The following is a 57,671-nucleotide window of genomic DNA, read 5'->3' on the forward strand; positions in this document are numbered from 1 at the left end:
AGCGAAGCGAGAATGAGCCGTCGCGAAAACGGTGAAGGCGGCATAAAAGCAATGCCCAGTGGGCATTGCGCCGCCGGAACACCAAACAGAAAAACGGCAGCGAGCGAAGCGAGAATGAGCCGTCGCGAAAACGGTGAAGGCGGCATAAAAGCAATGCCCAGTGGGCATTGCGCCGCCGGAACACCAAACAGAAAAACGGCACCGATGTGCCGTTTTAGCCGGAACACCCTAAAAAACCCTCCGTCGCCCGCTACTTGTGCGTGTTAATCCCTCTATGATTGCGTTCCTCGGCGGCGGCTGGTCATTCCTAGTATTCTTGATGGGTATGTGCGCTCAATTGCTGTGGGTGCTGAGAGTTATGCCGGAAACGAAGGACATTTCGCTGGCAGAAATGTCCAATCTACTAAGTGTGGAGTAACAATCATGACAGAAACAAACTCAACGTGTTTGCCGATACTGTGCTTGGGTGAAGCGCTTATTGACGTCATTGAGCGCGCCGGCGAGGTTGAAGAAAAGGTGGGCGGTAGCCCCTTCAATGTGGCGTGCGGTTTGGCCAGTTTGGGACACCACACCACACTCGCTTCCTGGTGGGGAAATGACGCCCGCGGTCACAGCCTCGAAAAGCATTTGCACTCCGCCGGGGTAGACATTGTCGCGGGCAGTGCTAACGCCGAGAAAACGCCGATAGCTAACGCCCATATTGACTCCGCCGGTCGGGCGACCTACGACTTCGAGCTGGATTGGCAAGTGCCGCCGCTGCCGGACGCAACTCAGCTTAGCCACCTGCATACCGGCAGTTTCGCAGCTACGCTCGCACCCGGCGCTTCTGCAGTGATGAGCGCGGTCAAATCGATGGCAATCCGGGGAACCGTCAGCTACGACCCGAATATTCGACCTTCACTGATGGGCAGTCCCGAGGAAGTCCGCCCCCAAATCGAGGAAATCATCAGCCTGGCCGATGTGGTTAAAGCCAGCGATGAGGACATTGCTTGGCTCTATGGAGATGACGTACCCCTCGAGTCCGTACTGCACAAATGGAAAGAGATGGGGCCGGGTCTGATTGTTGCTACCCGCGGACCGTGGGGTTCCTATGCACTTTGCGCCAACGACCGGGATATGTTGGTGGTTGATCCGCTCAATATCGAGGTCGCTGACACCGTGGGTGCCGGGGATTCTTTCATGGCGGGGCTGATTTCCGGGTTACTGGACGATGGACTGCTCGGCTCGGCGCCAGCCAAACAGCGCCTGCGGCAAGCCCGACTGAGTGACGTACAGGCGGCTTTGCACCGCGCCACCATCACTTCGGGACTCACGGTCAGCAAGGTCGGAGCCTACTCCCCCACACGTTCCGAAGTCGCGGAAATTCTCACCGCCGATCCCACGCTTTAAGCCGCGTCACATACGAAAATCCTGGCAACTATCGTAGTTGTCGATGTTACCGCAGGCCTAAAACTAGTCAAGTTGCGCGGCTGCGTCCAACATCCGCTCCACCGGCGGACGGTAGTTGCCGTTCGCGTCACATGTCTCGGCACTGTCTTTCAGGTAAATATCCAGGAATTCCCGCAGGGCACTGCCCACCCCCAGACCGAAAAGCTCGCCGGTTTGCGGGTCAATAGCGCCGTGCGCCCGGCCGGCAAAACTCACCAGCCACATGTCTTCGCCCACCGGTACATCCGGACTGAGTCGGGGCATCTCAAAAGGAAAGTCCAGGTGTTTAGCGCCCGATCGTTGATAAAACGCCCACCGCCGACGCGGGTCGCCGTACTGTTCAGAGGCTACATGCTGGTGAGGATTTTCCACTTCTCCCAGAATCAAGAGAGGGTTGTGGCGCGATTCCCACTGCGAAATAGCCTGGTGAAACAGTTCAGAGCCTACGCCGCGTCCACGAGTCAGGGGGCTGACCGCCAACCAACTAAGCATCGTGATTTCTGCGGTGGCGAGCCAACCTATTGCTGCCCCTAAGGGCCGCGAACCGTCCCACGCGGAGAATACCTGAAGTTCCCCACCCGTTAGCTGCTGAATCAAATCACCGGGATTCCCCAGTTCTTCGGGTCCGAAAGAGACTTCCAGCAGTTCGCGAACCAAGATTTCGGCTTGACCGGGTTTCAAATCATTTTGATACTCAATGTGCACCCTTACACCCTAGCCCAAGCCCAGATTGAACTCTATTTCCAAAACTACACGCGGCCTTATCCCCCCAGAGACACTCGGCGCAGCCGCATTAGCGAGCTTTTCCGCGCAGCATGGCACCGGGAGGAATCGCCCTCTCGCAAGGGAAGGAAAACTCGTGCGCCGGGTGATTGATTTCACTCACTGTTTCCCCCGCTTCGTCGCATATCCCCGCGGGGGGAATCTCGAATAGAATCGGCTCGGTTCCCGGAATCAAGAACTCTACCTGCTGTCCGGGCACAATCTTGTTGCGAGACAGCACCGTCAGGCGCTGCGCCGCAGCGTCGTAATCAACTGCGGTTCCTAACCAGAGCCAATCACTAATATACCCTCCTCGGGTAACACTTTCTGTCGCAGGTGTTTCGGGGTAGAAAAAACCGGTGCCGTATTCTCGGTGGGTTACTTTATACGGTTCCTGCAAGACCCATTCGGGCAGGGCAAAAGCGCCGTCACAAGCCAGTTCGGTCACATTTTCCCTTCCGTCCAGGTAGGTAGTGACCGCGGTTTTATAAGCATTGGTGAGAGCCGCGACGTAATACTCGCCCTTAGCGCGACCTTCGATTTTTAGACTGGTAACCCCGGCGGCAATGACCTCATCAACGTGTGCCAGCATGTTCAAATCCTGAGAATTAAACAGGTAGGTGCCGCCCTCGGTCACTTCAACGGGGAAAAACTCGCCGGGGCGTTTTTCCTCAACCACATGATATTTCCACCGACAGCTTTGGGCACAGTCCCCGTGATTGGCATCCCGTCCCGTGGTGTATTTGGAAATCAAACAGCGCCCCGAAAATGCCATGCACATGGAACCGTGCACGAAAGCCTCAATCTCAAGGTCAACAGGAATCTTGGCGCGCATTTCTCGAATCTCAGGCAAGTTCATCTCGCGAGCCAAAACAACCCGTTTTGCCCCCAGCTCATACAAAGCGGCGGCAGCCTGATAATTCATCACCCCGGCTTGCGTGGAAATATGCAGCTCGGTATGCGGAGCAATCTGTCGCGCTGCCATGAGAATGCCGATATCCGTGACAATGAGCGCATCCACCCCGATTTCCGCCAGCGCCCCCAGGTAAGCATTCATTCCCGCCACCTCAGAGTTACCGGGAATGATATTCACGGTGGCATACACCCGGACATCGCGGGCATGAGCATAGCGAACGCCCTGTTCAAAATCCTCTAACGTAAAGTTTTTCGGAGCGGCTCGCATCCCAAACTCTGCCCCGCCGCAGTACACCGCGTCAGCTCCGAAATCCACCGCAGTTTTCAGCACCCGCAAGTTTCCCGCCGGCGCCAGCACTTCGGGACTGCGCCGCCGGGTAATTTTCGGTAATTCCAAGTTCACGAGCCGAGCCTTTACTCCGATAGAAACTCCACTGAAATGTTCGCCCGGCTGAAGCGGTGTCGCATAACCGCAATCGCTTCCGGATTTTCATCTATCAGCACGAAGCGACGCTCCAGCTTGCCCGCGACCGCCCCGGTCGTGCCGGAACCTGCGAAAAAATCCAAGACCCAATCCCCCGGACGGCTCGAAGCCTGAATAATACGCCGCAAAATCCCTTCGGGCTTTTGCGTAGCGTATCCCGTCTTTTCCTTGCCTGTCGGAGAAACAATAGTGTGCCACCACACGTCAGTCGGGAGCTTTCCCAGCGCGGCCTTCTCCGGAGTCACCAAGCCAGGAGCCATATACGGCTCGCGGTCCACAGACTCAGAATCAAAATAATACCTTTTTTGGTCTTTAACGTAGACGAGGATATTGTCATGTTTGGCAGGCCATTTCCGTTTGGAACGCCCGCCGTAGTCATACGCCCAAATGATTTCATTCAGGAAACAATCCCGCCCAAACAGCGCATCCAACAACACCTTTGCGTAGTGAACCTCCCGATAGTCCAAATGCAGGTATAAAGTCCCGGTAGGGGCCAGCAAACGCCACGCCTCCTCTAAGCGAGGCTCTAAGAGACCCCAATAATCGGTAAAACTATCGTTATAGGACGTCACCTGGCCACGGACGGTTTCATAAGTTTTACCTTGAAACCCCACTCGTGAACCCATTACTGGCTCATCGGTACGCACCGTTTTCAGGGACTGACGCGACTGCACTTTCCCCGTGTTGAACGGAGGATCTATATAAATAAGTTGAAATGACTGGTCCGGCAGCCCCCGTAATATCGGCAGGTTATCCCCCGCCACCACCAGGTTTGCTCCCTCGGCGCTCCAGGAGATTGTAGACATCTGCGTAGCTTTCAAGGCTGCCTATTTCTTTCCCGGATGGACACCCAAAGCGCTCAGCAGTTCGGCAGGCGTCGAGACGACCTGTACAGCCCCGCGCTCCTCGCCGGGCTGAGCCGTATCACCCCAGGTAGCCAGGATTGCCGGAATCCCATTAATCTGAGCGCCCTCGATGTCATAGAACCGGTCCCCCACCATCACGATACGCCGCTTATCCTGCGGCTCACTCAACCCGAACTGCTCCAAAGCTGCAGCAATGACCGCGGGTTTGTCAACCCGGGAAGTACCAGGTATCACACCCGAAACGACTTCAAAGAAATCTTCAATCCCCAGATGCTGGAGAATCTCCAATGACATCTGTTGGTTCTTAGTAGTCGCCACTCCCAGACGGTATCCCCTCACCCGCAGCTTTTCCAACATTTCCCGAATACCGGGATAAAGCGGCACGTCAATAGCGTTGGGCCAATACATTTCGCGGTATCGCGCGACCATAAAAGCCACCCGCTGCTCATCAGCATCCGGTTCCATATCCCGCATGGCATCGGCGAGAGGCGGACCGACATATTTCTTGTAAGCGTCAGGCGGAAGCATCCGGCCGTGCAGCTCCAGATCCAAAGCTGCAAAATACTCGGTAATACGTGACACAGAATCTGTCAGGGTGCCGTCCATATCCAGCAAAACGACTTCGACCCTGCTCAAGTCCACCACGATGCTGCCTCCATCCTCGAGCGTACCCGGAAAACTGCCCGAAAAGACTTATGAAATAATTAAATACGTAACGCCCAGCACCAGGGCCGGGCGTCGCGAATATCGACCTCGTTAGTCTTCGACGGTCAAACGGCCAGTCTGGTAAGCCTTCACCAGGCGACGCGGAACCGCGACTTCCTGACCCTGAACTTTAACGTTATCAAGCTGCGTCAACTTAGCCGTCCAAGCAGAACGACGTGTACGAGTGTTGGCGCGGGACATTTTGCGCTTGGGTACTGCCATTGCCCTGCGCTCCTTTCAATTAGTGATTGTTCACAAGACATACAATGTTAGCAACAACTCGATGATTTTATCAAACTGACCATCGTGAGGTAAAAGTATGACGCAACGCTACGTGACCATAGCTGAGGACGCACCGGGATATTTCGAGCTTGAAATCAAACGGTCGCGTTTCCTGGGAGTGGCACGAAGCGCTGCAGATGAAGTCGCAGCCCGTCAGGTAATCGAAACCGCGCGGAAACAGTATCCCGACGCGCGCCATCATTGCTCCGCTTTTACCTATCTGCCCGCGGGCTGGGAAAACGGGGTTCAACCGGTCCAACATTCCAGCGACGATGGCGAGCCCAGCGGTACTGCCGGACGTCCCATGCTCGATGTGCTGCTGGGCAGCGGATTGCAAAACGCTTGTGTGGTGGTGACACGGTATTTTGGCGGGATAAAGCTGGGAACGGGCGGTTTAGTGCGAGCCTACAGCGAGGCAGCGCAGGGGGCTATCGCGGCTGCGGGAAGGGTGGAAGTCAAGTCCGTTCCCGTGGTGTCCTTCGATGTCGCTGCGAACCGGGCGGCTGCCCTAGAGTCTTGGCTACACTCGCGAAGCTTCAAGCCCCTAAGCGTGACCTGGTCAAACCGGGTCACGTTTGAACTTGCGGTGGAAGGAGGCACCCAGGACGAGCTCGCCGCCGCTCTCGCCGCCCAGCTCGGCGCGCCGGTAACTTTTGGCGACGCGGGAATAAAAGTGGTGCGCTCACGGTTGTAATAGACGGCTCCCTTCAGGGAAACGGACAGAATACTGAGAAAAGGAATCTAAAGGATAAATATGACTTATGCGAACGACGTCACGGCTGCTATCGGCCACACTCCTCTGGTGAAAATTAATCGGGTGCTGCCCGCGGGGACCGGCGCAAATGTGCTGGCAAAAATGGAGTTCATGAACCCCGGTGGCTCGGTGAAAGACCGGCCCGGCTTGGCAATCATTCGCGCTGCCGAAGCCTCGGGAGAGTTGCAGCCAGGCGGCACAATTGTGGAGGCTACCAGCGGTAATACCGGGGTGGCCCTGTGCATGGTGGGGGCTGCGCTGGGGTACCGAGTCGTCATCTCGATGCCGTCCTCCATGAGTGTGGAGCGTCGGCAGCTGATGAAGGCTTACGGGGCGGAGCTGTTGCTGACGGACCCGGCGGGGGGCATGGCGGCTGCGGTTGAAGCTGCGGAGGACTACTTGGCGAACCACCCCGAGGCGGTTTTTGCCGGGCAGTTCGATAATCCTGCCAATCCTGAGATTCACTATCGCACCACCGGTCCCGAAATTTGGGAACAAACCGAGGGACAGGTTGACGCGTTTGTGGCTGGAGTGGGTTCCGGCGGCACGGTTTCCGGGGTCGGGAAGTTCCTCAAGGAACAGAACCCAGAAGTGTGGGTCGTGGCAGTAGAGCCGGCAGAATCGGCATTGCTGTCCACCGGCCAGGCAGGCGCCCACAAGATTCAGGGCATTGGCGCCAACTTTGTGCCGGATAACTACGATAGTGCAACCGTTGACGAAGTCATGACGGTGACCTCGGACGATGCTATTGAGATGGCGCGGAAAGCTGCTACCCAGGAGGGGCTTTTGGTCGGAATCTCCTCCGGGGCGAATTTGGCGGCCGCTGCCGAACTGGCCGCGCGACCTGAGTTTGCTGGCAAGACCGTGGTGACCTTGCTTCCCGACACCGGCGAACGCTACCTGTCCACCGTACTGTTTGCGCACTTGGGCGACTGAGGAACCGCGGCAGTCAGGCAGATCGAACCTACCGGCCTGGTGCAGTTCTGACGAGATAAACCGAACGACCCGACCCGCCAAAACTGGCCCAGGCTGGCCCGGACTGGCTCAAAACGACACGCCCGAAACGAACCTCGGGAACGATAGCCTAGAATAGTTAGCGTCCGGTCGTTAAACCAACCAGAGGAAGTACCCGTCCTGATGACTTTCGTGAAACACACTACCCCGCCACGGCACCTGCCCGCCTATAAACTCGGTGTGCGGGATTTGTTGTTGGAGGACTTGGACACGGCCTTGAAACGCGACCCTGCCGCGCGCGGACGCCTGGAGGTAGCGCTCACGTACCCGGGGGTTCACGCCCTGTGGGCACACCGGCTGTCCAATCGGTTCTGGGTCAATGGTTTTAAAATGATTGCGCGCCTGATTCAGGAATTCGCGCGCCTGATAACGGGGGTGGACATCCACCCGGCCGCGACCATCGGACGCCGCCTCTTTATCGACCACGCCACCGGGGTGGTCATTGGGGAAACCGCGGTGGTTGGCGAGGACTGCTTGATTTTTCACGGGGTGACCCTGGGCGGGCAGTCCATGAATAGGGGCAAACGCCACCCGACCTTGGGCAATGAGGTCATGGTGGGTGCCGGGGCGAAAATCCTGGGCGCCATCAACATCGGAGACGGCGCCAAAATCGGCGCCAACGCCGTGGTCGTTAAGGATGTTCCGCCTGGACGTATCGCCCTGGGAGTGCCGGCAAAACTGCGCAATCCCAAGAAACCGGTCAGTCCCGATATGAACATCGATCCTTCGCTGTTTATCTAGGGGAAAAGAAGCACAAGAAAGCGAAATCCAACCAAGATTAACTTGGGAACATAGTTCTAGCGAGAACCCAAAAGAGAAAAATCCGATTCATCCCCATCCACCCATTGCATTGTTCTAAAGTCAACCTCACTAGCCGAAAACTCATCCGTTAATAGCTAAAAATAATTATTAGAACAGCACACAGTATAGATGTGTAGTGCAATCAGTTTAGTCTGATGCAAAGCTACCGCCTAGCATCAGTACGATACCTTTTGCCTACATAAACTGGGATAAGAAAGAAAACAAAACACCTCAGGTAGGACCACCCGAATCACCGTGTTGTACAGTTTCCCCCTTCAATTCTTATGGCACCTGAGAATGATACGTAGGGATTACTGAAATAGTACGTCGCGTTTTTACTCACCACATAGTTGCCACATTGCACGCCACTGGAGGATCCCGTATAACAAATCCGTTGTCCAACAGGAGGATCATAAACACCCACTACAGGATAGTTTCTTCCACTCCGCGAAGTGATACTCGACGAGTAGCTTCGCCCGTACTGATAAAATGCGCATCGACAGTGGGATACCCAAATGTGTGGGAAACCCGGCCGAGTCTGCGTGTACTGTCATGGCGCTTTGAAGTCCATACTGATTCGCCACCAGAAAAGCAATGCCCCGCAGTAAAAAGACCAGGTGTTCCAGCAGAATTACGCGCGGGGATACCGTTAGTGCAACGCGAGTTTGAGGGATTATAAATTGTTGTGCCTCCATTGAAAGGAGCTGTAGCACCTTCCTTAAAATAAGCCGGAGAGACCTCACCGTCCTCTAAAATTAACGGTAGAGGGGTTTGTGGCAGCTGCCCCAGATTAATTTTTGAGACATCTGTTGTAATAAGGAACGCATCATTCCAAACATCATACTCAGAAGCAGCAGAGATATTATTCTCCTCGACATATTCCCAAATTATTTTGTTTGTGTGGCTTATTTGGTCAAAAGAATACTTAGAAATTCGCATCTCAATAGATTCAGGTGGTACAGAACCCTTTTGAATATGAAATCCAGATTCGCTCAATGCTTCAATACTCTGTTTTGCCTCCAACAACTTAGAATCAGCAGGAATAACCGCCATAGTTCGCCCTGAATTAACGTCATATTGCACTGCATATATTTCATCGGTAGGTACATCCTTGTAATAGTTGTATACCTGTGACGCAGGAGCACTCCATCGATTCTGTGGTAGTGAGTATGAATCAGAGGCATCTGAATCCCTCAAAGTCCCAGCTGGTTCCACTTCGCAATCTACCAAAGTGATTGGAACTGAAGTTTCAACTAATTCCTTATCCAAGGCTCGCAAATCAGCATAAACCTTGATTCTGTCAGTTAGAGGAGCATATTCCCATGCGGAATCAGTGGGAAAATGCATTAACCATGATTCAACAGACGCTAAGGATTGCTCAATCTGGGCTGAAGTGTAACGCGATACCCGCAACTCCGTCTGAACTTCCCGAAGTGGAACGTTGCGCGGATGAATCCCCGTTCTCTCAAAATTTTCCGAGGCATTCCGCGCTGACAGCAGTGGAGAATCCCTAGTTATGGAAGCAATTGTGTGCCCCAGTTCCACGTCATATACGACTTGAAATATTCCGGGCTTGGGGTCAGATGCCGAAGCGGAATCGCTATAGATTTCCCCGTCAGCTACAGAAATCCTCAAGTCCCCGTCAACTTTGAACCCCAATACGCTCTGCGTGAAAGATGATCCTGGAAGGGAATCGTCGATACCAGGTTCCAGTTCTTTTGAAAAAGCCTGCGAGCTTACTCCCAAGACACCAAGAGCCAATGAAGTTACCACCACTACCGGCACTAAAAACACCCGTTTCATAACACCCTCCTTTAAATTTGACACCAACACCGCTTCTATGATATAGAAATATTCCGGATTGTTCAAGGCTTCGACGTACCTTATGTATTTTGAGCGCGAAAATAGATTGTTGGTATGAATGATGGAGTTGTTTCTATGGGTGCTCGTGTTGAGGTTAGGGAAAACCGGGGTTCAATCTGGGATAACACGAACGACCGATTTCGGACACGGTTTCCCGGATTCTGGGTTCGGCTGGAATTTAGTACCGCAGGTTGAGGGCTTTTGAGAATGGTTCGCGCTTAAATTTCGCGTTGAAAACGGTCGTTCGTGCAAGACCCACCCGCAGCGCTCGGAATGAAAGTCACTGCGGCCTGTCAATCACCCCGCCGAAACGGCGGTCCCGGTGCTGGTAGGCCAATAAATCCCGCCACAGGGCCGCCCGCCCGTACTCAGGCCACGGCTCGGGGGCGAAAACGAGCTCCGCATAAGCCGCCTGCCACGGCAAAAAGTTCGAGGTGCGCTGCTCTCCGGAAGTGCGAATGAGCAGGTCAACATCCGGCACATCCGGCAGATACAGTTCCCGAGCGAAAGCGGCCTCGGTGATGCGCTCGGGTTTTAGCGTTCCCACCGCGACTCGCTGGGCCAGTTTCCGAGCCGCGTCCGCGAGTTCCGCTCGCCCCCCGTAATTGAGGCACATAATTAGCTGGGTGCCGGTGTTGCCCTTGGTCAAGGCCTCTGCCGCCCGCAGTTCGGTGAGAACCGATTTCCACAAGCGGCCTTCCCGCCCACTCCACCGCACCCGGACTCCCCAGGCGTTCAGTTCATCGCGTCGATTCCGCAGCACCCGGCGCGAATATCCCATCAGGAACTTCACTTCTGCCGGGCTGCGTTTCCAGTTTTCGGTAGAGAACGCATACACACTCAAGAATTTCACCCCGGCCTCGATAGCTCCCGCAATGGTGTCCATCAGGGCATACTCCCCTGCCTCGTGACCGGCGGTACGGTTCAAACCCCGCGCGTTCGCCCAGCGCCCATTCCCATCCATGATGATTGCCACGTGCGCAGCAGCCGCGCACGCCAATCCCGCCGGTAACTCAGGATTCTCCCGCGGCGGGGTGATACGACGAACCCAGAATTTATCCACGCACTGACCTAGGCTAGTTCCAGCAAGGACAAGGATTTTAGACGGCGCTCCACGTGCCACTGCACGAAAGCCGAGACTAAGGCATGGGCGTCAGCCCGAGCCATCCATCCGCTGTCTTGGGCAGTTCGCCAATCCCCGACAGCCAAAGCCGCCAACAGACGCATCGTCTCAGAATCAACCGGGCGCGCCCCGATAGGCTTGCAGTTTACACACATCGCCCCACCGCCGCTGGGATTAAAGTAAACGTGCGGCCCCCTGGCCCCGCAAGACGCACAATCCCAACAGCTTGCCGCCCAGCCCGCCAACGACATGAGACGCAACAGGTAGGAATCCAGAATCAAAGACGGCTCGTGGCGCCCCGTCGCCAAAGCGTGTAAAGCCCCGACGGTCAGGTGATAGTACCTCTCATTAGTCCAAGAGTCCTCGGTGAGACGTTCCAAGGTTTCTACCATCAGGTTGGCGGCGGTGTAGCGGGAATAATCGTTAGCGAGGCTGCGGCCGTAAGGAGCCAGGATTTCCACTTGTTCGATATGGTGCAGGCCGGACTTGCCCCAGCGAATCTGAATGTCGACCGCTCCAAAAGGCTCCAGTCGCGCTCCCAGGCGCGACATGGTCTTACGTACTCCCCGCCCCACGCAGCGCAAAAGCCCGTGGTTTTCGGTCAGCAGGGTCACGATGCGGTCAGCCTCCCCCAGGTCTTGGGTGCGCAGAATAACGGCCGCATCTCGAAAAGTTCTCATCAAGAATCATTATCACATGGGCAAGCGGAAGAATCCCGTTCCCACTCTTTAGTAACCCGATTCCCCTGGCCCATTGCGTCCTCCGAGTCTGGTTCCGCTCCACCATTCCTTCGTCGAGGACAGATTAGAGCCTGTCATTGTTGTCCTTACGGAAGAACGGTAATCGTGAATCGTTCCGAGGGTCTTTTTTCGGAAGGTCACGAACCAGTGAATAAATCAACAGGATTGCGAAAGCAACTACTAAAGTCCCTCCTCGAAAAAACAGGACATAGAAAGCATCAACAGACAACGCCAGATAAAAGACGATTTGCCATTTATGCATCTGTACACCCCCGGTTTTGCGAATCCTTTGCGGTAAATGCTAGCGGTACTGGATTCTAGAATTGGCAGTAATGCGAAAGCTAGCGGGCTAGCCCAGGAAAATCATACCCCAGACGAAACAGATAAAGACGGCGAATAACAGCAGGTAGAAAGACCAGCCGAGCACTTCGTGGAGCAGATCAGTCTCTTTCTCGGGTTCGCCCATCGCGGCGGCGGCTATCGCCAAGGACTGGGGGGCGATGAGCTTGCCGATGACCCCGCCTGCGGTGTTAGCCGCCACTGCGAAAGCACCAGGCAGGCCAATCTGTAAGGCTGTCGTCTCTTGGAGAGAGGCAAACAGGGCGTTTGCCGAGGTCGTGGAGCCGGAAATCGCCGTGCCGAGGTAGCCAATCATGGGGGAAAGCAACAGGAAGAACGTCCCGGTTCCCGCCAGCAGGGTCCCGATGGTCAAAACCATGCCGGAAATGTTCATCAAGTAAGCCAGCGCCATCACTTCCAGGATAGTGGCCGCTGAATACCGCATGGAATAAATCGCTGACCACAGTTTGGCACCGATTTGTTTAAACCCAAGCGGGTACTTCCCGCCTTCCGTAACCAGGGTAAACACCAACCCGGTCACCAGCGCCGCCATCGCAATCAACACTCCCGGTTGGGACAGTATCGGAATGGTGATGTTGCCGATGTTTCCCGCTACGCTCGGATTGTCCGGGCTGGCCACCCGACCTGCCAAAGCGGGCCAGGCAACGTGCAAATCCGTCGCGGTCAAAACCTTGGCGACCTGGGGCACCATCCGCCCCACAGAAAGAATCACGATGACCAAGCCATAGGGCATCACAGCCAACGCAACCCGCCCCACGCGCAGGTCAGTGGGCTTTTCCGTGACAAACTCGGAAGGAACCGGGGGACGATAAACCATCACCATCAACGCCACTACCAGGAATGTCACTATGGGCGGCAATACCCCACCCAACTCAAAGGACACGAAACGCAAGGTCAGAAACTGTCCGATACCTTCCACCAGGCCCATCACGAAAGCCAGGGGGAACATGTGGCGGAAGTGGTCCTTATCAATCAACAAGCTCAGCGCGAACGGCATCACGAAAGCAATCGCCGGTTCGGTACAGGACACATAATACGTGATGTCAGCAGCGTTTTGAATGGGGTCATGCCCGCTCAGAAGGGCCGCCGCGGTCGTTATCGGTACCCCGAACGCCGCGTAGGCCACCGGGGAAGTATTCGCCACCAGAGCAATCACGGCCGCTTTCATCGGTTTGAATCCCAGCCCCAGCAGCAGCGCTGTCACCACCGCCACGGGAACCCCGAAACCGGATAAGCCCTCTAGCAGACCCCCGAAACACAGCGCAATCAGCATGGCCTGGATACGCAAATCCCCTTGACCGACAGCGGAAAAAACTTTGCGCAAATCAGTTTCCCGCCCGGTCGCTTCCATCAGACGGTGCAGCCACACGGCCGCAATCACGATAATCACGATGGGCATCAAGCCGTTTTCCGCCCCGAGCAGGGCGGCCGCGATAGCCATGTCGACCGGCATCCGGAATCCCGCTATCGCCACGAGCAATCCAACCCCTAGGGCAATAGCTCCCGCCCAGTGAGAACGCATCCGCACGGCTCCGACCAGCACAAAGAACACCGCTACCGGGAGCAGAGCCACTAGGGCACTGAGCCACAACAGCCCTCCGACCGCGGTGACATTGGGCACGAACATGATTTACTCCTTTGTCCTGGTTTACCTTACCAATCGCCACCCGATACCCTGAACTTGCGGGTTGGTCTCCCGAACGCGAACCTACCAGGTCAGAGCTTTCCCGGTAAACCCTCGCGATTCAATCTTCAGGGAAACGGAACGGAGCTATCCGTGACTTGGGATTGGCGCTGTGCCCGGTTAATCGCTGAGATTACGGCCTTATAAGCGGCACGAATGGTCGAAGAATCAATTCCGACCCCCCACAGCACCTCGCCGTCCACTACAGCCTCAACATAAGCCGCGGCGGTGGCGTCACGCCCGGCACTCAACGCGTGCTCCACGTAATCCAGAATCCGCACTTCCATGCCCATTTGTTCAAAGGCGTGGACGAAAGCGTCAATCGGACCGTTGCCGAACGATTCCAGCTGGAGCTTCGCGCCCCGGTCATTCAGAGCGATGGAAACTTCCGTGTCCCCACCCGAGGGCGAGGGAACGGAAGAAACGTGCGCCCCATCGAGAAAGAAACGCCCCCAGTGACGCGAGTCAATCCCCGCTTGGGACGCCGGCAAGTATTCATCGGCAAAAATCTGCCACAGGTCGTTCGCCTCGAGTTCACCGCCGAAACGGTCGGTCGTGCGCTGCACGATTTTCGAGAACTCGATTTGCAGGCGGCGCGGCAGGTCGAGGTGATGCTTTTCCTTCATCAAGTAAGCGATACCGCCCTTGCCGGATTGCGAGTTTACCCGGACGATAGCTTCGTAGTTGCGGCCCACATCGTGAGGGTCAATAGGCAGGTAGGGCAGTTCCCAGATGACTTGGTTTTCGTCTCCGCCGGCATCCCGGACTTTCTGTTCGCGCGCGGCAAAACCTTTCTTAATGGCGTCCTGATGGGAGCCGGAGAAAGACGTATAGACCAGATCCCCCACGTATGGCAGCCGCGGCGGGGTGGACATACGGGTACAGCCCTCGACAATCTCGCGGACTTCATCGAGGTTGGACAGGTTCAGTTGCGGGTCGATGCCTTGGCTAAAGAGGTTCATCGCCAAGGTGACTAGGTCAACGTTGCCGGTTCGTTCGCCCTGACCCAGCAAGCACCCTTCAACCCGGTCGGCGCCGGCCATCTGGGCTAGTTCGGCGGTCGCGATGCCGGTGCCGCGGTCGTTGTGGTTGTGGGCCGAAATGCAGACGTGTTCACGGTGTGAGATGTGGCGGCAGAAGTACTCGATTTGGTCAGCGTAAACGTTGGGCGTGCAGCGTTCTACGGTGGTAGGCAGGTTCAAGATGATTTCTCGCTCGCTATCGGGCTGCCAGACTTCCATGACCGCTTCGCAAACTTCCAGGGCAAAGTCGATTTCGGTGTCTACGAAAATCTCCGGGGAGTATTCGTAGCCAAAGATTGTGTCGTCCCTCAGAATCTTTTCGGCTCCGGCGATGACTTCACGAGTGCCGGACACCGCCATCTCGATGGTTTGCGCTTTATCGTTGTGAAACACGACTTGGCGAAAGACCGGGGCGGTCGCATTGTAGAGGTGTACGGTAGCGCGATGGTATCCCTTAATGGCTTGCAGGGTTCGTTCCAAAAGTTCCGGGCGGGATTGCGAGAGTACTGAGCAGGTCACGTCCTCGGGAATGGCGTCATCCTCGACCAGGGAACGCACGAAGTCAAAGTCGGTTTGGGAAGCGGCCGGGAAACCGATTTCGATTTCTTTGAATCCCAGGCGCACCAGGAGGTCAAACATTTCGCGCTTGCGCGCGGAGTCCATCGGTTCGATGAGGGCTTGGTTGCCGTCCCGCAGGTCGGTAGACAACCAGCGCGGCGCCTTCGTAATCCGGTTATTAGGCCAGGTTCGTTCGGGAAGTGAGATGGGGTTCGTCTCTAGGAACGGGCGGTATTTGCCGTAAGGCATTCCTGAGGTTTGCTGACGATTGGTGAATCCAGAGGTACGCATGGTGAAAATCCTTTACTGCTGTTGCTTTAATCTTAGTTGCCAGGCAAGCGAGAACTCCGCGCAGGGGGGCCTGGCTGATTCAGAGCCCTACGCGGATAGGCAACAGCAGCATGGTTTGCGACATAGCCCCATAATACCACGGGTTTCACTTTACGAAATTGCTGTCTCAATATGAGAAATTAGCGCAGTTCACGCAGGAAGTTGTGGTCCAGATACCATCGCAGAGGTTTATCCAAAACCACTATCGCGCCGCCACCCGGATTACTCGAAGTCTTTGCGGTGAGACCCTCCAAAACCGCCAGTGGTAGGGGTGCCATGACCTCAAAGACTCGGTAGGGTTTCTCATTGTTCAGGCGAATCCCCCGCTGCGCCAAAGGTGTTCCCATAGCAAACAAGAACTGGGCTTTATCATCGTCAAAGCAGTCCAGCATGTCGCCGGGACGCAGTTCGTTGGAGCCGGGTTTCCCGCCGCGGGAAATCGTGCGAGCGTCGATTCCAATGGCGGTGCGGTGACCGCGCTCGGCTGCGTTTGTCGTCAGTTCACCAGTTTCCGGTTTTTCTCGCACCAACCGGGAGACTAGGGACACCGCCGCTTCCAGATCAGGCAAAACTTCGTAGGCAGCGAACTCGGCACCGCGCTGTGAACCAACCACATATCCTTCATCACCCCAGGGAGCGACCACCCACGGGCCTTCGGGAGACAGCGGCAGTTGGGGATCGCGAGGGTCGAACCCCCGTACCACATCATCCTCAGTCAGGCCACGCTGAGCACATAGCTCGTCAAAATACGACTTGTAGCGAGCAGCTTCGTCCACCTCTGGTTCAGCATTTCCCGGCGGCTGTGGCACATCCCACGTCGCTTCGGGACGCCCGGAATGTTTACCGGCGCGTTTCTCCGCCCGCTCAGTCCACGCCAGACGAGCCAGCTGGGAGATTTCCTCGTTCGCGTCCTCACGAAGCTCCGCAATAACTTTCAACGGTGTCAATTCATTTGCCACCGCTGCCTTTTGCACCCGACTATCGCCGTCTTTGGCGAGTTTAGCGAGTACATAAGCAGGAGTGCGTTCCTGCATCGCGACCAGGTAGCGAGCTCGCCACGGGGCAAAAAGCGCGATAGTTTCAAACACGGTGTCGGGCAAATTCTGTGCTTGCGCCACGTATTCAGCCAAATCCGGGCGTTTACGGATGATTTCCTCCCAGATAAAAGTCGGCGCCACGTCCGTCATCGCCCGCATAAAGTCCTCTTCGTTATCCGAAGTACACAGGCGAGCGAACTCCTGGACCGAACCAATCACGTTGATGCCCTCCTCTGGCTGCATGGTGATTATAAATCAAGTTTAAGCCATAGGAGGGCACCAGCGTGAGGTTTCACCCCACTATTGAGTTGTTTCGCGGGTCGGTCAAGCCGCCCAACTGCGCTCATTCATACTTGAATTTGCCCAGCTCCGCACGCAAATCCGCAGCCTTGGATTGCAAATCCGAAGCGGTTGCAGCCAGGGCGTTCAACGGTTCCACCGCTTGGCTGGCAGCCCCGGCAAACTGGCCGATGTTCGTGGCAATCGTGGAAGAGCCGGAAGCCGCTTCCGTCACGGAACGCGCCATCTCATTGGTGGTGGCGGTCTGTTCCTCAACCGCGGCGGCAATAGTGGTTTGGAAGTCGTTGATTTGAGAAATAATCTCGGAAATACGCCGGATAGCCGTGACGGCAGAATCCGTGTCGTCTTGAATCTTGGCAATCCGTCCGGTGATGTCATCCGTAGCCTTAGCCGTCTCCGCCGCCAAATCCTTGACTTCACCGGCAACTACAGCAAAGCCCTTGCCCGCTTCACCGGCACGCGCCGCCTCAATAGTGGCGTTGAGCGCCAGCAGGTTCGTTTGCTCCGCTATAGCGGTAATGGTGCGGATGACATCGTCAATTTCCTTTGACGATTTGCCCAATTTTTCAACAGTCTCAGTGGTGACCGCGGCCGCTTCGGTAGCCTCCTGGGCAACCCGCGCCGCCTCGTTAGCGTTAGACGAAATCTCCCGGATAGCCGACCCCATCTCTTCTGCACCCGCAGCAACGGTCTGAACGTTGAAGGAAACCTGTTCCGCCGCGCCTGCCACAGCGGTGGCTTGTGCGGCCGAATCAGCGGCAGCCTGAGCAGTCTTGGAGGTCAAATTAACCACTGTCTCAGACTCGGAACGAACCGCCTCGGAAGTGCGAGCCGCCGACCCAAAGGCCTCTCGCAAGGTCGAATTGGATAGATTCACCGCCCGCGACATGTCCGCCAGCTCATCATTGGAATTGATGACCGCACTGCGCGTCAAGTCACCTTGAGTCAGACCTTTCACTACAGTTTCCACAGACTTCACGGAATGAGTGATAGAGCGACGCACTTTACCCATAATTATTGCCGCTAAGACCGCCACGAGAATCATGACAATGGTCTGGAAAATCAGTCCCTGGAGGCGTTGATCCTCCATGTCCTTCTTTGACTGATCTAGCTCTTGCTTCAGCAACGGAGCCAGCTGATCCTGCTGAGCGACCATATCGTTGACGGTCTGGGAGAGGACCGTGTTCAAGACTGCGGAATCCTGTCCTTGAGTGGCTTGTAATTCCGAAGTCGATTGCGCCACGACCTCACGCAGGTTAGCGGAAGATTTCATGATTTCTTGAGCTGCCGTACGCACCTGGTCAGAGCTCGTGGTGTCGATAACTGTTTGGACATTATCTTCCAAAGCATCTTGGGTGGCTTGCAGCTGTTTGGCTTGCTCCTCGTCGGGCTGACCTTCCAAAATGGAACGTGCATAAGCGTATTGATGCTGACCAATCTCATAAATCTCAGCTTCCAACAAAGATAGATTTTCCGAGTTGGTAGATGCCTCTAGGTACTCTTTCGTGCTGAGGTTAGTCTGAGCCATAGTAATCACGCAGGCTAGCCCCAAGATGAGCAATCCCACGAGCCCCGGCAAGGCTCCTCTGAACAGTCGCTTCAACAGGGTGGTGCGCTTGTAAGCCTTTTGTGGTTTCGTCGTATCATTCGGTTGATTATTCATTCCCTGCTCCCCTAGCTGGTTGACCGGATTAGTCTGAGTCATGATTCTCACTGTCCTTCCCGGTAGGTAAATTCGCTAAGTTGCTGGTTCAAATCTTGGGTCTGATTCACCACGCCCTCCGCTCTATCAACAGAATCACGTAGGTTAGCAGCACCGTTGTTAGTCATTTGGGCAATCTCGTTGATATTGGCAGCAATCTCGGTCGATCCGGAGGATGCTTCCGAAATGGACTTGGTCATCTCATTGGTGGTGGCAGTTTGTTCTTCCACTGCTGCCGCAATAGTGGCCTGGAAATCGTTGATTTGAGCGATGATGTCACTAATTTGGTTAATGGCCTCGACCGCTTGACCGGTATCGACCTGAATCTGTTCAATCCGTGAGGCTACGTCAGCGGTGGCTGTCGTGGTTTCCGCAGCCAAGTCCTTTACCTCACTAGCCACAACCGCAAACCCGAGACCAGCGTCGCCGGCTCGAGCCGCCTCAATAGTAGCGTTGAGCGCCAACAGGTTGGTCTGTTCCGCCACCGCTGTAATCGTTTCGATGACCTCACCAATTTCTTGGCTGGATTCACCCAGCTTGGTCACGGTTTCGTTCGTCTGTGCCGCGACTTCGGTAGCTTCCGTAGCAACTTTCGCAGCCTCATTGGCATTCGATGAAATCTCCCGAATCGAGGCACCCATTTCCTCCGCAGCTGCTGCCACCGTTGCGATGCTCGTAGAAACCTGCTCGGCCGCAGCCGCAACGGAAGTAATCACGTTACTGGCCTGTTCAATAGTGCCGATGAGGTCACGACCGTCACCCACCATCTTTTGCGTGGTGACATGCACTTCCTCGGCTGTCGTCACGGTTTGACCAAAAATGTTACGCAACTTTTCGGCTGCCACCACGAGCTTGTCCGCCAAACGTCCGATTTCGTCATTCGTGTGTTTGGCGGGATGAATGGTCAGGTCTTTGCGGGAAAGTTGATTCAAGGCAGCGGAACTCTCCTGAGCCGATTTCACGAAGCCTCGCGACATCTTAAGGTTCAATAACAGCATGATGAGCAACGTCACCACACCGGTAACGATAATTGCCGCAATCGTCAGGGGCTGAATAAATTTTATCCTGGCGCTAGCAGCTTGGTTTTGGACGTTCAAATCCTCGCTCAGTTTCCCGATACTATCGCTGATTGAGGTCGACACGTTACGGATATTTTCCACTTCGGCTACCACCGTGCCACGCAGACCATCCAGTGAAGTTACGGATCCGCCGACCTTCGTCAATATGGAATTGAGTGATGCGGTATCTGATTTTATCGTCTCGAAAGTGGCCTGATTTTGGGCACTGAGCTGTTCTGTGGGGAAATTCGACACGTGTTGGTTGAAGGCATCGAGATTCTGGAGATATTCCCCAAAAGTTTGCAATGCGTTCGAATCACCGCGCAGAGCGGTATAGATGCCCTGCGACCAGAGGAATTCCGCGGAGCGCCATTCCTCCGCCAGTTTGGTAATTTCCTGCGAAGTCACCGAGCTGGAGTCCTTTTGGGAGACGTCTGAGTTCGCAATGCCGAGTCCAATCCCTTCCACTGCTAACAGCAGAATCGCTGCTATAGCTGCAGTCATATTGAGCAAGATTATCTTTTTTCCCAAAGGGAATTTTTTACCGTTAGTCTTTAGGCTCTCGCCAACCTGTACGGTGGCATCAGCCTGTGCTGGTGCCGCCTTTTTCTTAGACATCTAAGAACGCCGCCTTCCATAAAAATATCCGTGTCTGTTAAACCGATTTATCATCGTGACATAGTACATAATCGCTGTTCATCGCTATCAGTTTAGGCTTTTTCCGGCTTTTTTTATCCCAATGCAACGGTTTTACCCAAAAAACGTTTCCTCGACCGGAAATTCAGTCGGGGAAACTTGTGAAAAATACGGCACAAAACCGAGCAAACTAGACTTTAGGACGCACCCCGAGATGCATCAAACCCCAGGTCACAGACTCGACGAGGGCTTCCCAAGACGCTTCAATCACGTCCTCGCCCACCCCGACTGTGGTCCACTGGAGGTCGCCGTTAGTGGTCGTAATCAGCACGCGAACGGTAGCGTCCGTTCCAAAGGTCGTGTCCAAAATCCGCACCTTGTAGTCGATGAGTTCAAAATTTGTGATGTCCGGGTAGGTTTGAGATAACGCCTGGCGCAGCGCGTGGTCCAGCGCGTTTACGGGGCCGTTACCTTCCCCGGTAACTATTTTTCGCCCGTCACGAGTCCGTAGCTTGACGGTGGCTTCGGCTTCCGCTTCACCGTTCTCGCTGAGCGAAGCCCGACAGGCTTGCACCAAAGTCCGCCACGTCTCCACCTCAAAATAGGTCGGCAAGTCCCCGCCTTGGGCCCGCACCAGCAGCTCAAAGGACGCGTCAGCCGCATCGAAAACGTAACCGTGGGACTCTTTTTCCTTCACCGCTTCCACCACCCGGCCGGTCAGGTAAGGCGTCCCAGACAGGTCAATGCCCATCTCTTTGGCTTTCAGCTGGACCGAAGCCCGTCCCGCCATCTCGGAAACCAGCATTCGCATATCGTTGCCGACCGTGGCGGGGTCAATGTGCTGATACAAGTCCGGATTCACGCGGATAGCCGAAGCGTGCAGACCTGCCTTGTGGGCAAACGAGGAATCACCCACGTAAGGCAGACGCTTGGATGGCTGCAGATTCGTGATTTCCGCCACCCGGTGCGAGGTGCGGGTCAGCTCGGTCAGACCGTTTTTGTTCAGCAGGGCACGGCGGCCCATCTTGATTTCTATGTTGCCGATAAGGGTGAGGATGTCGGCGTTGCCGGTGCGTTCCCCGTAGCCGTTCACGCAGCCCTGGACCTGCACCACTCCGGCTTCGATGGCAGCCATCGCGTTCGCCACGGCACACCCCGTGTCATTGTGGGTATGAATCCCGATTTTAACCTGTTCAAGGCCGTGTTTGTCCAGATAGTCACGGGCTTCAGCGACTTTTGTACCGATGGACGAGGGCAGGTTGCCCCCGTTGGTGTCACATAGCACGACGGTTTCCGCCCCCGCTTGTCCGGCGGCTTCCAGCACTTTCAGCCCGTATTGGGCATCGTGAGTCAAGCCGTCAAAGTAATGTTCGGCGTCCAGGAACACCCGCCGACCTGCCTTGACAAGGAACTGCACCGTGTCGCGCACCATCGCCAAGTTCTCTTGACCGGTTGTTTTCAGGGCATCCGTGACGTGGCGCAAATCGGATTTTGCCACCAAGGTAATGACCGGTGCGCCGGAATCCAACAATGCCAGCACCTGCGGATCCTCGCTAGCTTTGGTCCCCACCTTGCGGGTGGCGCCAAAAGCGGCCAAGGTCGCGTGGCGTAGCTGCAGTTTCGACAACGCGAGGGCAAAGAACTCGGTGTCTTTCGGAATCGCGCCGGGCCAGCCGCCTTCGATAAAGCTAACTCCCAGGTCATCAAGGGCTTGGGCGATATTCAGCTTGTCCGCTACGGACAGCGAGATGCCCTCCATCTGGGCGCCGTCACGCAAAGTGGTGTCGTATATCTCTATCGGCAGGGTCGTCGTTTTCATGCCCCTATGTTACAAAAGTCCACCGCGATAGATTAATTGGGGCATATTTTCACTGCCTTATATCTCCTGGAACTAAATGGTGCGGCCCAGAAAGGGTACTATAGCAACCGCTATGCCAAAACCGATAGGTAACGAATCACGCTATAATCCGGGCATCGACGGCTTGAGAGCCCTCGCCGTCCTCGGCGTGATTTGCTATCACCTTGGCTTCAAATGGATGCCCGGCGGTTTGTCCGGTGTGGGCGTATTATTTAACATCTCGGGTTTCCTCATCACCGGTAACCTCATGCGTTCCTGGTATCGCCGCGGCAACCTGGGGCTAAAGACCTTTTGGCTGCGCCGCCTGCGCCGCCTAATGCCCGCAGTCATCCTCACGGTGCTGGTCATCTGGGCACTCACGCCGTTCTTTAAAGCCGAAAACTGGCCGGACTATCGTCTCGGCGGGCTCACCGCCATTTTTTACGTCAATAACTGGGCCACCATTTTCTGGGGTGATTCCTATTTTGACCAGTTTTCCCAGAGCCCCTTTGAACACATGTGGTCGCTGTCTGTCGAGGAGCAGTTCTATCTGTTCTGGCCGCTGGTGCTGCTCTTGTTCTTGGTCATCAGCCGCGGCCGCCGCCTCCCGCTCCTGGCCCTCACCTCAATACTCGCCGTGGGTTCTTTCGTGTGGCTAGCCTACGGGTACTCTCTCGGCATGGATACCACCCGCCTTTATGAAGGCACCGATACTCGCGCGGGTGGTCTGCTGGTGGGCGCCATCCTCGCCATCGCTATGATCAAGCCCACCGACCCAAGCACGACACGTCCCCTCATTGGCAGGGTCATCTATCGAAAGGATCGCTACTTAGCTGAAGTTGTGGGGTGGCTTGGTCTGGGTGCTGTGCTGGCCATTTATATCTTTGTTCCTGATTCCTCACCAGCCTTGTTCAACGGCTTACTGGTGGCCCTCTCGCTGGCTACCGCGGCGCTACTTTTTGCCAACTCGAACCGTTACACGCGGATATATAAGCTCTTTGCGCTACGCCCCCTCGCATGGATCGGGGAGAGGTCTTACGCCATGTATCTGTGGCACATGCCACTTATCGCTTTCCTCTACACCCCTCTGCAGGTAATACCGGCCATTGTCAGGGACTTGTTTATCATTGGGGCCACCATTGGCCTGGCGGCATTGTCTTGGATTCTGGTCGAGGATCCCATTCGCCGCAACGGATTCTTCGTCCCCCTGTGGCGGTGGCTAACTAGCAGAGGCGCCCTACCTCACGCCCTGTTGTTTTTCCCCCTCGCTTTCTTCCTCATCTTTGCCCTGGTCGGCGTGCCAACCGAAGCAGCTACGAGCTATCACAACCGAATCGAAGCGAAACAGGCAGCCCTGGCGAAGGCTCAAGCGGAACGGGAACGCAAAGCGGCTCAGGCACGAGCCCTAGCGGCGACCCGCACCCGATGCCACCAAATCATCCATGTGGGAGATTCCACCTCCCTAGCGATGTTCACCGATGCCGGAGTGCTCAACCCGGCGGACAATGCCGCCAAAACCTACGCGGACACCGGAGCCACGAAAGTTACCAACTCTAGCTTCGGTGCGCGCGCCACCAATCAAGGTTTTCAAGACTTCCCGTCCGGTAACGACTCTATATATGCGTCCGGAATGGTTCATCACCGGCGACGGGGTACACTGCAACACCATCGGAAACTCGGAACGTTCCCGGCGGTTCGCCCAAGCCGTGGTCAACTCTTGGCCGCTGACTTTGGAGGGGGATAAAGCGCCGCTGCTACCAAAGAAACGGCTCACCCCGAAACAGCGTGTTGTGACGGGGAAGCCTCCCCAATAGGCTTAGCTGAGTCTCACCACCGGCGGATTTTCCCTAACGCTTAGGCCCCAGCTCTGAATTATTTTTAAGGTGTCGTTGGGGAAAGGAAAAGGTTCCAAAATTGGGGAATTGTGTTTCCGGTTGCAGGTGTATCCAGTGGCATGAAAAAATATCCGAGTGAATGAAAATGAACGTTTGTGGGCGATTTTCGCTCATCTTTCAGTCCTCATTGCTATGGTCGTTTCCGCAGGCTGGCTGTCGTTCCTGGGGCCGCTCATCGTCTGGTTGGTGAAAAAGGACAGTTCCTCTGCGGTGCGCGTCGCCTCTGCCGGAGCGTTTAACTTTAACATCGCCATGTGGCTGGCCAGTATCGCTGGGTGGATTGCTTTCTTAACTATCCTGTTAATTCCGCTGGCTCTGGTTCTGTGGCTGGCGGTGTTCGCCCTGACCCTGTGGCACAGCATCCGCGGCGCCATGGCCGCCTCTAACCAGCAGGTCTACGTCTATCCTTTCCAGCTGCCCATTCTTAATTGATTGCTAACGTTGCGGTTTTGCGTTGGCTCTCGCTCTATCAGGAAACACCGAACGACCATACTTAAGATGCTGGATTACCAGGCACTATTTCTCGGATTGAGAAAACACTATTCTCGTGGCTGTTACAACTTATGGGATTGTCTTAGTGACAATCCCATAAGCCAGTTAATAAAGCGTTCAGCTGCCCAAACTACAGCACCCGGTAGCACCAGCCGTGGGGATCCTCGCGGCGTCCCCACTGAATGCCGGTGATGACGTCGTGGATGTGCTTGGTCATCGGGCCGGTGGGAACCTCCAGTTCAAAGTCTTTCCCGCCGAGTTTGCCAATCGGGGTCACGACCGCGGCCGTCCCGCAAGCCAGGAACTCGGCGACCTTACCGGCACGAATGTCGTCCAACAGCTGATGCAGGGCGATGCGTTCCTCGCTGACGGTAATACCCTCGTCAGCCAGAACCTGAATAATCGCACCGCGGGTACCGCCCTCCAAGATGCACCCGGTGAGCTGCGGGGTCGCCACTTTGCCGTCGCGGTAGACCACAAAGACGTTCATGCCGCCCAGTTCGTCGATATAGGTGTTCGTTTCCCCATCCAGGAAGCACACCTGCGCGTAGCCCTTTTCCGCCGCAATCTCTTGAGGCTGCAAAGACGCCGCGTAGTTACCGGAAGTCTTGGCTTCACCGGTACCGCCCGGTCCGGCGCGGTGGTAATCTTCAGACACATAGATTGAAACGGGCGAAAAACCGTTGTCGAAGTAGGGGCCGGACGGCGAACCGATATTGAGGTAGGTCACCTCGTGAGCCGGATGCACCCCAAGGAAAGACTCCGAGGCATACATGAAGGGGCGCAGATACAGGGTGGCGCCGTCTTTGACGGGTACCCAGCGGGCATCGGCACGCACCAAATCCACACAAGACCCCACGAAGTCCTCAACCGGGATTTCCGGCAGCGCCATGCGGCGTGCGGACTGATTAAACCGGTTCGCGTTGAAAGCGGGACGGAACAGCCAAATCGTGTTGTCGGCCCGACGGTACGCCTTTAATCCCTCAAAAACCTCCTGACCGTAATGCAGCACCGAGGTTCCCGGATATACCGGCAGCTGCCCATAGGGACGCAACTCCTTTTCCTGCCAGCCGCCGTCCTTGGTCCACAGCGCGTGTGCCATGTAATCGCTAAAGGATTGGCCGAAAGCGAGTTTTTCCATCACCTCACGGTAGGTGGCTTCGTCGGCCCTATGGGCATGAGGCTGGAGCGGGAATCGCCCCGCCAGTTCATTGGCGTTAGGCAGCGGCTGTTTCGCAAGTTCTTCGAGATTACTCATATTGTTCTTCTTCTTCTTCTTTCATTGGGTTATTGATAGGTAAAAGTGGTTCGGGGCACGTGGTGCCGAGGATTTTAGGGTTTTCGGGGTTTCGTGGTCACCAGCCCTAGAGAGAGGCGGCTATCGCGTCGCCGATTTCGCTGGTGGTGCGTACCAGGGGTGTTCCGGCAGCAGACGCGGTGGCACGGTCGGCCATATCCGCATCAATAGCGCGTTGGATGCTCGCCGCCAGCTGGGGGTATTCCAGGTGGTTGAGCATCAGGACCAGACTCGCAATAGTGGCGGTCGGGTCGGCTTTGCCCTGGCCAGCGATATCCGGGGCGGAGCCGTGAACGGGTTCAAACATGGACGGGAAGGTTTTTTCCGGGTTGATGTTTCCCGATGCCGCCAAGCCGATGCCGCCGGTGATTGCCCCAGCTTCGTCGGTCAAGATGTCGCCGAACAGGTTATCGGTCACAATCACGTCAAACCGGGCCGGGTTCGTGACCAGGAAAATCGTGGCCGCATCAACGTGTAGGTAGTCGACTTCCACCTCCGGAAATTCCGCCCCGACTTCCTCCACACAGCGACGCCACAAGTGTCCGGCGTTGACCAGCACATTGTGCTTGTGCACGTAAGTCAGATGTCGGCGGCGCGCCTGAGCCTGCGCAAAAGCGTAACGCACGACCCGCTCCACACCGTGACGTGTGTTAACGGACACTTCGGTGGCAATCTCTTGTGGTGTGCCTTGACGCAACACCCCACCGTTACCGCAGTACAGGCCTTCCGTGCCTTCGCGCACCACCACAAAATCAATGTTGCCGGGATTCGCCAACGGGGTCGGCACCCCCGGATAATACTTGGAAGGGCGCAGATTCACGTAGTGGTCGAAATCGAAACGCAGCTTCAATAGCAGCCCGCGTTCCAGCACCCCGGACTGCACGGAGGGATCGCCTACCGCCCCCAGCAAAATCGCATCATGGCCACGCAGGGCTTGTTCCGTGGCATCATCCAAAACCACCCCATCACGATGGTAACGAGCCGCCCCCAAATCATAGAGGGTGGTTTTCAAACCAACGCCCGCACCCTCCAGAACCTTTTTGAGGACCTTCACGGCCTCGGGAACGACCTCGTGACCGATGCCATCCCCTGGAATCAAGGCCAAATCGATGCTCGTCATAACGTAACTCCTACTTTCTTTTTATGTCTAAAATCGGCGGTTTTCCTGGTGCGGTTCTCAGTTAAAGGAGCAGCTTCGCGGCTGTCGTCCGGAACTGGCTTCTCTGCATCGGGATGAACCCCGACCAACTGCGCCGCCACAATCGCCACCATGATGAGAGTGCCGCCCACCAGGAGCCGCCACGTCAGGGCTTCCCCGCTGAACACTACCGAAAAAAGGGTGGCAAAGAGCGGTTCACAGGCCATAATCAAGGCCGCCTCGGTAGAGGACATCCGCGCTTGTGCCCAGGTCTGGATGAACAGAGCCCCCACAGCACAAATCAGAACCATATAGATGAGGCTAGCCCAGGCAGCACCGCTGGAGGGTAGGGTAAGTTCCCCATCCGAAAGCGCCGGAACAGCGTTCACCGCCGCGGTCCCCACCATCTGCATGGTAGCCAGCGCTCCTGCGGGACGTCCTGGCGAGATTACACCGAGAGTCGCCACCTGGATGGCAAAGAATAACGCTCCCAACAGGGTTATCAGCTCGCCAAGACCGAAGGACCACCCTTGCAGAGACAGTGCCGCCAAGCCGAGAGTGGCCAGCAGCATCCATAGCCAAGTAATCGGCTTGAAACGTTCCCGGAACAGGATCAATGCCACAAAAGGCACGAAGACTATGGACATGGCGGTGATGAATCCCGAGGTGGCAGGAGAGGTCAGGTTCAATCCCCAAGTTTGCGCCAATTGACCCAAACCGTAGAGAACCCCCGCCCCGAAGCCGAGAGCCAGCGTCTTCCAGCCTGCCGTGCGCAGTTCCCGAAACCACAACGCGCAAGCAATCAGGGCCGCGAGAGTAAAGCGCACGGTCAGGAAGTCAGATGCTGGAACATCATCCAGGACATGATCCTTTACCATAAAAAAAGTTGACCCCCACGCAGCGCAAACTGAAGCCAACGCTAAAATGGGGATTAACTTTTTCATCACGATGTCCTTATCTGTGCTAAGCGATTAGCGAGCGGCGTGGCCCTCCACATAATCGGTGTCTTTGTTGGTATTCCATGTAAACATCTGACGCAGCTCCAGGCCGACCTTCTCAATTTGGTGGCCTTCGCCTTCGGCGCGCAGACGCTTAAAATCAGGGGCTCCGGCAGCTTGATCGTCCATGAAACGCTTGGCGAAACTGCCGTTTTGGATATCCGCCAAGACGTCCTTCATATGGGCCTTCACTTCGGGGGTGATGACGCGCGGCCCGGAGATGTAGTCGCCGTATTCGGCCGTATCGGAGATAGACCAACGCATCTTGGACAGGCCGCCCTCGTTGATGAGGTCCACAATCAACTTCATCTCGTGGCACACCTCGAAGTAGGCGATTTCGGGCTGGTAGCCGGCTTCGACCAGGGTTTCAAAACCGTACTGGATGAGCTTAGACAACCCGCCGCACAGTACGTTCTGTTCACCGAACAGGTCAGTTTCCGTTTCTTCGGTGAAGGTCGTCTTGATAACGCCAGCGCGGGTCCCGCCGATGCCTTTCGCGTAGGACTTTGTCAGTTCCCAAGCGCGTCCGGATGCGTCGCATTCCACGGCGATAACATCGGGCACACCCTGACCGGCAACGAAAGTACGGCGCACCACGTGCCCCGGACCCTTGGGAGCCACCATGCACACATCGTGGCCGGGACCGGGCTTGATGTAGCCGAAACGGATGTTGAACCCATGAGCAAAGAACAGGGCGGCGTTCGGCTTCAGGTTCGGCTCGATTTCGGCGGCATAGACCTTGCTCTGCACCTGGTCAGGCAGCAGAATCATGACCACGTCGGCTTCTTTCACGGCATCCGCTACGGTTTTCACCGTCAAGCCCTGTTCCTCGGCCTTCGCCCGGGAGGAGGAGCTTTCGCGCAAGCCCACGACCACGTCGACCCCAGAATCGCGCAAGTTCAGCGCGTGGGCATGACCCTGCGAGCCGTAACCAATTACGGCCACCTTCTGAGACTGAATGAGCGACAGGTCAGCGTCGTCTTCGTAATAAATTTCCGCCATGATTTTTTCTCCTTAATTAATTGTAGAGGTGTTTCGTTGAAAAAGATATAGGGTGTTTTTCCGTGCAAAGACTAAGCAAAGCCAGGTTAATTTGCCCCTAAATTTGATCGGTAATGGACTTCGATCCGCGTCCAATCGCGACGTTGCCCGATTGGACGATTTCACGAACTCCGTAAGGCTCCAACTCGCGCAACAGAGCCGCGTGTTTTGCCGGAGAACCAATGGATTCGATGACCAGGGTGCCCCGCGACACATCCACGACATGCGCCCGGAACAGGTCCACAATCTGGAGTACCGCGGTTCGGTTCGTGTCGTCAGCCGAAACTTTGATGAGCATGAGTTCCCTCTCGACGGCTCGTTCGGGTTCCAACTCCACGATTTTCAGTACGTTCACCAGCTTGTTCAGCTGTTTCGTAACCTGTTCCAGGGACACTTCAGAAACATCAACCACGATGGTGATGCGCGAAATCTCGGGTTTCTCAGTTTCTCCCACCGCGAGGGATTGAATGTTAAAGGCACGGCGGGCAAACAGCGCCGCCACGCGGGTCAAAACGCCAGGCTTGTTTTCGACAAGCACCGACAGGGTATGCGTCATACTCATGTTTAGTCCTCCCAGGTCACAGTCTTGTCAGGGGCATAAATGACTTTATCGTTGGTCTGCCCGGCGGGAACCATCGGGAACACCATGGCATCGGGGCTGACCAGCACCTCAACCACGACCGGACGGTCGTCAATCTGGTGAGCTTTCTCTAGGGCTTGGCGCAGGTCTTTCGGGTCGGTAACCCGAATTCCCTCAGCTCCGTAGGCTTTCGCCAAAAGCATAAAATCGGGGATTCCCACCCGGTTTGCCTCATCGAGGTTACGGGCTCCGTCATGCAGGTCGGTCTGAGAATAACGTTCGTTATAGAACAAGGTCTGCCACTGGCGCACCATTCCCAGCGAGGAGTTGTTGATAAGCAGCACCTTTATCGGGATATGCAGTTGGGTGCAGGTGGCCAGTTCCTGATTCGTCATCTGGAACGAGCCATCTCCGTCTATGAGCCAGACTTCCCGATTTGGATTGGCGACTTTTGCGCCCATCGCGGCGGGGACGCCGAATCCCATCGTTCCCAGACCGCAAGACGAAATGTAGGTGCGCGGGTAACGGTAGGTCATAAATTGGGACGCCCACATTTGATGCTGGCCGACCCCGGTGACCACAATCGCGTCGTCGTCGCTGACCTCGTCCAGCACCTTGATAGCCTTTTGCGGGCTGACCAGGCCGTCCAAGGTATCGTCAAAGTACGCAGGGTACTTGTCTTTCAGTTTGGTCAAGGACTTCATCCACGGGGTCAAGTCCGGTCGTCCATACTGTTTGTAGGCTTGGGGCAGTGCCCGCAGCAGCGCCGCGACGACCTCTTTCAAATCCCCCACTATAGGAACATCGGCGTGACGAATCTTTGAGATTTCGGCCGCATCGATATCAACATGGATAACCTTGGCGTGAGGAGCAAAGGATTTCACGTCCCCGGTAACCCGGTCATCGAAACGCGTACCGAGCGCAATCAGCAGGTCCGCCTGCTGCATCGACAGCACCGCAGACACGCAACCGTGCATCCCCGGCATTCCCATGTGCTGCGGTGAATCATCGGGGAAGGCTCCACGCGCAGTCAGGGTGGTGACTACGGGAGCCCCAGTGGCATCAGCTAATTCTTTCAGCTCCGAGGTCGCATCGGCGGCAATTATCCCGCCGCCGATATATAGCACCGGTCGATGCGCCCCCGCGATTTCGGTGGCCGCCGCTGCGACCTGCTGTTTGGAAGGCTTGCCAGGCAGTTTGTATCCGGGTAACTCCATCGGTGGAGGCCAGGTAAAGGCCATTGTTTTGTTCTGGGCGGTTTTTGTGATGTCCACCAAAACTGGTCCGGGTCGCCCGGAGGAAGCGATGAAGAAGGCCTCGGCTAGGCGGGAGGGAATGTCCTCGGGACGAGTCACCAGGAAACTGTGTTTCGTCAGGGGCATTGAGGCACCGACAATGTCGGATTCCTGGAAAGCATCGGTGCCGATAGACTCCGCTCCGACCTGGCCGGTTATCGCGACCACCGGGACCGAATCCATCATGGCGTCAGCCAGACCGGTCAGCAGGTTCGTGGCGGCCGGTCCCGAAGTCACCAGCGCTACCCCGGTTTTCCCGGTGGATTTCGCGTAGCCCTCGGCAGCGTGGGCGGCGCCCTGCTCGTGGCGGGTCAGCACGAAGTTCAGTTTCTGGGAGTCATACAGCGGATCGAAAGTGGAGAGAATCGCCCCGCCGGGAATCCCGAAAATATCGGTCACTCCCAGTTCCTCCAAGGTACGAATGACAGCTTTCGCACCAGTCATGACTTCGCCGCGAGCTGCGGAATCAATTTCGTTGGGGGTCTCCTCGGGGCCATAGGCTCCCATGGATTTTGTTTCTGGTTCGCTCATGCACTCAACTGTAACTCTGGGGCGGAAAGGAAGAAAACTCGCAAGGGTAAAATCTCACTATGTGGATTCTGAACCGAATAATGAGACATTCCCGTCTTTAGATAACGACTGTGCACCAAGGTAAGCAAATGCCTGTTTTACAGCTAGTTTTTGAACTATGTCCGTTCAAAAGTATACCCCAAGCAAACTCTTTCGGGATAATAGGATGGTGTTTACTTACCTTGCTGCGAAACCTCTTGTATTGCTACTGCTCCTTCTGGGTCTGGGTATGGCCATCGGTCATATCAAAGTCAAAGGAATCTCATTAGGTGCTGCCGCGGTACTGTTCCTTGCTATTGCTATATCTGCCTCCGCAAAGGCTCAAGGCATCGAGCTAAGCATTCCCGTGGAGCTCTCAATGCTGGGCCTGGCACTTTTTGCTTTCTCTATCGGTTCGAACTCCGGGCCAAACTTTTTTTCGACACTTAAGAACTCCACCAAACCAATCTTGGCTCTTATCCTGATTTTCGTAATCGTTTCGGCCACCGCGGTAGGCCTAGGCAAACTCCTGAACATGAGCCCGGCCTCGGTGGCGGGAACTTTAGCGGGAGCTTTGACCAACACTCCCATGCTCGGAGCGGCGGGGACCGCTTCCGGAGACCCCGCTACCGCTACCGTCGGGTATTCCATTGCCTACCTCTACGGGGTGCTGGGAATGCTGATTTTCGCTGTTTTTGCCCTGCGGGCGGGAAAGCATGACAAGGATGCCCCCTCCCCCATCACCTCTCACACCATCCGCGTGGAACGGGAAGACCATCCTCGCTTGGGCGATATTTATCAGCATTACAACGAAAGCGTGGCTTTTTCCCGTCTGCGGCGCGGCGAAAAAGGCCCCATCATGCGCCCCACGATGGAAGATACCCTCAGCGAGGGGGACTTAATCACCGTGGTCGGAGATGCGAAATCCATCGAAAAGATTGAGTTGGAGTTGGGGCATCATTCGTCTCATTCCCTGCTGACTGACCGCAGCTACCTGGACTACCGACGCATTACTCTTTCCGACGCCTCCAAAGCTGGCAAGACCATTGCGGAACTGAACATGGGTGACCGCTTTGGCGCCACGGTGTCACGAGTTCGACGCGGCGACGTAGACCTAGTCGGTCACCCAGATTTGGTGCTACAGCTGGGAGATCGCGTCCGGGTGGTGGCACCGCTGTCAAATATTAAGGAAGTCACGAAATTCCTTGGCGATTCCACCAGCGGCCTGACGTCTTTGAACCCGGTAGCTCTGGGGTTGGGCATGGCAATCGGATTTGCAATCGGCCAAATTCCCATTCCAAATCCCTTGGGCGGTACATTTGAGATTGGTTACGCCGCTGGCTGTCTGATTATAGGACTAATCATGGGTCGACTCGGTCGTATCGGACCGCTGGTCACAGCCCTGCCTTTTACCACTGCAAAAGTGCTCAGCGAGATTGGTTTGCTCATCTTCCTCGCCCAAGCCGGGGTAGCCGCCGGTGGTTCTATCGGCGTGGCTTTCACCGGCGGTGACTGGTGGAAAATCTTGCTTCTCGGAATGATTCTGACCACATTGTTTGGGTTACTGCTCTATTTCATGATGCGCTTTGGGCTGAAAATGGGAGGCACCAAGCTGGCTGGCCTGCTGGCGGGGGCGCAAACCCAGCCAGCTGTTTTAGCTTTTGCCAACGGACAAACGAACTCCGATGGACGTATCGCATTGGGATACGCTATGGTCTATCCGGTCGCGATGATTGTCAAAATTCTTTGTGGCACATTCGTGGCTATGCTTTGAGGATTACCAGAGACAGCTGGGCAACTTTAATGGTGGTAGCGGGAGACGAGTTTGCTTAGTTGGCTGGAAGAATCAGCAACAGCCTGACCAGCCTCCAAAGTCGTACGCGCCCCCTCCGCAGACCTCTCCGCCGTAGACGAAACCGTCTCAATCGAACCCACAATATCCTGAGTTGTCTGCGCAGCCCCACGAACCACCCCAAACATCTCATTCGTCGTCGCCGTCTGCTCCTCAACCGCCGAAGCAATCGTCTGCTGAGAATCATTAATCCGCGAAATAATCTCACTAATCTGAGTGATAGCCTCAGCCGCCTTGGTGGAGTCTTCCTGAATAGAACTCACCCGCTCAGAAATATCCGCCGTAGCCACCGCAGTCTGCGCAGCCAAATCCTTAACCTCACCAGCAACCACCGCAAAACCCTTACCAGCATCACCCGCACGAGCCGCCTCAATAGTCGCATTCAACGCCAAAAGATTCGTCTGCTCCGCAATCGAAGTAATCGAATTCGTAATCTCCCCAATAGACTGCGAAGACTCACCCAACGTATCAATAACCTTCGTCGCCGAACCCACAGATTCAACCGCCTCCTCAGAAATCTGCGAAGCCGACGTAGCCGACTCAGAAATCTGACGAATCGCAGCCTGCATCTCCTCCATAGCCGCACTCAAAGTATCCATATTCGTAGCCAACGACTGCGCCTGCTCAGCAGCCCCCGCCGCCCGAGCCCGCGTATCCTGAGCAGTCTCATCCAACTCAGCAGCCGTATCAGCCAAATTACCAGCATGCTCCTGCAACCCCACAGAAGTACCACTAACCTCACCGATCAACTCATTAACCTGATCATTCTGACCATTAAAAGCCCTCGCCAAATCCCGAATCTCCGGCACACCCGTATCATCACGCAATCGAAAACCCAAATCATACTGATCATGATTCTGCAAAGCCACAGTATGCCGAGACAAAGGCAACCGGACAGTTCGTAGTGCCGCAATCAGGAACAGCAGTACCACCACGGCCAAAATAATAAATATCGCAATCAAAATATAGATGGTGACCTTTTGCAGGGAGGCAGCTCGACCCATTTGCGTATCGGCCGCATTGGCAGCCCCGGTTTCCAGCTGATTCAACATATTCAAAGGCGACATCACGGACTTGTACGAGTTGGAGTAGGCCTCTCCAAACACTAGGTCTGAGGCTGTTTGCAGCTGCGCCTCCGCATCCATAGCCAATTCCTCAGGCGAGAATTGGAAGTTTTCCAAATCGTTGGGCAGAGCGCTAAAGTCAGCTCCGCGGCTCAAAGCAGCCAAAGCCATGGCGTGAGTCTCAGTTTCTTGAGTGATTTTTCCTGCTTCCGAAGACTGCTGCACCAGCTTGCTTTCATCTTCCGTACCACCGTTGTCGGCGATGAGGCTAGCCCCATACTCTAAGTCGCGGTTCACATAGACCTGGTTGAAGTAATCCATCATGGCTTCTTCCAGGCCAGATATAACATAGACTCGCGCATTATCCGCCATATGTGTCCGGGCATTCTCTATGTAGGCAATCCCGTTATTACGCCGGTTGGATTCGTCTTGGGCCCGATTGACCTGACCTGTCGCGATGATAGTGCCAATTTGAGCGGCTACGCCCAAAATAGTCAGCGCCAGCACAACAATCATAGTGAATTTAATCATTGATGAAAAACGCATTTTTATTTCCTCCCTGACCTATGCAATCGGCGGATTCAAGGTTGCATAGTTGAGTGCGATGAATTCCTCGCCCCACGGTGCGAGTACTTCCTTAAGCATTCCCGTGTCCATCATTTTTTGCAGACCGGCTTGGATAGCTTTGGCCAACTCAGGATTGTCTTTCGCGGTAGCCGGACCCTGAGGTGCCACTTGGAAAGCCTCACCGATGGTGGCGAACTTTGGATTCCTCGACTCAGCGTAAGCCATCATCGGGCTTTCCCCGATGATTGCGTCCAAGGTTCCGTCTGCGACCTGTTTAACCAACTTATCTTGGTCAGCCTCGGAGACAATCTGGATTGCCGGTTTTCCGGCTTTCACGCATGAATCGCTGGTAGCCTGCAAAGTTTCGGCTTGTGTGGTGTCTGCTTGGGTGGCGACTTTCAATCCACAGGCGTTGGCGGGATCGAAATTGTTGGGGTTACCCGCCTGTGTGCCATAGACATATCCCGCCTGAATGTAGGCAACCATATTGGTCTGAGCCATCCGGGACTTGTTAACGGTCATGGAGGCCATGCCGATGTCATAGGTGCCATCGTTAACCTTGGGAATAATCGCGTCGAAATCTTCATCGCTAATTTTGAGTTCCGACACTCCCATCAGCTTTGACAGGGCTTTTAAGACGTCAACTTCGTAGCCCACCGGCTGATTGTTACTATCAAAGAACTCGGCGGGAGAATAAGGAATATCCATCGCCACCCGCAACGTATCCCGGTTCGCCTGGGGCAGCATCGCCGCGATTTCAGAATCCGGTTTGATGGAATCGAAGTTATAAGATTTCACTTCCGCTGAACTGGTCGAACCGGAACAGGAAGCCAGTGTTGCTCCCAACAGAGCGGCACCTGTTGCTGCCGAGATTATTTTCAGTATGAGATTCATTGCCTCTGCTTCCCTCCCCCGAAAAAGGGGAATCGCCTACAACTTCCCCGTTCTATGGTATCCCAGAGAGAAAAATTTGAAAGGGATTTCAGGCAATCGGCGGGTTTAGCGTGGCGTAATGCAACGCTATAGTCTCTTCACCCCAGGGAGACAGCACATCCGCAAGCATTCCCGTATCCATCATTTTTTGCAGACCAGCGCGCACCGCCTTGGCCAACTCCACATTGTCTTTCGCGATGAAAGGACCCTGCGGAGCTGTCTCGAAGGGCTCCCCGAACATCTCAAAATTCTGGTATTTTGCCTGGTTATAGGCTAAAATGGGCGTTTCCCCAATGATGGCATCAATGCTTCCCTGGTCGACCTGGGAAATCAATTTGTCCTGATCCGGCTCAGTAATGATGGTGACCGGCGACTTACCGATTAACACGCACTGATCGCTGGACGCCTGCAAAGTATCGGCCTGCGTGGTGTCCGACTGGGCCGCCACGGTAAACCCACAGGGCGAGACCGGGTCAAAATCCTTCGGGTTATCTCGCTGGGTTGCATAGCTGTAACCTGCCTCAACATAGGACACCATATTGCCCTGGCGGAGCCGCTCTTTATTCAACGTCAAAGCGGCCATACCCAAATCATCGGTGCCCTCGTTAACTTTGGGAATGATGGAGTCAAAATCTTCGTCTATGAATTGCACTTCTTTGATGCCCATTACCTTAGCGAGAGCTTTTAAAACGTCTACCTCATAGCCCACAGGCTGATTGGCGTCATCGAGAAATTCCGCCGGGGAGTAATGCAGTTCCATAGCAACCCGCAGCGTATCCCGGTTTGCCTGCGGCACCATCGCCGCGATAACCGGATCGGGTTTGATGGAATTAAAATCGTAAGACTGCATCGCCCCCGATTTTCCTGCTAACGCACATGACGAAAGCGCCACTGCCGTCATTGCTACACACGCTGCTGCAACCAACCTCATCGTGGGTTTCATATCAGCCAACTGCCTCCTGCTCTAGGACGAATCTCCGAAATTTAACCAGGGTTAGCACTAACCGAAGCACCCAAAATTGTACTCCTACCTGGCTGAATATTCACTGAAAAAATCACTCTGTTGACGTGAAAGTGTCCCGGTCCAAAATTGCCAGAACGTGGCCCAGCACCGGTGCGAGAACCTCTACTGTATCACGCACGGCGCCTGGAGAACCGTGGGGGACACCACTAGCGCGGCCCCCGCTGCCCGCGTGGAAATCCCCACCACGGGACGAGACATCATACCCAAGGGGGTAGCCTGTCGGTTACATTCCAGCAACGCGGCTTCCACTCCACTCAAACGGGCTTCCGCTAGGCCCTCAACAGCTTCGGGAGTGAGGTCACGCGAGCTAATCCCCGTTCCGCCCGTGGTAAAGACCAGCCGCGCCCCACTGCGACACGCCGCCAACACGGCCTTGTGAACGGAGTCCACCCCGTCAGGAACTACCACCGGTCCGGTCACCGCAAATCCCAGGTCTGCCAGCAATTCCACCGCCAACGGACCGGACCGATCCGGGTTTAGACTCGCGGAAACGGAATCGGAAACCGTAATGACGTAAGCCGGTGTCTGTGGCGGCAAAGACTGTTCAGTGTGGCTCATGATTCCCGCTCCCACGTCCCGGAGCGACCTCCGGATTTATAGGTCACGAAGGCCTCGCCGCGTTCATTCAGGTGGTTCATGGGCAGGGTATTTTCCATCACAAGTCTTTCTGGGGACGTCCCCATTTCGGGGCAAGTTTTCTGAACTGACCCTTTTAATATATGCAGGAAATCGTTTCCCTTACTAGAATTGTCGGGTGGAATTGTTTGGGATCAGCGGTTCGGAGCTGCTGCTCATTTTGGTCGTGGGCGTCATCGTCATCGGCCCGAAGCACGCCGCCCAAGCTCTGCTATGGTTCAAAGGAGTGATTGAGTGGCTGCGGGCATGGTCCGCCCGTCTGCGCGAAGAAGCGAATTTCACCAAGTCCGGCCTCAACGTAGATTTAAAAAACTTTGATCCGCGAGAATATGACCCGCGCAAGATGATTAAAGACGCGGTGGCCGAAGAAATGCAGCTGTGGATGGAACAGGCCACCAGTATCGAGAAAGCCGCCACACCGGGCCTTGTGCCGGGAAAAACCCCGGACAACCCCAAACCGTTGCCAGACCCTAAACCTGACGATTCCCCTGCTACCCCACAGGCCGACCCTCCAGATGCTCCTCCGGCCACTCCCCGTCAAGAAAAGCCCGCGTAAACTGATAAACTTGTGTTGATTTAGCCCTATATAGAGGAGAGATTAATGGTTCCGGCACATGTGATGTTGTTCAGCGGAGGCCCCGCAGTGTGGATTACTGTCATCATTATTTTGGTCGTGGTTTTCGGTGCCTCGAAACTGCCGGAAATTGCTCGCAACGTGGGCAAATCCGCAAAAGTATTGAAGGAAGAACTCAACGATTTGACCGAGGACACCAAGGCTGACGGAAAAGCTATCGAGAGCAAAAATGATGCCGCCAACGATTCCTCGAAAACTGACCCGGCCTCAGGCAACGATGCCGCTAAGTAACCGCTCAAGTGCCCACTGAGAAACCATCTGACCAGAATCGTGATGCCAACTCAGAAGGCGTCATGACGGTGACCGCGCACCTTGCCGAGCTGCGAAAACGCATAATCTGGTCATTTGCGGGCATAGCCCTGGCAACGATTGGCGGATGGTTTCTCTATGAAATCGCGCTGGCACACATTACCGCCCCCATGAAAGACGTCGCCGGGGCCAACCTGAACTTCCAGACCATCGGCGCGGCCTTTGACCTGAAAATCCGCGTGTCCTTGTGGCTGGGAGTGCTGATTGCTTCGCCGTGGTGGATTTTTCAAATTTTGGCTTTCATCTGGCCCGGTCTGCGTCGCCGGGAACGGTTCTGGATGCTGATTTTTGGTGTGGCCGGAGTCATTTTGTTCGCTGCTGGTGCGGTATTCGGCGACTGGACCGCGCCGCGGGCCGTATCGATTTTGTCCTCATTTACACCCCCGGATTCGGCGATGCTGCTGCAGGCCGATGCCTACATCAAGTTCTATATTCGCCTGGTGTTAGCGTTCGGGATTTCTTTCTTGATTCCCGAAATTTTGGTCATGCTGAACTTCCTCGGAGTGTTGAGCGCCCGCACCATGTTAAAAGGCTGGCGCTGGGCGACGATGGTGGCGTTTATTTTCTCGGCTATCGCCAACCCGCTACCAACCCCGTGGCCCGTCATCCTGCAGGCCTCAGCTCTGCTGGCACTGTATTTCCTGGCGGTCGGCATCGCGGCACTCCACGATTGGCGCCGAAACCGGAAGCAACCGTAACCCCGGCAACTATCAAAACCGCGCCGAGGTCAGATTTCGAGGACTTTCACAATCGACCACGGCGCCACGGATTCATCTAAGAAAATCCCCCTACATCTTACCAATGAACGGTAACGGAATCATTGCCCGACGGATATGCAGGGTATAAACCACCAAATCGTTTATGGTAAATTCTAATTTGTCCTAGGCTTGACTGACCGGCGAATGCCACAGTAGTGCCGACCATAATATCTGGATAAATACAATCAGACTCCATTCCAGAAGGGCTCACATAGCATACCTTAATCACATCGGTAGGATTGCCTCCGCCACCGCTTGAATAACTGGTCGCCCGATACTCAACATAGGTAATAGGATGGGACGGTGGGGTTGGATATGCCAGATGAAAGAGGGTATTAGCAACCCATTCATCCGACCCTTGAATGGTTACAGGTTTTTGTGAAGCACTCCAGGATTTAAAATCAATAATAATCTGAGCGTTAGAAACCGAACCTACCGACCCCAAAGCAAACAAGCAGGCAATGAAAGAAACAACTGCAACAAATCGCGTCCTCATAAATCCTCCAATCGATTATGCATACCGTTTAAGTTTTTTAATTATCGACCTAATCGGGCACGGTAGTCCTGGAACAGGATACCAGCTATTTGTGCGTCGCTATCGAAGCTAGACTGAGGCGCATCAGACAAATAACGCGCCATATCTGCCACGAATCGGGCATCTTTACCTTTGGCAGTGGGATGCAACGGATCAAATGACATCAGCAAGAAATCCTTAGGAAGGCGGCTGGTCTCGAAAGCAGTCGAGCCGATAAACTGATTCGCGAATGCTCTGTCTTCCCGACCTGCCGGCCGGTCACCAATCGTATGGCGATTCACTCCAGCCCAAAAACTGAAATTATTCTCAAATTGGATAGCGTTGGAAATGTCGTATCCGTTGTCCTGCGCGTATGCATAGGCCACAGCCATAATTTCGACGTCAGCAAGCGACAAGTTAGCTCGACTGGCCCACTGAGCCATGACATCTTCCATGTCCTGGGCTGTAATTTCGACTGGGGTTCGAGCATAGGAATATCTAATGTTCAACCCGCGTAACAGCTGTTCCTGTAATCGACCTTGACGGGAAATTTCAACTTTATCCTCGATTGGCTGGTTCGCTTTAGATTCTGTCGCCAGCAATGTCCCCGACCGCGCGCCAAAATCCCCAACCCGGGTGGTATACCGGGTTTCCCGCAGACCAACATCAGCCAAAGCCGCAAAAGGAATCTGCAGCATAACCAGCTCCTTTGTTCAATGTGTACTGACTATCAAGCCAAACACATCAGATACAACCTCAGGTTAGCATAGCCGTGCTAGAAAAGATACCCTTTTCTGTATTTTTTGCACAAAGATTGCTCCCTACAAAGACTTAGTACGGACATAGGTTCCTGGCTGTGCCAAGCATCTCTTGATGCTCAGATTATCCGCTACTCTCACCATTACCGAACAGCCGTAACCCCGGCAACTATCAAAACCGCGCCGAGGTCAGATTTCGAGGACTTTCACAATCGACCACGGCGCCACGGATTCAACATCTCGGTCTATCAGCATCAAAGCGTTCGCTTTATGCAGTGAGGCCACCAGGTGTGACTTCGATCCTAAGGGGTGGGTACGCTGAACCGTGGCGGTTTGTCCCGGTTGTCCCGGCGTCAAACGCACAGGCACCACCTGGACTTTGCCTCGTGGAGAGGTCCACGCCTCCACCACGGTCGCTTCCTGGCACTCGTGCACCCGCTGTGGGTCACGCCCGCCGAGCTTCGCCAGCACCGGCAGTGCAAACAGATGCCACGAGACGAAAACCGAAACCGGGTTTCCCGGCAGAGTCCGCACCGGTATCCGGCGCCCGCCGCTCGCCTGCACGAAACCGTAACCTTGAGGTTTACCCGGCTGCAGGGCAACTCGTGCGAAATGGAATCCCCAATCGCTAACACCTTGTTTCACCACCTCATAAGCGCCGGCCGAAACCCCGCCCGAAGTGATGACCAGGTCGCTCACGTCCGCCACCCGGCGCAAGGTTTCACGGAACTGCGCCACATCGTCCCCGCAAAGACCCGCGAAACTGACCTCCGCCTGGGCCACTCGCGCTAAGGCCGACGCCAGAGACGAGTTTGAATCCGGAATCATCGATCCTTCCAGCGACGCCCCCGCTCCCGCCAGTTCGGAACCGGTGGCGATAATTCCCAAACGCTGCCATTATTGGCAGCTACCCGGCTATTCTCCCCCTATAATCTCCGATTCCAATTTGATACCTATGGAATTGGCTCTTCCGGACAGTCTTTCAGCACCCCCGTCATGGCCTGTTTCTCTGCCGGGGTAACCCACAGCCCGTATTTCGCTTTCACCGCAATCTGACGCGCCACGTAAGCGCAGCGATAGTCCCGTGCGGGCGGCAGCCATTCGGACGCATCTTGCGATTGTTTATCCTGATTGGCTTGGCCTTTTACTGCTTCCAAGTTCAGCGGATCGTTGGCGATGGCTTCCCGTTCCTGCTGGCTGAGCTGCTGGCCGCCTGTACGCCACACGTTACCCAACGCCACCACGTGATCAATCTGGACCGCGTCAGAGGTTTCCTGAGACCGCCTGAAATCAATGGTTTCCCCGGTGTATTTATCGTGCAAAACTCCGCTTTGTACCACGCAGTGCGCGGGAGTGTTGTTCGTAGCCGCCCGGTATTGGACGTCCTCTAGATCGCGAGCCAACACTTCGTTGCGGGTATTGCAATTGTCACCATCAAGGTCCAGCCACCCCTTGCCGAACAGCCGCTCGCGGTCAAAATCGTGGAAAGAATCTTTGTCGCGCACTTCCAAAGTGTCCAACACGTCACTAGCGCGGCTCCCCGCAGTTTTTCCGGCGGCGTCACGAGTCTGTTCCTCGGCGTTCCCGGATTGGCTGGCGGAATGGGTCCGGTCACCGCCGATGAGGCCGAACAACCAGCCGTCGTCCCCAACAAACTGGGTGCCCAAACCGGTCACGGCCACCACGGCGAACGCCACCAAAGCCAAATTGCGCCCCCGCTGGTTACGGTTTGAACTCTTGCCAAACCACCCGTCCCAAGGCGCTACCTGCGGTGTTTCCGGTTCCAGACCGCGGTTTTCCTCCGGCACAGCACCCTGACCAGTGTTGTCCTTATAGCTCATGCTTCCAGCCTAACGAAGTAATCTTGCCCGGTCACATCTGCCACCAGTCCCACACCGCGAGGGCTGTCCCCGAAGGCGGCAAAATCAACAACGGTGTCTCGTGACGGTGCCACCACGGACTGAGGCGTGAAAACTCCGGCGGAAAAGCTGGCAAAATCCGGGTCTAGGGCCACCCAATCCACCAGCTCCATCCAGTCCAGTTTGTCGAATTGGCCGGTCACATCGTCCTCAGCGGTATCTGTTGCCACCGCGGCATCCAGCTTCGCGAGGCGGGTTTCGACTTCTCGACTCAATGACTCCAAGCCCGGCACGATTTGGTTGGCGGCCCAGGAAGCGGAATCTCGCCACACTTCAAAGCCGACTCCGGCTTGCACCAGGCGCCGCCGGGCCAGATGCACCCCCAAACTATTGCGCTCTATTCCCAGGAAACGTCGCCCCAGTTGGGCTGCCGCCACCAGAGTGGAGCCGGATCCGGCGAAGCAGTCCATCACCAGTCCCCCCGGCGGGCACGCCGCGGCGATGGCACGTTGCATGACTGCCACCGGCTTTTGGGTCGGATACCCTACCCAGGTTTCAGAATGATTTGGCGGCCGGGAAATCTGCCAAACATCGGGGGCGACCATGCCCTGCGGATTGAACAGTTCGCGGCGCTTCGGGGCTATGGCTGCGTTATACGCCACCCGCACCGCATCGGGGTCAAAATAGTAGCGGCGCCGGTCGCGGGCATAAAACAGGATAGTGTCGTGTTTGTGGCCGAAAGCCCGCCGCGACCCCCCGCCCGAAGCGTAAGCCCACACAATCTCGTTGACCAGGCTATTTGCCCCGAACACCTCGTCCAAGACCAGGCGCAACGCGGCGGAGGAATGCCAATCGCAGTGGACAAAAATCGTTCCTGTTGGCGACAAAAATCGCCGTAGCACCGTCAGTCTCTCGTACAAATTTTGCAGGTAGTCCGCGGTTTTCCAGCGGTCGCCGTACTGTTTCACAGCGATGGTGCGTTTCGGGCCAGCCCGGCGGTGCGTCCGAATCTGTTGCACATAATCCGCCCCGGAGTTAAACGGCGGATCAATATAGATACAGTCGACGCTGCCCTCGTAGTTAGGCAATAATCCGCTCATGACCTGCAGGTTTTCCCCGACATAGAGGAGGTTTTCGCTCTGCGTTGTCGCAACTTCGCCCCTGAGCGTTTCCCGGTAGCGCTCAGCTCGGACGTAGGGCCGGGGTGCGGCCAGTGTCACTTCGTGTTTTCCGCGCCACGTCAAAGCCAGTTCCGGGGGTTTTTCCTGCACCATCCCATCCTACTGTGGGCGGCTCAGCCGGCAATAACCCGCCACTTCCGGAGGGAAGCCGTGCTTTTCACCCCCAGAGAAATTCCGCGGCAGGGCATGGCGCAATCGGCTAAAATGGGATTCACAGCCAAGCGGGAGGAAACGGGTCATGAGTGAGGGCAGCGGGGGTTTGTTCGATAACCCCTTTGAATCACCGTTCGACAACGCGCCTTTTTCTGTCAATAGGCTGCCCAACCTGACCCGTGACCGGGTTAAGAAAGTCTTGGAAGGACACAACTGGAGTTACCAGGTCAACCACGATGGTGACGTGGGCGGGGCTTGGCAAAACGGCATCTATTACTTTCAAGTAACAGGGGAAAAGGACACTATCCTCTGCGTGCGCGGCACATGGCGCGGTGAACCGGAACTGGACGATTTCATTCTGATTAACTCGATTTGTAACCGTTGGAACACGGATTATTACTGGCCGAAAGCCTACGCGCGAGTGACCGAGGATCGCGAAGTCTACGTGCATACGGAACTGCCCATCAGCTGGCGTACCGGCTTGACGGACGCACAGCTGGACGAACAGGTACGTTGTGCCTTGGAATCCAGCGAGGATTTCTTTGAGCATCTGGCCGAGCAACTCCCGAGCGCGATGCCGGAACCGGACGAAGATTCCGAATAGGCTCTTACGTGGGCAGCAACCACCACAGGGCGCGGCCTTTGGCACGGTAGCGTTCCAAGAAACGCTCCATCCGCACTGCCCAATAGGATCCCAAACCGTGACGCACCCGCAGTACCTGCCGGGCAGCATCTTTGCCTTTCTTTGGGTAGGTCAGCTCTGCATAGAAACCCCGCGGAGAAATCAGCCCGTAATCCCAACACAAACTCAACACTGATTCGATTTCTTCCAAGGTTTCGGGCAACACTTTGTTTCTCTGGCCGGTCAGTTCCTCAATAATCAAATCCGTAACCTGGCGGCTCATCAAGTGAGCCATGTCGCGAGTCTGCATCGGGACGGGTGCCGGGGCGGAATCGCTATCCGCGTCAAGTTCGCGCGTGTCCATAGCGATAGCCGAACCAATCCCGAAAATATTGCGATACGTGGGATTGCGGAAAGTTCGCGGCAGCACCGTCACTACCTGACCGGAAGCGTTTTGCTGGGTCTTTGCGTCCACCCGTAGCCGCCCCCAGCCGTCATAGAGATCCTCGCGCAGATCAGCTCCGTTCGCGTCATGCACCGCCAAGGGCGTGAGGACCCGCGCCGCCTCCACCGCCACCAAATCACATTCCATCTCTCCGGGCTGGCCCTCGCCGTGTACCGGAACGAACCTGACTCTTCGCCCATTGATCGAGGCCAGACGCATATCTTTGTGCAGAATCAGGCGGTGCGTATCGATGAGATGCACAAGGGCGGTCTGCATGTCTTCTTCCATCTTCGGGTCGTCAGTTTGGCCGTACATCCACGGCCGTCCCGCATCAAAAAAGTGCAGTTCCACCCGCGAGCGCAGAAAAGCGGCCCGCAGCACCTCGTCCACGCACAGGGCATATTCCAGCGCCCCGTAAAATCCGCCCATGCCGCGAGCGGAACGACCGATAGCGATGACTTTCGGTTTGCCTCCCACCGGGGAATCCTGCATTTCAAACAGCAGTCTGCGCAGTTCTGCTTCCCCCGCGATGGCACTGTCCAGGCGGTCCAAGACACAGGTCGGCACCGTGGTCGATTCCGCGGGAATGCCCGCTACTCGATCGATATCGTGTCCGGTGGCAATGACCAGGTAATCGTAAGGCACCCGCGCAACTTGACCCTCCAGGTGCGAGCCAGTAAAAGTCAGTTGGACCTGGGGACGCGGGTCGTCTCGGTAGCCTTTGGGGTAAACCGCAGTAGCCATGCCTTGGTGAAAAATAATGCCTTTGCGTCGGTAAAGCGGACCGAGCGGGACAACTTGCCGATGCACCGGCTGCAGGCCGGAGGCAATCTGGGCCATGACATCAGGATTCGTCCAAGCCGAGCCGGGGCTGATGACGATGACATCGTGGTCGTCTTTGAGGCGGTGTTTTAAGCCGAGGGCTGTGGAGTGGCCGGCCATTCCAGCTCCAATGACAACAATCCGGGCCATGCTTCACCGGGCTGAATTGTCCAGGCGGACTTTGATGGTGCTGGTGGCTTGTTCCACCGGCTTGATTTTCAGCTGGTCGATATTCACGTGCGCCGGCAAATTCAAGGTCCACACAATAGCTTGGGCGATATCGGCCCCCACCAGCGGATAGTCCACCCCGGCATAAACGCCCTCCGCCGCAGCCTTGTCCTCCAGGCGCGACAGGGAAAATTCCGGGGTTTGCACCAATCCGGGCATAATCTCGATAATCCGAATCGGCTGACCCACCAATTCCAGGCGCAGTGTTTCGGGCAGCATCGCCTCGGCGTGCTTGGCGGCGGTATAGCCCGCCCCGCCCGGGTACGTCTCGTGACCGGCAGTCGAGGTGACGAACACCAAATCCCCACCCCCGTGAGCCAACATTTGCGGCAGGAAAGCCTGGGTGACCTGCAGGGAGGACAAAACGTTGATGCTGTACATGGTTTTCCACCGCTCCAGCTTCGCCTCCATCACGGTGTCGGTGCCGCGCGCTCCCCCGGCATTATTGACCACCGCGTCCACGACCTGTCCCTCGGCGGTGGCCCACTCAAACAGCGCCTGCACGTGCTCAGGAATGGTCAGGTCAGCGGCAAAAGCCGCGCAGCCCGTCTCATAAGCCAAGGCCGCCAGCCTTTCGGCGCGCCGGGCGGTCGCCAACACCTCCCACCCGCAGGCACACAGCTGTTTCACGGTTTCCCACCCGATTCCGGTAGAAGCCCCGGTCACGAGCACTCGTCCCGGCTGGCGGGCCGGTCGCGTTTCGGGAACTGTAATTCCAAAACTTTGGGGGTCAAGAGTCTCTTGGGACGGCTTTACGGGTCCGGGTGTGATGCTCATCTTTCGGTCACCTTTCCAGAATTTTTGGCTGCAGAGCCACGCTATAGACTTAGCCTATAGGAAAACGACTCCGGCGGTTTGCTCTGAACGCCGAGAAAACCGCTCAAATCAAGAAAAGAGGCAAGATGAAACTCGGTTTTATTGGAATGGGTGCCATGGGTTCGGCAATTGCGACGGGGGCTCTCAAACATGACTTCGTCAAGTCCCGCGACCTGAGTTTTTCTGATTTCGGCGTAACCCCGGGTGAACACCCGCTGACCAAGGAGTTTGGAGCCTCACAAGTGGCTTCTAACCGGGAACTGGTCGGGTCGGTTGACGCGGTAGTCGTCGCGGTGAAACCGAAACATATCGGCACAGTCCTCACCGAAATTGCCCCGGAGCTGGGAGGAAAGCTGGTCATTTCCATCGCCGGAGGGGTCGGGCTGGACCACCTGGAGGGCTGGCTCACCCCGGAGACTCCCATTGTGCGGGTCATGCCAAACCTGAACGCCCAGGTCAACGCCGCCATGTCGGCCTTGTGCGCGAACGCGACGGTAGCCCCGGAACAAAAGCAGTACGCCCTGGGCCTGTTCAACGCGGTGGGCCGCACAATCGAGCTGGAGGAATCCTTGTTCCCCGCGTTTACCGCCATCGCTGGTTGCGCCCCCGCCTGGACTTATACCTACGTGGAAGCCTTGGCGAAAGCCGGCGTGGCGGCGGGCCTGACAAAAGCGGCGGCCATCGAGTCCGCGACCCAGATGCTGCTTGGCTCCGCCCTCATGCTGCAAGACGGTTTGGAAAAGGGCGCTCACCCCTGCCAGCTGGTCGATAGAGTGTGCTCCCCCGGCGGCTCCACCATAGCCGGTTTGCTGGCGGGCGAGGACGCGGGATTCTCACGGGCCGTAGTACACATGGTTGAGGGCGCTATGGCCGGGGATGCCAAAGCGACCCAGAAATAACCTCGCCCACCGAACGCGTTAGGGTAGCGGGAACGCGAGCGGGTAGACTATTGCAGGTAAATCACGACAATAAAAGGAAAACGATGACCGAGAGACTGAAAGCTCCGAGCGTACCGGCAAAGACGACCCTGGACGGGATTGAGGACAAATGGCGCGAAGTGTGGGCGGACGCGCAGACCTACGCTTTTGACCCGGACACTACCCGGGAAGCCGTGTACTCTATCGATACCCCGCCGCCCACCGTGTCTGGCTCGCTGCACGTTGGTCACGTGTTTTCCTATACACACACGGATTTGGTGGCGCGTTACCAACGGATGCGCGGTAAGAACGTGTTTTACCCGATGGGCTGGGACGACAACGGTCTGCCGACCGAGCGCCGGGTGCAAAACTATTTCGGGGTGCGTTGCGACCCGTCCTTGCCCTACGTGCCCGATTTCACTCCGCCGTATGAGGGCGGGGAAGGCAAGTCCATTAAGAATGCTGACCAGGTGCCGATTAGCCGCAAAAATTTCGTGGAACTGTGCGAACGTTTGACCGCTCAAGACGAAAAACAGTTCGAGGAACTCTGGCGGACGCTGGGGCTGTCTATCGACTGGTCCTACACGATGCAGACTATTGGTAAGCCTGCGCAAAAGGTGGCGCAGACGTTTTTCCTGCGTAACTTTGCTCGCGGCGAGGTGTACGCTGCCGAAGCGCCAGGTCTGTGGGACGTCACGTTCCAGACCGCGGTGGCGCAAGCCGAGTTGGAGGCGCGCGACTATCCCGGCTCCTACCATTCTTTTGCGTTCCATCGCGAGGACGGCAAGGGCGACATCGTTATCGAGACGACTCGTCCGGAACTGCTGGGGGCGTGCTGCGCACTGATTGCCCACCCCGACGATGAACGTTACGCCGATATGTTCGGCACCTATGTCACGTCACCAGGGTTTGACGTGCGGGTTCCCGTGTTGGCTCATCCCGAGGCCGAGATGGACAAGGGTTCGGGTATCGCCATGTGCTGTACTTTCGGCGACTTGGTGGACGTGGATTGGTGGCGGGATTTGCAGCTGCCGACCCGGGTTATCCTGCGCAAGGACGGTCGGATTATTCCTGACGTGCCGGATTGGATTACCTCCGAGCGCGGTCGGGCGCTGTATCAGGAAACCGCTGGGAAAACGACGTTCTCTGCCCGGAAAGCTATCGTCGAGGCATTGCGAGAATCCGGAGAAATGCTGGGGGATCCGAAACCGACCCAGCGTATGACGAACTTTTACGAAAAGGGCGACAAGCCTCTGGAAATCGTGACTTCACGCCAGTGGTACATCCGCAACGGCGGCCAGCCTTATGCCCGCACCGCGGGAGGCACGGATTTGCGTGAGGAACTGTTGGCGCGCGGGCGTGAACTGGACTTTGTGCCTGACTTTATGCGGGTTCGCTACGAAAACTGGGTCAACGGTTTGAACACCGACTGGCTCATTTCCCGCCAGCGTTTCTTTGGGGTGCCGCTGCCCCTGTGGTATCCGGTCAAGGACTCTGGTGAAACGGACTATGACCACCCGATTTTGCCCAGCGAGGACGTGCTGCCTATAGATCCGACCACGGATACACCCGCGGGGTTCGAGGAATCTCAGCGTGGCGTGCCGGGCGGTTTCGTGGCGGAAGTCGACATTATGGACACCTGGGCGACCTCCAGCCTGACCCCCGAAATTTATTCGGGTTTTGGACGGGACGAAAAGCTGTTTGCCACGACTTTCCCGATGGACTTGCATCCTCAGGGTCAAGACATTATTCGTACTTGGCTGTTCTCGACTGTGGTGCGGTCCCACCTGGAGTTTGACGCTCTGCCGTGGCGCCAGGCCGCGATTTCGGGCTGGATTTTGGATCCTGATCACAAAAAGATGTCCAAGTCCAAAGGCAACGTGGTGACCCCGATGGGACTGCTGGAAAAGCACTCTTCCGACGCGGTGCGCTACTGGGCGGCCTCGGCCAGGTTGGGGACGGACGCGGCCTTTGACGAGGGCGAAATGAAGGTCGGGCGGCGTTTGGCCATCAAACTGTTGAACGCGTCGAAGTTCGCGCTCTCCATGGGCGGGGACGCCGACCTGGTCTTGGATCCGGCGCTGGTAACGGTCGAGGTAGACCGGTCTTTGATTGCCACCCTAGCGGAAGTCATCGCGTCTGCGACCAAGGCTTTCGAGGAAATGAACCATGCCCGCGCCCTGGAAGTGACCGAGAGCTTCTTCTGGACGCTGTGTGATGATTACTTGGAGCTGGTCAAGGACCGCGCTTACGGCAAGGATTCGGCGGCCGATAGTGCCGCGGTAGCTTCCGCGCGCACGACCTTGGCACTGGCGATTGATAACGTGGTGCGCCTACTCGCGCCGTTCTTGCCTTTCACCACCGAGGAAGTGTGGTCCTGGTATCGCACCGGGTCGGTACATCGGGCGGCTTGGCCCAGCACCGACGGTTTGGATAGCGTGGGAGGTAATCCCCAGGTGCTGCAGGCGGCCGGCGGAGCGTTGTCGGCCCTCCGTAAGGTCAAGTCGGATGCCAAGGTGTCCCAGCGCACCCCGTTCTTGCACGCCACCGTAACTTTCCCCGAGCCCGATGTGGCGTGTGCCGAGGCGGCTCGCGCCGACTTGGTGGCCGCCAACCACGTGGAGGGCAAGCTGGAGTTCGTTGCTGGCGAGGTCGAATCCCCGCAGGTCAGCGCCGCCGAGCTGGGCGAGCCCCCGGCAAAACCGGCGAAACCAGCGAAATAGTTTCCTGCTCTAGCCCGGGAACAGTCCCCTTTGCGCTCGCCAGCGCCAGGAACTCATCACCGGAACCATCTAGAAAAATGAACCATAGTTCATAAATCCATCGAAATTGGATAAAAATGGACCGTACTTCAGAAATAGAACGCGGTTTCTGAGAATCAAGCCTCAACTACATCGGGAGAATTTCTAGGCGCGCCGCCAGTTTTCGCGCGTCTTGGGGCGTGTCGACGTCCGCGCAATAATGTTGTGGGTCCGCCACTGCGGCCACCTCCAGGCGGGAAAAACCGCTGCGGATTGACCGGTTCCGCACTTGGGGTAGTCCCCGCAAGGCGCCCAGCCGGTAGCAACCGTGCAGGTACTGGAATCGCGTTTCGCCATCGTCCGCCAGCGGCGCCGCCCCGGCACAGTCCTCTATTTGCGCACACAGGTTCCCCCACAATCTTGGGGTCAGTGGCGCGTCACAGGGCATCACCGCCACGACCGCAGAATCCGGCAAATCCCCCAACTGTGCCACCCCGGCATTGAGGCCCGCCAGCGGTCCACCCAAAGGGGGATCTTCCAACGTCAGTACTACCCCGGGGGGGAACCGACAGGCGTCCGGGTGCGACCACGACCAGCCGACCGGAGCACCTGGTGCGCTCGATTTCGGCAAAAACCCAGTCAATGAGCCTGGTGCCTCCCACCCGATAGTCGGGTTTGGACACTCCGCCCAAACGTTTCGCGGTCCCTCCTGCCAAAATCACCACCGCGTCCGGTACAACCGCCGGGTTTCCTGCACAGTTACACATTTACGTTCAGTCCACCTCCTGGGGTTCGCGCTCTCCCCCGAAAGCGTTTAGGTAAATTGTAGGCTCTGTGCAGAACTTTGGTTTGGCTACCGACCGGGCACAAGCCGGCGGGCCGCACCCGCCCGTTACGGCGTCAGTCCGCCAACACGGGGCTCAGTGGCAGCGGTTCGGGCAAATCTAAGGAGATGCTCAACTGTAGCTCGGGGTCGGCAAATACCCTCCCGTTGGAAGTCATGGCGAGGGCGCGATACGCCCCACCCAGAACGCCCTTCTGAGTCAAATCGTGCAGCAGGGGGGTGCCCCCCGCAATCAGCGCGGTAGAGAGAGCCTCGCAACTCATCGCGTCAGGTCCCACCACAAGTGCCGCGCAAATATCGGTAAACGCGAGCTGCCCGTCCAGACCGCGAATGTGGCTGCGCACCAGACTGGGGACAATATCCGTTTGCGGTAGTGCGGAAAAGGAGAGGGACTCGTTTTCTATCTGCAGGTTTCCTAGGAATTCCCGGCCTGTCCAGGGCGATTGGACTCTGATGATGGCCCGGCGATTCGGTGCCACAATCGACGAACCTCCGAACGAAACCAAGACGTCGCTGCCGCCCGATTGTGCAATGAGGGAAGCCAGGTGCGCGGCCGCGTAGCCTTTCGCGATACCTCCTAAATCTAGGCTCCCAGCCCCCACTCCCTCGGTGAGACGAGCCTGCTCGCCCCGCAGTTGGAGCGTTTCGGCACCCAATCCCAAGCACGGGAATAGTTTAAAGAACCCCCTGGTACGCTGCGACCAATCCTGAGCAGCCCGAAACACCGCAGCACAGTGCGGTCCGACATTGATCCACTCGGTGTTCATGCGACTCACGGGTGAATCCGCCCGAAACCGCGACAAGTCATCCTCCAACTGCTCCACCCTTTGCGGCAGGCTCACCCGGAGGACTTCCGCGACCTGGGGAGCGCTGCGCCACGAGACCGTCACCAGCGTTCCCATCGCGGCAAAAGTAATCGTGGTTTCTCCGTGCAAAATCTGCGCGAGGTGCACAACGCCTACTTTTTCGCGGTGTCCATAGCCGCCTGCACCGCGTCGAGGAACAACCGATGTGACAAGGACGCCCCGGCCACCCTATCGACCTGATTTTGATTCCCGGTCCTCAAGAACTGCTGTACATAGCGCTGTTCGGCGCTGATAGCGTCTTGGGCGCGCTGGTAGAACTCCGTGTCTATCCCGCCGCTAGCGGTTTTCCCGTAATTATCGTCGTGTACAGTCCCGTCTTTGTCATAGAGACGAAACTCAGCGTCAACCACCTGACCGTTCTTAATTGTGAAGCGAACTTTGCCGACCGTACCGTCCTCTTCGGGCTGCGAGCTGCCCGCATATTGCCCATCGGGCAACGTTGAGGCTGCTGGGTAAGTCGCGCAGCCGCTGAGGGCGACCATGCCGATAGCGAGCAATGCCCCCGCGGTCGTTTTACGCATCTTTCCCTCCTGTTTCCGACGTTTCCGGCGTGCCTGTCGTGGAATTTTGCGGCTGATTTTTCACTTCGCTGACGATTTTTCCGTGTTCCAAAATGATTTGGCGCTGACCTTGCCGAGCGACGTTGGCATCGTGGGTGACGACCAATAGCGTGGTGCCCTCCCGATGCAGCTGCGAAAAGAAATCGATAACGATGTTTTCGTTTGCCTCGTCGAGGTTTCCGGTCGGTTCGTCCGCCAAAATGACAGAAGGGTGGTTGATGAGGGCACGAGCCACGCACACGCGCTGCTGCTCTCCTCCGGATAGTTCATGAGGGAGGTGGGTGGCGCGAGCGGACATGCCCACCCGGTCTAGTGCCTCCATCGCCTCGGCTTCATCAGGGAGGGAATGGTAGTACTGGGCCATCATCACGTTTTCCACCGCGGAAAGGTGCTTGACCAGGTGGAACTGTTGAAAGATGAGGCCAATCTTGCGGCGGCGCACCGCAGCCAATTCCAGTTCACCCATCTTGTCCAGACGCTCCCCCTCCAGGTAAACCAGTCCTTCGGTGGGAGAATCCAGGCAGCCCAAAATGTTCATCAAGGTCGACTTGCCCGAACCGGACGGACCCACTACCGAGAGCCACTCGCCTCGGGCCACGTCCAGACTGACATTATCCAGCGCCGCCAACTCGCCGTATTTTCGAGACACATTCTCGACTCGATAAATCAATTGTTCATCATTATTATCTGCCATAGCATTCTCACTCTCCACCAAGAACGTTTATAGGATTAATCCGGGCAATACGTTTAGCCGGCCACAGAGAACCGATAACCGCTACCGCTACCGAAAACACAATTGTGAGGACTATAATTATCCAGTTGATTTCTACTCGCGCCAGGAAAACTTTTTGCAATATGTAATCCGCCAGCCCAATTCCCAGCAGCACCCCTAAGAAGCCTCCGAACAGCCCTAACAGTATCGACTCTCCAATCAGCTCCGTGAATACGTCCTTACTCAAAGCCCCTAAGGCCTTTTTTAATCCAATCTCACGAGCACGTTCCGAAACAATCGAACTCAGTGTTGCGGATACCGCAATAAGCATTAGGGCGGAAATAATAATACTAACTACCCAAATTAGGTTGCTTAGAGTATGAGCGATGCGCGTCTCATTTTGTGTAGTCCGACGCACCACTTCAGCGTCAATCCCGTTGACCTTTTTTTCGATAGTTTTCGCTAAAGCGCTAAGTTGGGCCGTATCACCTTTCAGGGAATATTCCACCAAACTATAGTGGTCGGCAACCCCACCCATAGCGGTATAACTGTCTGGGCTCAACACCGCCAAATCGTCCTCGGGACCGCCGGTGCGCAGCAGCCCAGATATTTCCAACTGTTTGCCGGAATGGTTAACGTCTCCTGAGTTCTGCTCATCGTTGTTTTCCCGTAGCTGCGCCACCTTGAGGCCAATCAGGTCACCGACGTGCAGACGGAATTTTTCTGCGAGGTTCATGCCTAACAGGATCTGTTCGCTACCCTGCGGCACTTTCCCCTCGATTGACCAGTAGGGTCGAACTGACCGAGCGTCGGCAAATTTCGTCACCATGAGGGGAACGGGCTGTTGCCCATAGAGCAGGTTACCGTAGCTGTAACCGGCTCGCCCCAACAGGCTCTCGCCGCACTGCCGGTCTATGGCGGACACCGTTTCCGGAGTAATTACGTTGGAACCTTGTGGCAGCACTACCAGGTTTGCTCCAAAAGAGCGCAGTTCCTTGGCGATATAGTCGGGAACCGTCACCGCCACCAGCCCCAACCCGGAGAGGGTGGAGGCACCCATCGCGATTGCTAGGGAAGCAATCAAAACTCGAGAGAAACGGTGCGCAAAGGCTTTCCAGATGATGCGCACGAACATTCGTTTGTGTGAGTTCATTGCCACCTACTTTCTGTGCAGGACTCGCGCCGGCTGCAAAGTCACCAACGCCCGGATTGAAGGTAAACAGCCCAGCAAAACCGTCAGCCCTACGATGACCGCCATCAGGGGGAACACCACCGGGCGGATATTGATACTGACCCCAAATACCAGGTGGCCGACCAGTTGGGCCAGACCGATGCCGCCCAGGCACCCGAACGCGGCCCCGACTAGGCTCACGATGAAGGTTTCCGTCAGAATCATCAGCACTACAAACAGATTGCGCGCCCCCAAGGCTTTCATCAATCCAATCTCGGCGGAACGTTCCATCACCGAAGCGGTCACCAAGTTAGCGATGCCCAGAGCGGACCCCGCCATGGCTAAAATGGCCACCAAAGTCATAATGAGCTGGGTTTTTTCCAGAATCGTGCCCTCGCTGTCGGCTATTTGGTGAACGGGGGTGGCTACGGCGTTGCTCATGACTTCCTCAATCTGATAGGCGATTGAGGACGTGTAAGCGGTGCAGTACCAGGTTTCCCAGTCCTCCAGCGACAGTGAGCTGGGATCGCGGGCAGCACGGCGGGACAAATCATTTTCCGGCGTGGTGATAGCACGCACCTCGACCCGATCGACTTGTCCCGGACGATCTGAGAGGCTCTGAGCTACGCTCAAGTCCGCAAACAGTTGCCGGTCTTCATTGGAACCGGAGGCCAGAATGCCGCTGATGGTCAAAGATTGGCTGGGCGCGGAACCGGTTTCCCCATGCGGGGGTTTCAATGTAAAAGAATCCCCCAGGTGCCAACCGTTTTGCTGAGCCAGTTTCGTTCCGACCATGACTTCGTCGGGAGCCTTTGGCCAGTTGCCTTGGATTTCCCACCAGTCGCGCATATCTGCCATGCCGGTATCGACTTTTTCTCCCGTGGGAATAGACAGCTTTTTGCGAAACCATGTCCCGACTACATCAATGTCTTGGCCTGAAAAATCGGCCTTGGTCTCCAGGAACGGGGCGAAGTTTTCGATGTTGTAGGCCCAAAAAATGGTTTTCAGTTTCGCCAGCTCGGATTCCAGCAACGCCCCGGACTGGGAATTCGCCGAGCTATCCGTATCCGCGAAGTCATAGAGTTGGGAAACTACGGATTTTCCTTGCGGTAGCACTTGAATGTTGGCACCGTAAGAGCCAAGTTCCTGCTTGATTTTGTCCCCCACGTCCAGCATGACCGCGAGCATGGAAGTCGTGAGCCCCGCCCCTAAGAAAATCGTTACCGCAATCATGAGGCGTTTGCCGACCTGCCGGCGCAACGCCTTGAAAATCATTCTGAAAAAGAACATGGAAACTTATACCTTAGAGCCTTAGATTATTTTGGTTTTAAAGATTTTGGCGTGCCCACTCAGCTCGTCAGCAAAAAACCGCAATTCTTTCGGGCCAACTTCATACTTAATCGGAATGGGGTTACAGCCACCGGGGAAACCAATAGTTTGAATGTTCATCATGACCCCGCAGCGCCGGCAAATGACTTTCCCGCCGTCCTCGTAATAACCGGATTCACCACAAATCTCACACGCGTCGAGACCGCAACCGTAAGCCACCGCGTTCTTTTGAATGACGATGAAACGGACTTGCGTCCCGTCCTCGGTCACGTAGGCGAACCGATGCAGGTGTCCATCAGACACGAGCTCCCGACTGACGGAAACCACATTGCCTTTCACGGTGGAAGGCTCTATCGGGGATAACTCCGGAACGGCCTCCGCCACGCGCTTGCCAACGGTTAGGGCAGTAACAAAAACAACCGTGCCCCCCAAAGCCAGCTCCAAAAAGTGACGGCGGGTAATCCGATCCGCTTTCACTAAACGCGCTTCCGGGCCGGAAACGTTGACGGGTTTGGAACCAAACCAAATGGCGATGATTCCAGGAATAGCGGTCAGCACCACCAGGGCCAACAACATGACCGTGTTGGCATTTTGAATCCACAACACGAGTTCAAAAATGGTTCGCGACCGCGGCAGGAAACCACGTGCGGCGAGCTGCTGATACAGCAGGATAGAGCGCGGACCGATGACTACCAAAAATACAGCGGTAGTAATTGCTAAACGCACCATGGCGGGAACCAGCCTGGTGGCGCGCACGTAGGCCCATCCGGCGATGACCACCAGCAACGTCCCGAACGCAAATCCGGCAAAACGTGCCAGCGATTCCGTTTCTAACGGAGAGGACCCCATCAGCACAATTTCATCGGTCGAAAATGCGTATTCAAAGCCGAAATTGATGATGATGCTGACAGCAGTCAACAGCGAGACTACCAGCAGTGCCCGATGTTTAGCACTCTGTTTAATGTCATAGAGGTCGGCGGCGCCAAACCACCAAGACACCCCCAGGAAACCTAGGGAACAAATCAGCATGACTGGAACCAGATAGAAGTTCATGGTGGGAACATCTATCAGGTTCGTATTCAGTCGAAACCACGCCAGCGTCGCCGCCGCTAGGGCTGCCACTACCAACACCACAGTGGTAATCCGAGCGACAACTCGGCGTTCCATCGGGGCGTGCGGCCGTGCTGCCAGCAAGATTGCCAGCGGCACGAACAGCGGCAGCCCATAGCGGAGGGCGACAACAAATAACTTGAGCAATGAAATCTTCTTAGAGAATCTGCCCGTCCCACTGCCAGTTCTTGAACTCGAACTTCAGCGGTTCTTTCCAGAAGCGTCCCTTGACCGCGGAGGAATCCTTACCCGTATGCAGCATGAACTTGTCTTCCGGAGAGGGAATGGTGATGGTCACATCGTACAGACCGGGCTTGAGCTTGATGTTGTTGCCGTAGTGAGGACCATCCACGGCAATCATCGGCATCATAGTGCCCAAATCGGTTTCCTCACCGGTCTTTTGATCCTTGACCACGGTCTTCAAGTCGTCCAGGTAGGGCATGTATGAATCAGCCGGGTACCCGAATTCTTCGGCCTTTTCATTGGTGGAAATGTCAATCTCAAAGTGCATATCGGACTCGGACGCCGGAGGCATCTTCATCGAGCCATGTTCCATATCGACAGCCTGGAAGTATACGACGTTTACGTTCAGCGGTCCGTTGGATTGTTCGCCGGAATCCCCGACCGGAAGTTCATTGATACCCACAACGTTAGGATCGCTGGGGGTTTCCGGCTGTTCCTGCTCGGTCGCAGGCTTGGT

The 57,671-nt window shown here is 56.1% G+C and carries 54 protein-coding genes (1 of these 54 running past the window's edge); 13 read left to right on the plus strand and 41 right to left on the minus strand.

All coding sequences use genetic code 11. From position 1 onward, the window contains the following. Positions 1 to 227, minus strand: a 227-nt coding sequence (locus SPI05_RS07770) for a hypothetical protein (protein WP_321077559.1), incomplete at its 3' end; no start/stop codon positions are given. A gap of 196 nt (positions 228 to 423) precedes the next feature. Between SPI05_RS07770 and SPI05_RS07775 the strand changes: the two genes are divergently transcribed. After that, complete coding sequence (locus tag SPI05_RS07775) at positions 424 to 1,389, plus strand: carbohydrate kinase (RefSeq protein WP_321077560.1); 966 nt, start codon at positions 424 to 426, stop codon at positions 1,387 to 1,389. A gap of 63 nt (positions 1,390 to 1,452) precedes the next feature. On the opposite strand, the gene SPI05_RS07780 is transcribed toward SPI05_RS07775, so the two are convergent. The 5 genes from SPI05_RS07780 to rpmF all read right to left on the minus strand — a co-directional run bounded on the left by SPI05_RS07780 (position 1,453) and on the right by rpmF (position 5,382). Beyond that, positions 1,453 to 2,133 carry a GNAT family N-acetyltransferase gene (locus SPI05_RS07780; RefSeq protein WP_321077561.1) on the minus strand — a complete coding sequence of 227 codons (681 nt, stop codon included), beginning with the start codon at positions 2,131 to 2,133 and terminating at the stop codon, positions 1,453 to 1,455. A gap of 88 nt (positions 2,134 to 2,221) precedes the next feature. Beyond that, complete coding sequence (locus SPI05_RS07785) at positions 2,222 to 3,508, minus strand: U32 family peptidase (protein WP_321077562.1); 1,287 nt, start codon at positions 3,506 to 3,508, stop codon at positions 2,222 to 2,224. 11 nt (positions 3,509 to 3,519) lie between these two features. Further along, the gene (locus SPI05_RS07790; RefSeq protein WP_321077563.1) at positions 3,520 to 4,395 is read right to left on the minus strand and encodes a DNA-methyltransferase; all 876 of its coding nucleotides are present in this window, start codon (positions 4,393 to 4,395) and stop codon (positions 3,520 to 3,522) included. Positions 4,396 to 4,416: 21 nt separating this feature from the next. Next, positions 4,417 to 5,100 carry an HAD-IA family hydrolase gene (locus SPI05_RS07795; protein WP_321077564.1) on the minus strand — a complete coding sequence of 228 codons (684 nt, stop codon included), beginning with the start codon at positions 5,098 to 5,100 and terminating at the stop codon, positions 4,417 to 4,419. A gap of 111 nt (positions 5,101 to 5,211) precedes the next feature. Further along, positions 5,212 to 5,382 carry a 50S ribosomal protein L32 gene (gene rpmF, locus SPI05_RS07800; RefSeq protein ID WP_282921415.1) on the minus strand — a complete coding sequence of 57 codons (171 nt, stop codon included), beginning with the start codon at positions 5,380 to 5,382 and terminating at the stop codon, positions 5,212 to 5,214. A gap of 97 nt (positions 5,383 to 5,479) precedes the next feature. Here rpmF and SPI05_RS07805 point away from each other — a divergent pair, with 97 nt between their 5' ends. The 3 genes from SPI05_RS07805 to cysE all read left to right on the plus strand — a co-directional run bounded on the left by SPI05_RS07805 (position 5,480) and on the right by cysE (position 7,951). After that, on the plus strand, positions 5,480 to 6,136 hold the full coding sequence (locus SPI05_RS07805) for a YigZ family protein (protein ID WP_321077565.1): 657 nt from the start codon (positions 5,480 to 5,482) through the stop codon (positions 6,134 to 6,136). A 60-nt stretch (positions 6,137 to 6,196) separates the two neighbouring features. Further along, positions 6,197 to 7,132 (plus strand): cysteine synthase A, encoded by a 936-nt coding sequence (cysK, locus tag SPI05_RS07810; protein ID WP_321077566.1) that lies wholly within the window; start codon positions 6,197 to 6,199, stop codon positions 7,130 to 7,132. A gap of 201 nt (positions 7,133 to 7,333) precedes the next feature. Continuing rightward, on the plus strand, positions 7,334 to 7,951 hold the full coding sequence (gene cysE / locus SPI05_RS07815) for a serine O-acetyltransferase (RefSeq protein ID WP_321077567.1): 618 nt from the start codon (positions 7,334 to 7,336) through the stop codon (positions 7,949 to 7,951). Positions 7,952 to 8,434: 483 nt separating this feature from the next. Here the strand turns inward: cysE and SPI05_RS07820 are convergent, their stop codons facing one another. The 9 genes from SPI05_RS07820 to cimA all read right to left on the minus strand — a co-directional run bounded on the left by SPI05_RS07820 (position 8,435) and on the right by cimA (position 22,243). Further along, positions 8,435 to 9,814: a hypothetical protein gene (locus tag SPI05_RS07820; RefSeq protein WP_321077568.1), complete on the minus strand. Its 1,380-nt coding sequence runs from the start codon at positions 9,812 to 9,814 to the stop codon at positions 8,435 to 8,437. 340 nt (positions 9,815 to 10,154) lie between these two features. Beyond that, positions 10,155 to 10,937: a polyprenyl diphosphate synthase gene (uppS, locus tag SPI05_RS07825; protein WP_321077569.1), complete on the minus strand. Its 783-nt coding sequence runs from the start codon at positions 10,935 to 10,937 to the stop codon at positions 10,155 to 10,157. Positions 10,938 to 10,945: 8 nt separating this feature from the next. After that, positions 10,946 to 11,677, minus strand: coding sequence for a DNA repair protein RecO (recO, locus tag SPI05_RS07830; protein WP_321077570.1), 732 nt, complete (start codon positions 11,675 to 11,677; stop codon positions 10,946 to 10,948). 409 nt (positions 11,678 to 12,086) lie between these two features. Further along, positions 12,087 to 13,724, minus strand: a complete 1,638-nt coding sequence (locus tag SPI05_RS07835; protein WP_321077571.1) for an L-lactate permease — start codon at positions 13,722 to 13,724, stop codon at positions 12,087 to 12,089. Positions 13,725 to 13,849: 125 nt separating this feature from the next. After that, positions 13,850 to 15,652 (minus strand): 2-isopropylmalate synthase, encoded by a 1,803-nt coding sequence (leuA, locus tag SPI05_RS07840; RefSeq protein WP_321077572.1) that lies wholly within the window; start codon positions 15,650 to 15,652, stop codon positions 13,850 to 13,852. Positions 15,653 to 15,831: 179 nt separating this feature from the next. Continuing rightward, positions 15,832 to 16,971: a TNT domain-containing protein gene (locus SPI05_RS07845; protein ID WP_295027496.1), complete on the minus strand. Its 1,140-nt coding sequence runs from the start codon at positions 16,969 to 16,971 to the stop codon at positions 15,832 to 15,834. A 100-nt stretch (positions 16,972 to 17,071) separates the two neighbouring features. Continuing rightward, the gene (locus tag SPI05_RS07850; protein WP_321077573.1) at positions 17,072 to 18,733 is read right to left on the minus strand and encodes a methyl-accepting chemotaxis protein; all 1,662 of its coding nucleotides are present in this window, start codon (positions 18,731 to 18,733) and stop codon (positions 17,072 to 17,074) included. Positions 18,734 to 18,738: 5 nt separating this feature from the next. Beyond that, positions 18,739 to 20,406 (minus strand): methyl-accepting chemotaxis protein, encoded by a 1,668-nt coding sequence (locus SPI05_RS07855; RefSeq protein WP_321077574.1) that lies wholly within the window; start codon positions 20,404 to 20,406, stop codon positions 18,739 to 18,741. Positions 20,407 to 20,614: 208 nt separating this feature from the next. Next, complete coding sequence (gene cimA / locus SPI05_RS07860; RefSeq protein WP_321077575.1) at positions 20,615 to 22,243, minus strand: citramalate synthase; 1,629 nt, start codon at positions 22,241 to 22,243, stop codon at positions 20,615 to 20,617. A 112-nt stretch (positions 22,244 to 22,355) separates the two neighbouring features. Here cimA and SPI05_RS07865 point away from each other — a divergent pair, with 112 nt between their 5' ends. Together SPI05_RS07865 and SPI05_RS07870 are read left to right on the plus strand one after the other, a co-directional pair. Further along, positions 22,356 to 24,005: an acyltransferase gene (locus tag SPI05_RS07865; protein WP_321077576.1), complete on the plus strand. Its 1,650-nt coding sequence runs from the start codon at positions 22,356 to 22,358 to the stop codon at positions 24,003 to 24,005. Positions 24,006 to 24,231: 226 nt separating this feature from the next. Then, positions 24,232 to 24,588, plus strand: a complete 357-nt coding sequence (locus tag SPI05_RS07870) for a DUF4870 domain-containing protein (RefSeq protein WP_321077577.1) — start codon at positions 24,232 to 24,234, stop codon at positions 24,586 to 24,588. Positions 24,589 to 24,778: 190 nt separating this feature from the next. Here the strand turns inward: SPI05_RS07870 and SPI05_RS07875 are convergent, their stop codons facing one another. The 6 genes from SPI05_RS07875 to SPI05_RS07900 all read right to left on the minus strand — a co-directional run bounded on the left by SPI05_RS07875 (position 24,779) and on the right by SPI05_RS07900 (position 31,528). After that, complete coding sequence (locus SPI05_RS07875; RefSeq protein ID WP_321077578.1) at positions 24,779 to 25,906, minus strand: branched-chain amino acid aminotransferase; 1,128 nt, start codon at positions 25,904 to 25,906, stop codon at positions 24,779 to 24,781. Between the two features lie 106 nt (positions 25,907 to 26,012). Next, positions 26,013 to 27,065, minus strand: a complete 1,053-nt coding sequence (locus tag SPI05_RS07880) for a 3-isopropylmalate dehydrogenase (protein ID WP_321077579.1) — start codon at positions 27,063 to 27,065, stop codon at positions 26,013 to 26,015. Continuing rightward, positions 27,062 to 28,027, minus strand: coding sequence for a DMT family transporter (locus SPI05_RS07885; protein ID WP_321077580.1), 966 nt, complete (start codon positions 28,025 to 28,027; stop codon positions 27,062 to 27,064). Before SPI05_RS07885 ends, SPI05_RS07880 begins: the two co-directional genes overlap by 4 nt. A gap of 27 nt (positions 28,028 to 28,054) precedes the next feature. Then, entirely contained in the window at positions 28,055 to 29,083 is a 1,029-nt protein-coding gene (gene ilvC, locus SPI05_RS07890; protein WP_321077581.1) for a ketol-acid reductoisomerase, read from the minus strand. Between the two features lie 97 nt (positions 29,084 to 29,180). Beyond that, complete coding sequence (gene ilvN / locus SPI05_RS07895; RefSeq protein ID WP_295027507.1) at positions 29,181 to 29,684, minus strand: acetolactate synthase small subunit; 504 nt, start codon at positions 29,682 to 29,684, stop codon at positions 29,181 to 29,183. 2 nt (positions 29,685 to 29,686) lie between these two features. Then, complete coding sequence (locus SPI05_RS07900; RefSeq protein ID WP_321077582.1) at positions 29,687 to 31,528, minus strand: acetolactate synthase large subunit; 1,842 nt, start codon at positions 31,526 to 31,528, stop codon at positions 29,687 to 29,689. A gap of 205 nt (positions 31,529 to 31,733) precedes the next feature. Here SPI05_RS07900 and SPI05_RS07905 point away from each other — a divergent pair, with 205 nt between their 5' ends. After that, positions 31,734 to 33,320 carry an aspartate:alanine exchanger family transporter gene (locus SPI05_RS07905; protein ID WP_321077583.1) on the plus strand — a complete coding sequence of 529 codons (1,587 nt, stop codon included), beginning with the start codon at positions 31,734 to 31,736 and terminating at the stop codon, positions 33,318 to 33,320. A 26-nt stretch (positions 33,321 to 33,346) separates the two neighbouring features. On the opposite strand, the gene SPI05_RS07910 is transcribed toward SPI05_RS07905, so the two are convergent. The 4 genes from SPI05_RS07910 to SPI05_RS07925 form a co-directional block, all read right to left on the minus strand. Next, positions 33,347 to 35,008: a methyl-accepting chemotaxis protein gene (locus tag SPI05_RS07910; protein ID WP_414601980.1), complete on the minus strand. Its 1,662-nt coding sequence runs from the start codon at positions 35,006 to 35,008 to the stop codon at positions 33,347 to 33,349. An 18-nt stretch (positions 35,009 to 35,026) separates the two neighbouring features. Further along, complete coding sequence (locus SPI05_RS07915) at positions 35,027 to 35,923, minus strand: transporter substrate-binding domain-containing protein (RefSeq protein ID WP_321077584.1); 897 nt, start codon at positions 35,921 to 35,923, stop codon at positions 35,027 to 35,029. Between the two features lie 88 nt (positions 35,924 to 36,011). Next, complete coding sequence (locus tag SPI05_RS07920) at positions 36,012 to 36,893, minus strand: transporter substrate-binding domain-containing protein (protein ID WP_321077585.1); 882 nt, start codon at positions 36,891 to 36,893, stop codon at positions 36,012 to 36,014. Positions 36,894 to 37,088: 195 nt separating this feature from the next. Continuing rightward, on the minus strand, positions 37,089 to 37,544 hold the full coding sequence (locus SPI05_RS07925; protein ID WP_321077586.1) for a molybdopterin-binding protein: 456 nt from the start codon (positions 37,542 to 37,544) through the stop codon (positions 37,089 to 37,091). A gap of 196 nt (positions 37,545 to 37,740) precedes the next feature. On the opposite strand from SPI05_RS07925, the gene SPI05_RS07930 reads away from it, so the two are divergent. Genes SPI05_RS07930 through tatC form a run of 3 tightly spaced genes read left to right on the plus strand, consistent with a single transcriptional unit; the run spans position 37,741 to position 39,263 of the window. Continuing rightward, a complete protein-coding gene (locus SPI05_RS07930) occupies positions 37,741 to 38,178 on the plus strand; it encodes a translocase (RefSeq protein ID WP_321077587.1) in 438 nt (145 codons plus the stop codon). 45 nt (positions 38,179 to 38,223) lie between these two features. Continuing rightward, positions 38,224 to 38,487, plus strand: a complete 264-nt coding sequence (locus SPI05_RS07935; protein WP_321077588.1) for a twin-arginine translocase TatA/TatE family subunit — start codon at positions 38,224 to 38,226, stop codon at positions 38,485 to 38,487. Positions 38,488 to 38,495: 8 nt separating this feature from the next. After that, on the plus strand, positions 38,496 to 39,263 hold the full coding sequence (gene tatC, locus SPI05_RS07940) for a twin-arginine translocase subunit TatC (protein ID WP_321077589.1): 768 nt from the start codon (positions 38,496 to 38,498) through the stop codon (positions 39,261 to 39,263). A 97-nt stretch (positions 39,264 to 39,360) separates the two neighbouring features. On the opposite strand, the gene SPI05_RS07945 is transcribed toward tatC, so the two are convergent. From SPI05_RS07945 to SPI05_RS07965, 5 genes are all read right to left on the minus strand, one after another. Continuing rightward, the gene (locus tag SPI05_RS07945; RefSeq protein WP_321077590.1) at positions 39,361 to 39,819 is read right to left on the minus strand and encodes a hypothetical protein; all 459 of its coding nucleotides are present in this window, start codon (positions 39,817 to 39,819) and stop codon (positions 39,361 to 39,363) included. Positions 39,820 to 39,860: 41 nt separating this feature from the next. Then, positions 39,861 to 40,535 carry a hypothetical protein gene (locus SPI05_RS07950; RefSeq protein WP_321077591.1) on the minus strand — a complete coding sequence of 225 codons (675 nt, stop codon included), beginning with the start codon at positions 40,533 to 40,535 and terminating at the stop codon, positions 39,861 to 39,863. A gap of 249 nt (positions 40,536 to 40,784) precedes the next feature. After that, positions 40,785 to 41,483: a molybdopterin-binding protein gene (locus SPI05_RS07955; protein WP_321077592.1), complete on the minus strand. Its 699-nt coding sequence runs from the start codon at positions 41,481 to 41,483 to the stop codon at positions 40,785 to 40,787. A gap of 65 nt (positions 41,484 to 41,548) precedes the next feature. Continuing rightward, complete coding sequence (locus tag SPI05_RS07960; RefSeq protein ID WP_321077593.1) at positions 41,549 to 42,436, minus strand: HNH endonuclease family protein; 888 nt, start codon at positions 42,434 to 42,436, stop codon at positions 41,549 to 41,551. Further along, on the minus strand, positions 42,433 to 43,728 hold the full coding sequence (locus SPI05_RS07965) for a site-specific DNA-methyltransferase (protein WP_321077594.1): 1,296 nt from the start codon (positions 43,726 to 43,728) through the stop codon (positions 42,433 to 42,435). The genes SPI05_RS07960 and SPI05_RS07965 overlap by 4 nt, the downstream gene beginning before the upstream one ends. 145 nt (positions 43,729 to 43,873) lie before the next feature. On the opposite strand from SPI05_RS07965, the gene SPI05_RS07970 reads away from it, so the two are divergent. Then, positions 43,874 to 44,392: a YbjN domain-containing protein gene (locus tag SPI05_RS07970; RefSeq protein WP_321077595.1), complete on the plus strand. Its 519-nt coding sequence runs from the start codon at positions 43,874 to 43,876 to the stop codon at positions 44,390 to 44,392. 4 nt (positions 44,393 to 44,396) lie between these two features. Here SPI05_RS07970 and SPI05_RS07975 read toward each other — a convergent pair whose 3' ends face one another. Next, the gene (locus SPI05_RS07975; RefSeq protein WP_321077596.1) at positions 44,397 to 45,827 is read right to left on the minus strand and encodes an FAD-dependent oxidoreductase; all 1,431 of its coding nucleotides are present in this window, start codon (positions 45,825 to 45,827) and stop codon (positions 44,397 to 44,399) included. Positions 45,828 to 45,830: 3 nt separating this feature from the next. After that, positions 45,831 to 46,682: an SDR family oxidoreductase gene (locus SPI05_RS07980; RefSeq protein ID WP_321077597.1), complete on the minus strand. Its 852-nt coding sequence runs from the start codon at positions 46,680 to 46,682 to the stop codon at positions 45,831 to 45,833. A 125-nt stretch (positions 46,683 to 46,807) separates the two neighbouring features. Here SPI05_RS07980 and proC point away from each other — a divergent pair, with 125 nt between their 5' ends. After that, complete coding sequence (proC, locus tag SPI05_RS07985; protein ID WP_321077598.1) at positions 46,808 to 47,620, plus strand: pyrroline-5-carboxylate reductase; 813 nt, start codon at positions 46,808 to 46,810, stop codon at positions 47,618 to 47,620. An 83-nt stretch (positions 47,621 to 47,703) separates the two neighbouring features. Next, positions 47,704 to 50,361 (plus strand): valine--tRNA ligase, encoded by a 2,658-nt coding sequence (gene valS / locus SPI05_RS07990; RefSeq protein ID WP_321077599.1) that lies wholly within the window; start codon positions 47,704 to 47,706, stop codon positions 50,359 to 50,361. Between the two features lie 166 nt (positions 50,362 to 50,527). Here the strand turns inward: valS and SPI05_RS07995 are convergent, their stop codons facing one another. From SPI05_RS07995 to SPI05_RS08035, 9 genes are all read right to left on the minus strand, one after another. Further along, positions 50,528 to 50,905, minus strand: coding sequence for a molybdenum cofactor guanylyltransferase (locus tag SPI05_RS07995; protein WP_321077600.1), 378 nt, complete (start codon positions 50,903 to 50,905; stop codon positions 50,528 to 50,530). Beyond that, on the minus strand, positions 50,817 to 51,146 hold the full coding sequence (locus SPI05_RS08000; protein WP_321077601.1) for an NTP transferase domain-containing protein: 330 nt from the start codon (positions 51,144 to 51,146) through the stop codon (positions 50,817 to 50,819). Before SPI05_RS08000 ends, SPI05_RS07995 begins: the two co-directional genes overlap by 89 nt. 133 nt (positions 51,147 to 51,279) lie before the next feature. Then, entirely contained in the window at positions 51,280 to 52,176 is an 897-nt protein-coding gene (locus SPI05_RS08005; protein ID WP_321077602.1) for an FAD:protein FMN transferase, read from the minus strand. 5 nt (positions 52,177 to 52,181) lie between these two features. Further along, entirely contained in the window at positions 52,182 to 52,610 is a 429-nt protein-coding gene (locus tag SPI05_RS08010) for an FMN-binding protein (protein ID WP_321077603.1), read from the minus strand. Then, positions 52,603 to 53,343 carry an ABC transporter ATP-binding protein gene (locus SPI05_RS08015; RefSeq protein WP_321077604.1) on the minus strand — a complete coding sequence of 247 codons (741 nt, stop codon included), beginning with the start codon at positions 53,341 to 53,343 and terminating at the stop codon, positions 52,603 to 52,605. The genes SPI05_RS08010 and SPI05_RS08015 overlap by 8 nt, the downstream gene beginning before the upstream one ends. 7 nt (positions 53,344 to 53,350) lie before the next feature. Further along, positions 53,351 to 54,514, minus strand: coding sequence for an ABC transporter permease (locus SPI05_RS08020; RefSeq protein WP_321077605.1), 1,164 nt, complete (start codon positions 54,512 to 54,514; stop codon positions 53,351 to 53,353). 6 nt (positions 54,515 to 54,520) lie between these two features. Then, a complete protein-coding gene (locus SPI05_RS08025) occupies positions 54,521 to 55,822 on the minus strand; it encodes an ABC transporter permease (protein WP_321077606.1) in 1,302 nt (433 codons plus the stop codon). 21 nt (positions 55,823 to 55,843) lie between these two features. After that, positions 55,844 to 57,118, minus strand: a complete 1,275-nt coding sequence (locus SPI05_RS08030) for a DUF2318 domain-containing protein (RefSeq protein ID WP_295027987.1) — start codon at positions 57,116 to 57,118, stop codon at positions 55,844 to 55,846. Positions 57,119 to 57,128: 10 nt separating this feature from the next. Next, a protein-coding gene (locus SPI05_RS08035) for an iron transporter (protein WP_321077607.1) crosses the window boundary here: on the minus strand, positions 57,129 to 57,671 show its 3' portion. 99 nt of this gene lie beyond the right edge of the window; 543 of the gene's 642 nt are visible here — the last part of the coding sequence; its start codon lies off the right edge, out of view — the gene reads right to left on this strand; it ends in the stop codon at positions 57,129 to 57,131.

The organism is Mobiluncus sp. (genome assembly GCF_034180645.1).
In the GTDB taxonomy this organism is placed as follows: Bacteria; Actinomycetota; Actinomycetes; order Actinomycetales; family Actinomycetaceae; genus Mobiluncus.

What these genes read in the sequence shown, in the direction of transcription:
- SPI05_RS07915 (WP_321077584.1), bottom strand. Translation starts at nt 35,923, where the DNA reads ATGAATCTCATACTGAAAATAATCTCGGCAGCAACAGGTGCCGCTCTG.
- cimA (WP_321077575.1), bottom strand. Translation starts at nt 22,243, where the DNA reads ATGAAAACGACGACCCTGCCGATAGAGATATACGACACCACTTTGCGT.
- SPI05_RS07970 (WP_321077595.1), top strand. Translation starts at nt 43,874, where the DNA reads ATGAGTGAGGGCAGCGGGGGTTTGTTCGATAACCCCTTTGAATCACCG.
- SPI05_RS08025 (WP_321077606.1), bottom strand. Translation starts at nt 55,822, where the DNA reads ATGTTCTTTTTCAGAATGATTTTCAAGGCGTTGCGCCGGCAGGTCGGC.
- rpmF (WP_282921415.1), bottom strand. Translation starts at nt 5,382, where the DNA reads ATGGCAGTACCCAAGCGCAAAATGTCCCGCGCCAACACTCGTACACGT.
- cysK (WP_321077566.1), top strand. Translation starts at nt 6,197, where the DNA reads ATGACTTATGCGAACGACGTCACGGCTGCTATCGGCCACACTCCTCTG.
- SPI05_RS07935 (WP_321077588.1), top strand. Translation starts at nt 38,224, where the DNA reads ATGGTTCCGGCACATGTGATGTTGTTCAGCGGAGGCCCCGCAGTGTGG.
- SPI05_RS07855 (WP_321077574.1), bottom strand. Translation starts at nt 20,406, where the DNA reads ATGTCTAAGAAAAAGGCGGCACCAGCACAGGCTGATGCCACCGTACAG.
- SPI05_RS08020 (WP_321077605.1), bottom strand. Translation starts at nt 54,514, where the DNA reads ATGAACTCACACAAACGAATGTTCGTGCGCATCATCTGGAAAGCCTTT.
- ilvC (WP_321077581.1), bottom strand. Translation starts at nt 29,083, where the DNA reads ATGGCGGAAATTTATTACGAAGACGACGCTGACCTGTCGCTCATTCAG.
- SPI05_RS07900 (WP_321077582.1), bottom strand. Translation starts at nt 31,528, where the DNA reads ATGAGCGAACCAGAAACAAAATCCATGGGAGCCTATGGCCCCGAGGAG.
- SPI05_RS08010 (WP_321077603.1), bottom strand. Translation starts at nt 52,610, where the DNA reads ATGCGTAAAACGACCGCGGGGGCATTGCTCGCTATCGGCATGGTCGCC.
- SPI05_RS07945 (WP_321077590.1), bottom strand. Translation starts at nt 39,819, where the DNA reads ATGAGGACGCGATTTGTTGCAGTTGTTTCTTTCATTGCCTGCTTGTTT.
- SPI05_RS07820 (WP_321077568.1), bottom strand. Translation starts at nt 9,814, where the DNA reads ATGAAACGGGTGTTTTTAGTGCCGGTAGTGGTGGTAACTTCATTGGCT.
- SPI05_RS07975 (WP_321077596.1), bottom strand. Translation starts at nt 45,827, where the DNA reads ATGGCCCGGATTGTTGTCATTGGAGCTGGAATGGCCGGCCACTCCACA.
- SPI05_RS07885 (WP_321077580.1), bottom strand. Translation starts at nt 28,027, where the DNA reads ATGAAAAAGTTAATCCCCATTTTAGCGTTGGCTTCAGTTTGCGCTGCG.
- proC (WP_321077598.1), top strand. Translation starts at nt 46,808, where the DNA reads ATGAAACTCGGTTTTATTGGAATGGGTGCCATGGGTTCGGCAATTGCG.
- SPI05_RS07925 (WP_321077586.1), bottom strand. Translation starts at nt 37,544, where the DNA reads ATGAGCCACACTGAACAGTCTTTGCCGCCACAGACACCGGCTTACGTC.
- SPI05_RS07905 (WP_321077583.1), top strand. Translation starts at nt 31,734, where the DNA reads ATGGTGTTTACTTACCTTGCTGCGAAACCTCTTGTATTGCTACTGCTC.
- SPI05_RS07850 (WP_321077573.1), bottom strand. Translation starts at nt 18,733, where the DNA reads ATGACTCAGACTAATCCGGTCAACCAGCTAGGGGAGCAGGGAATGAAT.
- cysE (WP_321077567.1), top strand. Translation starts at nt 7,334, where the DNA reads ATGACTTTCGTGAAACACACTACCCCGCCACGGCACCTGCCCGCCTAT.
- SPI05_RS07965 (WP_321077594.1), bottom strand. Translation starts at nt 43,728, where the DNA reads ATGGTGCAGGAAAAACCCCCGGAACTGGCTTTGACGTGGCGCGGAAAA.
- SPI05_RS07950 (WP_321077591.1), bottom strand. Translation starts at nt 40,535, where the DNA reads ATGCTGCAGATTCCTTTTGCGGCTTTGGCTGATGTTGGTCTGCGGGAA.
- SPI05_RS07805 (WP_321077565.1), top strand. Translation starts at nt 5,480, where the DNA reads ATGACGCAACGCTACGTGACCATAGCTGAGGACGCACCGGGATATTTC.
- SPI05_RS07880 (WP_321077579.1), bottom strand. Translation starts at nt 27,065, where the DNA reads ATGACGAGCATCGATTTGGCCTTGATTCCAGGGGATGGCATCGGTCAC.
- ilvN (WP_295027507.1), bottom strand. Translation starts at nt 29,684, where the DNA reads ATGAGTATGACGCATACCCTGTCGGTGCTTGTCGAAAACAAGCCTGGC.
- SPI05_RS07835 (WP_321077571.1), bottom strand. Translation starts at nt 13,724, where the DNA reads ATGTTCGTGCCCAATGTCACCGCGGTCGGAGGGCTGTTGTGGCTCAGT.
- SPI05_RS07910 (WP_414601980.1), bottom strand. Translation starts at nt 35,008, where the DNA reads ATGCGTTTTTCATCAATGATTAAATTCACTATGATTGTTGTGCTGGCG.
- SPI05_RS07865 (WP_321077576.1), top strand. Translation starts at nt 22,356, where the DNA reads ATGCCAAAACCGATAGGTAACGAATCACGCTATAATCCGGGCATCGAC.
- SPI05_RS08015 (WP_321077604.1), bottom strand. Translation starts at nt 53,343, where the DNA reads ATGGCAGATAATAATGATGAACAATTGATTTATCGAGTCGAGAATGTG.
- SPI05_RS07875 (WP_321077578.1), bottom strand. Translation starts at nt 25,906, where the DNA reads ATGAGTAATCTCGAAGAACTTGCGAAACAGCCGCTGCCTAACGCCAAT.
- SPI05_RS07920 (WP_321077585.1), bottom strand. Translation starts at nt 36,893, where the DNA reads ATGAGGTTGGTTGCAGCAGCGTGTGTAGCAATGACGGCAGTGGCGCTT.
- SPI05_RS07980 (WP_321077597.1), bottom strand. Translation starts at nt 46,682, where the DNA reads ATGAGCATCACACCCGGACCCGTAAAGCCGTCCCAAGAGACTCTTGAC.
- SPI05_RS08000 (WP_321077601.1), bottom strand. Translation starts at nt 51,146, where the DNA reads ATGTGTAACTGTGCAGGAAACCCGGCGGTTGTACCGGACGCGGTGGTG.
- SPI05_RS07775 (WP_321077560.1), top strand. Translation starts at nt 424, where the DNA reads ATGACAGAAACAAACTCAACGTGTTTGCCGATACTGTGCTTGGGTGAA.
- SPI05_RS07960 (WP_321077593.1), bottom strand. Translation starts at nt 42,436, where the DNA reads ATGAGCTATAAGGACAACACTGGTCAGGGTGCTGTGCCGGAGGAAAAC.
- SPI05_RS07790 (WP_321077563.1), bottom strand. Translation starts at nt 4,395, where the DNA reads ATGTCTACAATCTCCTGGAGCGCCGAGGGAGCAAACCTGGTGGTGGCG.
- recO (WP_321077570.1), bottom strand. Translation starts at nt 11,677, where the DNA reads ATGAGAACTTTTCGAGATGCGGCCGTTATTCTGCGCACCCAAGACCTG.
- leuA (WP_321077572.1), bottom strand. Translation starts at nt 15,652, where the DNA reads ATGCGTACCTCTGGATTCACCAATCGTCAGCAAACCTCAGGAATGCCT.
- SPI05_RS07845 (WP_295027496.1), bottom strand. Translation starts at nt 16,971, where the DNA reads ATGCAGCCAGAGGAGGGCATCAACGTGATTGGTTCGGTCCAGGAGTTC.
- valS (WP_321077599.1), top strand. Translation starts at nt 47,704, where the DNA reads ATGACCGAGAGACTGAAAGCTCCGAGCGTACCGGCAAAGACGACCCTG.